Consider the following 57,026-nt stretch of genomic DNA (forward strand, 5'->3'; position numbering starts at 1 on the left):
GCATGTGGAAGCGGTGTCGCTCAACGGATAAAAGGTACCCCGGGGATAACAGGCTGATCTTCCCCAAGAGTCCATATCGACGGGATGGTTTGGCACCTCGATGTCGGCTCGTCGCATCCTGGGGCTGTAGCAGGTCCCAAGGGTTGGGCTGTTCGCCCATTAAAGCGGTACGCGAGCTGGGTTTAGAACGTCGTGAGACAGTTCGGTCCCTATCCGCCGTGCGCGTAGGATACTTGAGAAGGGCTGTCCCTAGTACGAGAGGACCGGGACGGACGAACCTCTGGTGTGCCAGTTGTCCCGCCAGGGGCACGGCTGGTTAGCTACGTTCGGAAGGGATAACCGCTGAAAGCATCTAAGCGGGAAGCTCGCTTCAAGATGAGGTATCCCACCACCTCCGGGTGGGTAAGGCCCCCAGCTAGACGACTGGGTTGATAGGCCGGAAATGTAAGCCCGGTAACGGGTTCAGTTGACCGGTACTAATAGGCCGAGGACTTGACCCACAAAGCTGCTACGCGTCCACTGTGCAACTCCCGACAAACGAACAACACCCACCCCAGCAGGTGGTCGAGTTGTTTGACATGTCGATAGAGTTACGGCGGTCATGGCGGAGGGGAAACGCCCGGCAACATTCCGAACCCGGAAGCTAAGCCCTCCAGCGCCGATGGTACTGCACCCGGGAGGGTGTGGGAGAGTAGGACACCGCCGGACAATTTTCCAGTCGAGGGCCGCCCCATCCGGGTCGGCCCTCGACTGCGTAGCGCCGCACGTGGCGCAATCAGGAAGGATGAACCTGTGAGTTCAGGACCGCACGGCGGCGACCGGCCCCGTCGATACGAAGACCGGCCGGCCGGCCGTGACGGCGCCACGCCGCGTCGCGGGGACCGTCCGTCGTACCGGGACGAGCGGGGCGGCGAGCGCAACGGCGACCGTCGCGGCGGGTCCCGGGACGGCGAGCGCCAGGGCGGCTTCCGGGACCGTGAGGGGTACCGCGGCGGCGACCGCCGCGAAGGCGGCTTCCGGCGTGACGACCGGGCCGGTGGTGAGCGCCGTGAGGGTGGTTTCCGGGGTGACCGTGAGGGCGGTTTCCGTGGTGGGGACCGTCGCGAGGGCTTCCGGCGCGATGACCGGGCCGGTGGTGAGCGCCGTGAGGGTGGTTTCCGGGGTGACCGTGAGGGCGGTTTCCGTGGTGGGGACCGTCGTGAGGGCTTCCGGCGTGACGACCGGGCCGGTGGTGAGCGCCGTGAGGGTGGTTTCCGGGGTGACCGTGAGGGCGGTTTCCGTGGTGGGGACCGTCGTGAGGGCTTCCGGCGTGACGACCGGGCCGGTGGTGAGCGCCGTGAGGGTGGTTTCCGGGGTGACCGTGAGGGCGGTTTCCGTGGTGGGGACCGTCGTGAGGGCTTCCGGCGTGACGACCGGGCCGGTGGTGAGCGCCGTGAGGGTGGTTTCCGGGGTGACCGTGAGGGCGGTTTCCGTGGTGGGGACCGTCGTGAGGGCTTCCGGCGTGACGACCGGGCCGGTGGTGAGCGCCGTGAGGGTGGTTTCCGGGGTGACCGTGAGGGCGGTTTCCGTGGTGGGGACCGTCGTGAGGGCTTCCGGCGTGACGACCGGGCCGGTGGTGAGCGCCGTGAGGGTGGTTTCCGGGGTGACCGTGAGGGCGGTTTCCGTGGTGGGGACCGTCGTGAGGGCTTCCGGCGTGACGACCGGGCCGGTGGTGAGCGCCGTGAGGGTGGTTTCCGGGGTGACCGTGAGGGCGGTTTCCGTGGTGGGGACCGTCGCGAAGGCGGCTTCCGGCGCGACGACCGGGCCGGTGGTGAGCGCCGTGAGGGTGGTTTCCGGGGTGACCGTGAGGGCGGTTTCCGTGGTGGGGACCGTCGCGAAGGCGGCTTCCGGCGTGACGACCGGGCCGGTGGTGAGCGCCGTGAGGGTGGTTTCCGGGGTGACCGTGAGGGCGGTTTCCGTGGTGGGGACCGTCGCGAAGGCGGCTTCCGGCGTGACGACCGGGCCGGTGGTGAGCGCCGTGAGGGCGGTTTCCGTGGTGGGGACCGTCGTGAGGGCTTCCGCCGCGATGACCGGGCCGGTGGTGAGCGCCGTGAGGGTGGTTTCCGGGGTGACCGTGAGGGCGGTTTCCGTGGTGGCGAGCGTCGCGAGGGCTTCCGGCGTGACGACCGGGCCGGTGGTGAGCGCCGTGAGGGTGGTTTCCGGGGTGACCGTGAGGGCGGTTTCCGTGGTGGGGACCGTCGCGAAGGCGGCTTCCGCCGCGATGACCGGGCCGGCGGTGAGCGCCGTGAGGGCGGCTACCGGGGTGACCGTGAGGGCGGCTTCCGCGGTGGGGACCGCCGCGAGGGCGGCTATCGCGGTGACCGGGACGGCTTCCGCGGCGGCGACCGCCGCGACGACCGGCCCGGCGGTGACCGTCGTGAGGGCGGCTACCGGGGTGACCGGGCGGGCTTCCGTGGCGGTGACCGTCGTGAGGGCGGCTACCGCGGTGACCGGGACGGCTTCCGGAGCGGCGAGCGTCGCGACGGCGGCTTCCGGGACGAACGCCGAGCCGAGTCCGAGGGGCCGACGGCACCGGAACTGCCCGATGAGATCGTCGCGACCGACCTCGACAAGGATGTCCGGGCCGAACTGCTCTCCCTGGCCAAGCCGGTCGCGGAGAAGGTCGCCCGGCACCTGGTCGCGACCGGTCAACTGATCGACGAGGACCCGGCCGAGGCGCTGGCGCACGCCCTCGCGGCCCGCCGGCTGGCCTCGCGGATCGCCGCTGTTCGCGAGGCGGTCGGCCTGGCCGCGTACCACGCCGGCGAGTGGCAGACGGCGGTCGCCGAGCTGCGGACGTACCACCGGATGAGCGGCCTGCAGAGCCACCTGGCCGTGCTCGCGGACTGCGAGCGGGCGCTGGGCCGTCCGGAGCGGGCGATCGACCTGTTCCGCGGCGCGGACCGCTCGAAGCTGGACCAGCCCGTCGCGATCGAGCTGCTGATCGTCGCCGCGGGCGCCCGTGGTGACCTCGGCCAGAAGGACGCCGCGGTGGCCATGCTCCAGGTGCCCGAGCTGACCGCCGACGCGGCTGAGCCGTGGACGGCCCGGCTGCGGTACGCGTACGCCGACGCGCTGCTCGCGGTCGGCCGGCGCGAGGAGGCCCGCGAGTGGTTCGCCCGCGCGGCGGAGGTCGACACCGAGGGGGAGACCGACGCGGCGGAGCGGCTGCTGGAACTCGACGGCGTGGTGATCGAGGGCGACGACGAGGACGAGGCCGATGACCTCACCCCCGGCCCCGGCTCGCCCGGTGCCGTGCCGGCCCGCCCGGACGCCGATCTCACCGACGGCGGAGCGGACGACGACCAGCCCACCGCGCGCGACGCCGGAGCAGACGACGACGAGCCCACCGGAGCGGACGACAGCGACACCGACCTCGAGACGCCCGGCTCCCAGCAGCCGGACGCCGACGCCGGTGACCTGGCTGACGACCTGGCCGAGGAGGAGCTGACCGACGCCGAGGCGCGGCGCCTCGCCGACGAGCTCGACGAGGCGGACGACGCCGGCGAGGCGGGCACCGACCGGCGATGACGACGGACGGAAAGCGGCTGGTCGACGGGTACGCCCTGGTCGTCTTCGACCTGGACGGGGTGATCTACCTGATCGACCGGCCGATTCCCGGGGCGGTGGAGGCGGTCGGCCGGCTGCACGCCGAGGGGCGGGCGGTCGCGTACGCCACGAACAACGCCTCCCGCCGGTCGAGCGAGGTCGCCGACCTGCTCACCGGCATGGGCGTCGCCGCCCGTCCGGAGGAGGTCCTGACGTCCGCGGCGGCCGCCGCCGAACTGCTCCGCGACCGGTACCCGGCCGGCACGTCGGTCCTGGTCGTCGGGGCGGACGCGCTGCGCGCCGAGATCCGCGCCGCGGGCCTGACCCCGGTCACGCAAGCCGAGGACGAGCCGGCCGCGGTCGTGCAGGGGTACGGGCCGCAGGTCGGCTGGGCCGACCTCGCCGAGGCGGCGGTGGCCGTCCGCGGCGGCGCCGCCTGGATCGCCACCAACACCGACCGCACCCTGCCCAGCGGACGTGGCCCGTTGCCCGGCAACGGCGCCCTCGTGGCCGCCCTGCGGACCGCCCTGGGCCGGGACCCGGACGTGGTCGTGGGCAAACCGGCGCCGGAGCTGTTCGCGACCGCCGCCCGCCGGGCCGGCGCGGGTCGCACGCTCGTCGTCGGTGACCGGCTGGACACGGACATCGAGGGCGCGGTGCGGGCCGGGCTGGACAGCCTGCTGGTGCTGACCGGCGTCAGCGACGTCGCCGAACTGCTCGCCGCCGCGCCGGAGCGCCGGCCGACGTACGTGTCGGCGGACCTGGCGGGCCTCTTCGACCCGGCGGCGGTGGTGCGGGTGCCCGGCCCGGCGGAGGCCGGCGGCTGGTCGGCGACGGCGCGTGCGGGGCGGCTGGAGCTGTCCGGGGCGGGCCGCCCGCTGGACGCGCTGCCCGCGCTGTGTGCGGCGGCGTGGTCGGCGCCGGGCCCACAGCCGGTGCGGGCCGCATCCGCCGAGGCGGAGGACGCGCTCGCCGCGTTCGGGCTGCTCGCCGGCTGAGCCGCCGCGGTGCGGCCCCGGCGCGAAGCTCGCGGCGCGACCTCAGGACAACCTGGCGCGGCCTCAGACCAGCTTGGCGCGGCCTCAGACCAGCTTGGCGCGGGGCCTCAGAGCAGCTTGCGAAGCTTCATCAGGTCGAACGGGTTCGCCTTGATGGAGACCCGCCGGGACGCCACCGCGCGGGTGACGTCGAGCTCGCCGCGGACGAGGGCGAGCAGGTCGTCGCTGGTGGTGCTCATCGCGATCTTCGCCTTCGGGTCGTCGCCGTCGGCCAGATCCACCAGGCGACCGTCGGCCAGCCGGCCGTGGAACGCCGTCTCCAGGTCGGTGATCCGGCAGGCGAGCGTGCGGTCCAGGTCGACGCGTTCCCGCACCGTGTCGGCGTTGCGGTCCAGCCGGGCGGCGAGGTCCCGCAACGCTTGCCGGCACTCGTCAACGCTGGCCACATCGCCTCCAGACAGCTCGCCACGCCACTCCCCGGCACCGTACCGCACGGGCGGTTCAGTCGGGCCCGGTAGCGTGAGGACGCACACCCCCTCGCGGAAGGACTTCTGGCATGCAGGACGCGTGGCGCGCCTACCTCGAGCTGGCCATGGGCCTGACCGAGGCGCCCCGGAAGAGGGCCCAGGAGGCGGTCCGCCGGCTGGTCGGCACCGGCGGCGCGACGGCCGCTCAGCTGCAGGCGCTCGCCGAGGAGCTGATGTCCACCAGCACGGCGAACCGGGAGGCCCTGACCAAGCTCGTCCGGTTCGAGGTCGACCGGGCGCTGGGCGCCGTCGGCCTCGCCACCGCCGACGAGGTGGCCGAGCTGACCCGCCGGGTGCACGAGCTGGAGCGGCAGCTGAAGGAGGCCCGCTCCGCTCCGGTCTCCGCCGGGACCGCTCCGGCCGCCGAGGCCGCCGGGACGGGTGCCGCGGTCGGTGGACCGGGCCCGGTCGCGCCGGGTGCCGCCGGCGAGCGGGCGGCCACTGCCGAACCGGGCGGAGCCGAGCCGGTCGCGCCACCGGCGACCGCCGCACCCACCGCGGACGCCGCGGCGGGCCAGCCGGCCCGGAAGGCCGTGGCCAAGAAGGCGATCGCGAAGAAGGCCGTCAAGAAGGCCGTGGCCGGGAAGGCGAGCGCCGAGGAGGCCGGGGACGCCGGGGCGCGGAAGGCGGCGAAGAAGGCCGTGGCGAAGAAGGCGGTGGCGGTGCGGCGGTCGACGGAGGTCGCGCCGGCCGGGGAGCCGCCCGCGCCACGGGCGGCGAAGAAGGCGCCGCGCAAGCAGCAGCCGGGCGAGCCGGCGTGACCGCCGCGCGCCCCGCCGGGAGCCGGTCGTGACCGGCCCGGCCCGCCCCGGCCCGCCGCCGGGCGCCCGCCCCGGCCCACCGTCCGCCGCCCGCCCCGGCGTACCGGACGGGCGGCCCGGTGGACCGCAGCCGGGACCGCGTCCGGGACCGCCCGCCGGCTACCGGCCCGGGCCGTCCGCCGTCCCGGCCGACGAGGCGGAGGCGCGGCACCCGGCCGTCGACGCCGCCGTGCAGGCGATGGTCAACGCGGCGGGACTCCCGCCGGCGGACCAGATCGCCCAGTACGAGGCGGCCTACGAGACGCTGCGGGAGACCCTCGCCAGCATCGACCAGTCCTGAGGAGCCGGAGAACCACGCATGGCACGTCGTACCCGGTTGGACGCGGAACTGGTCCGCCGCGGCCTGGCCCGCTCGCGTGAGCAGGCCGCCGCGCTGGTCGAGGCCGGCCGCGTCAAGCTGCGCGGGGTACCGGCCCGCAAGCCCGCCGCCCTGGTCGACCCCGCCGATCCGCTGCTGGTCACCGGTGCGGATCCCGCCTCGGAGTACGTCTCCCGGGGCGGGCACAAGCTCGCCGGCGCCCTCGCGGCGTTCGGCCCCGGCGGGCTGACCGTCGCCGGCCGGCGCTGCCTGGACGCGGGCGCCTCCACCGGCGGCTTCACCGACGTGCTGCTGCGCGCCGGCGCGGCCGAGGTGGTCGCCGTGGACGTCGGCTACGGGCAGCTCGCCTGGCCGCTGCGCACCGACGAGCGGGTGCGCGTGTTCGAGCGCACCAACGTCCGTACGCTCACGCCGGAGGCCGTCGGCGGGCCGGTCGACCTCACCGTCGCCGACCTGTCGTTCATCTCGCTGCGGCTCGTGCTGCCCGCCCTCGCCGCCTGCACCCGCCCGGACGGCGACCTGGCGCTGATGGTGAAGCCGCAGTTCGAGGTGGGCCGGGAGCGGGTCGGCGCCGGCGGCGTGGTGCGCGACCCGGCGCTGCGGGCCGAGGCGGTCCTGGACGTGGCCACCGCGGCGGCGCAGCTCGGTCTGGGCCTCGCCGACGTGTGCGCCAGCCCGCTGCCCGGGCCCAGCGGCAACGTGGAGTTCTTCGTATGGTTACGCCGGGAAGCGCCGGCGGTCGATCCGGAGCGGGTGCGTGCCGTGGTGACCGCGGGACCGCCCGGCCCGGCGGCGGGCGGCCTGCCGGGTACGGCGACGGAGGAGGTGGCCGGGTGAGCGAGCTGGCGAGTCGGGCGAGGCGCGGCCGCGCCGAGGGCGCGGCCCCGACCGGGCGGCGGGCGCGGTGAGCCGCACCGCGCTGCTGGTCACGCACACCGGGCGCCGGCGCAGCACCGAGCACGCGCGAACGGTGGCGGCCGACCTGATCGCGGCCGGCTTCGTCGTGCGGGTGATCGCGGAGGAGGCCGAGGATCTCGACCTGCCCGGGGTGGTGCCGGTGACCGGCCCGGAGGCCGCCGAGGGGGCGGAGATCGTCTTCGCCCTCGGCGGGGACGGCACGTTCCTGCGCGCCGCCGAGCTGGCCCGGCCGGCGAAGGTGCCACTGCTCGGCATCAACCTGGGCAAGGTCGGCTTCCTCGCCGAGGCCGAGATCGACGACCTGGACACCGCCGTCCGTGACGTCGTGGGCCGCAACTACACGGTGGACGAACGTCTCACGCTGGACGTGACCGCCGAGTTCGACGGCGGCCCGACGATCGAGTCCTGGGCGCTCAACGAGATCAGCGTCGAGAAGGGAGAGCGGGCGCAGATGCTCGAGCTCCTCGTCGACGTCGACGGGCGGCCGCTGTCCCGCTACGGCTGCGACGGTGTCGTCTGCGCCACGCCCACCGGTTCGACGGCGTACGCGTTCTCCGGCGGCGGCCCGGTGGTGTGGCCCGAGGTGGAGGCCCTGCTGCTGGTGCCGATCAGCGCGCATGCGCTGTTCAGTCGTCCGCTGGTCACCGCGCCCACGTCCACGTTCGCCATCACCGTCGACCCGTTCACCACCCTCGCGGTGCTGTGCTGCGACGGCCGGCGGGTGTACGACCTGCCGCCCGGGGCCCGGGTGACGGTGCGGCGCGGCGGCCTGCCGGTGCGGATCGTGCGGCTGCGGGCGCGGCCGTTCACCGACCGGCTGGTGGCGAAGTTCGACCTGCCGGTGCACGGCTGGCGGGGCAACCGCCGCTGAGCGCACCGCCGACGCCGCGGGCCGCCGGCTGGTCAAGTGTCGGGCCTCGCGTCTACTGTCGGGTGCTGTGCTGGAAGAGCTGCGCATCACCGGGCTGGGCGTCATCGAGGACACGACGCTGCCGTTGACCGGCGGCATGAACGTCATCACCGGCGAGACCGGCGCGGGCAAGACGATGGTGGTGACCGGGCTCGGCCTGCTCTTCGGCGGGCGCGCCGACGCCGGGCGGGTTCGCGCCGAGCCGGGCCGGGCGGTGGTCGAGGGCCGGTTGCGGCTGGCCGGCAAGGTGGCCGACACCGTGCAGGCCCGGATCACCGACGCCGGCGGCGAGCCCGACGAGGACGGCTCCGTGCTGCTGAGCCGCACGGTGACGGTGGAGGGCCGCTCCCGGGCGCACCTCGGTGGCCGCAGCATGCCCGTGTCGATGCTGGCCGAGGTGGGCGAGCAGGTGCTCGCCGTGCACGGCCAGTCCGACCAGTTGCGGCTGCTGCGTCCGGCCGAGCAGCGTGCCGCGCTCGACCGGTTCGCCGGCCCGGAGCACGAGAAGCTGCTCGACGCGCTGCGCGAGGCGTACACGCGCTGGCGCTCGGTGGTGGACGACCTGGCCGACCGGCGCCGCAACGCCCGCGAGCGCAACCAGGAGGCCGACCTGCTGCGCCTCGGCCTGGACGAGATCACCCGGGTCGACCCGCAGCCGGGGGAGGACGACGAGCTGAAGGCGGAGGCGCAGCGGCTGGAGCACGCCGAGGGGCTGCGCGCGGCGGCGCAGCTCGCCCAGCAGTGCGTGGCCGGGGGAGTGGAGGCCGCCGACGACACCCCGGACGCGACCACCCTGCTCGGCACCGCCCGCCGCACGCTGGAGGGGCAGGCCGGCACCGATCCGGCCCTGGGCGAGCTGGCGGCCCGCCTGGAGGAGGCGGCGACGCTCGTCGCGGACGTCTCCGCCGAGCTGTCGGCGTACCTGGCGGGTCTGGACGCCGACCCCGCGCGGCTGCAGGTGGTCTACGAGCGCCGGGCCGCGTTGCGCGCCCTGACCCGCAAGTACGCCGACGACGTCGACGGGGTGATCGCCTGGGCGGAGCGGGCGCGGGCGCGGCTGTCCGACCTGGACACCTCCGACGATCTCCTCGACGAGCTGGACCGGGAGGCGTCCCGGCTGGCCGGTGAGGTCGCCGACCTGGCGGGCCGGGTGTCCACTTCCCGGCAGGAGGCGGCGACCCGCTTCGCCGCGCAGGTCACCGAGGAGCTGGCCGGGCTGGCGATGCCGCACGCGCGGATCGAGGTCTCGGTGCTGCCCCGCCCGGCCGGCAAGACCGAGCCGCGCCTGCCGGTCAACGGTGTCGAGGTCGGCGTGGGCCCGGACGGCGGCGACGAGGTGGAGCTGCGCCTGCTGGCCCACCCGGGGGCGCCGGCGCTGGCGTTGCAGCGGGGCGCCTCTGGCGGTGAGCTGTCCCGGGTGATGCTCGCCATCGAGGTGGTCTTCGCCGGCTCGGGCGGTCCGCCGACGCTGGTCTTCGACGAGGTGGACGCGGGGGTCGGCGGCCGGGCCGCGGTCGAGATCGGCCGCCGGCTGGCCCGGCTGGCCCGCAGCCACCAGGTGCTGGTGGTGACCCACCTGCCCCAGGTCGCCGCGTTCGCCGACCGGCACCTGGTGGTGGCGAAGGACACCGGCGGCGCGGTCACCACCAGCGGGGTGCGCGTGGTGGAGGACACGGAGCGTGCTCGGGAGCTGGCCCGGATGCTCGCCGGTTTGCCCGATTCCGATCTGGGTATCGCGCACGCCGAGGAGCTGCTGGCGGTGGCGGCGCGGGAACGAAGGGGGTAGCCGGGGACGATTGTGACCACCGGCACACCGGGCCGCGTCGTAGTGTGCTTCCCTGGACAGGCGGCCCTGCTCAGGCATGTCGCGCCGGAGATGCCTGCCTCACATGCCAGGATGGTCACGATGCGTCTACCCACGTTGCGCCGGACCCGACCCGCGGAGCCGGGCCGGATCGCCGGCACCGCGCGCCTTGACCGCCGGACCAAACGCCTGGTCGGGCGGCTCCGCCCGGGCGACATCGCGGTCATCGACCACGTCGACCTGGACCGGGTCGCCGCCGACTCGCTGGTCGCTGTCGGTGTCGCCGCCGTGCTCAACGCCAAGCCGTCGGTCTCCGGCCGCTACCCCAATCTGGGCCCGGAGGTGCTGATCGAGGCCGGCATCCCGCTCCTGGACGATCTGGGGGAGAGCGTCTTCGAGCAGATCCGCGAGGGGGACACCGTCCGGATCGAGGGCAACACGGTCTACGTCGGTGAGGAGCCGGTGGCCCACGGTGCCCTGCAGGACGCGGAGACCGTGGCCAAGGCCATGGCCGACGCCCGGGAGGGGCTCTCGGTCCAGCTGGAGGCGTTCGCCGCCAACACCATGGACTACCTCAAGCAGGAGCGGGACCTGCTGCTCGACGGTGTGGGCGTACCGGACATCCGCACCGAGATCCAGGGGCGACACTGCCTGATCGTGGTGCGCGGCTACGACTACAAGGCCGACCTGGACGTGCTGCGCCCCTACATCCGGGAGTTCAAGCCGGTGCTCATCGGCGTCGACGGCGGCGCCGACGCCCTGGTCGAGGCCGGCTACACCCCCGACATGATCATCGGCGACATGGACTCGGTCACCGACGATGTGCTGCGCTGCGGCGCCGAGGTGGTCGTGCACGCCTACCCGGACGGGCGCGCGCCGGGGCTGGCCCGGGTCAACGGTCTCGGCGTGCCCGCGGTCACCTTTCCCGCCGCCGCCACCAGCGAGGACCTGGCGATGCTGCTGGCCGACGAGAAGGGCGCCTCGCTGCTGGTCGCCGTCGGCACGCACGCCACGCTTGTCGAGTTCCTGGACAAGGGGCGCGGCGGCATGGCGTCGACGTTCCTCACCCGTCTGAAGGTCGGCGGCAAGCTGGTCGACGCCAAGGGCGTCAGCCGGCTCTACCGGCAGAGCATCTCCGGGTCGTCCCTGCTGCTGCTGGTGCTCTCCGCGATCGCCGCGATGGCCTCGGCAGTGGCGGTCTCCACCGTCGGCAAGGCGTACCTGGGTGTGGTCTCCGAGTGGTGGAACAATTTTGTGTTCCAGCTGGAACGGCTCTTCTGACGCCGGTCCACCCGACAAGAGGCTGCAGGTGTGATCAACTTCCGGTACCACGTGGTGTCCCTGACCGCGGTCTTCCTGGCGCTGGCGATCGGCCTGGTGGTCGGCACCGCCGCGCTCAACGGGCCGGTGGCCGACTCCCTGAAGGAGAACGTCAACGCGCTGAGCAAGGCCAACCAGCAGATGCGCCAGACGGTCAACAACATGGAGGAGGAGCTCGCCCGCGAGGAGGAGTTCGTGGCCGAGATCGCCGGGGTCGTCCTGCCGGGCAAACTCTCCGGCAAGCGGGTGCTGGTGATGAGCCTGCCCACCGGGCGCGACCACACCGAGGGCGTGGTCGAGATGCTCCAGCTCGGCGGGGCGGACGTGGTCGGTCGCATTGACCTGCAGGACAAGTTCATCAACCCGGAGAACAACAACGACCTGCTGGAACTCGCGGTCACCGCGGCACGCCCGACCAGCGCGTCGACGGCGAACCTGCCCGGTAACGGGCACGGCGTGGAGACCTCCAGCGCCCTGCTGGCCAGCGTGCTGCTCGACCGGACGCCCGGCGCGGCGCCGGTGAGCGAGGCCGACCGGCGGGCGGTGCTCGCCGCGTACACGAACGCGAACTACCTGACCACCGCGGAGCGGGTGACCGGGCCGGCGGAGGCGGTGGTGATCGTCAGCGGCCAGCCGTACGTGGACAAGGACTCGGCGAAGAAGGACGAGTCGGTGGGCAAGGTCGCCGAGCAGTTCGACCGGACCGGCGGCATCGTGGTCGCCGGCAACGGCTCGGACGGCGACAACCTGGTGTCCCTCGTCCGGGGCGACGCGGTGCTGGCCGGGTCGATCTCCACGGTCGACAACGCGAACACCGTGCAGGGGCAGCTGGTCACCTCCCTCGCCCTGGTGCAGCAGCTCACCGAGAAGAAGGCCGGACACTACGGCGTCGGCGACAGCGCGTCGGGTCTGCTGCCTAGACTGCCCCAGTGAGCGAAGAGTCCACCCCGGTGTCCGGTCCCGCCAACCGAGAGGAGATCGCGTGAGCCTGCTCGGTCGGATCGTCGTCGCCGGTGCCGGCGCTGCCGTCGCCCGGTACGCGCTGCGCCAGGTGCGTACCTCGCCGGCCGGTCCGGCGCTGGAGCGGACGAACTTCCGCGGCCGGACGGTGACCCTCGCGGCCGGTCCGGCGCTGGCCGCCGGCGCCGCCGTCTCCGGGGCCGCCGGCGCCACCGGTGCGGCGGCGGGCGGGGCGGCCCTGGTCGCGGGGCTGGGCGCCGGAGCGGTGGGCCTCTACGACGACGTGGTCGGGGCGCGGCCGGAGCAGAAGGCCGCCAAGGGTTTCGCCGGGCACCTCGCCGCGCTGCGGGAGGGGCGGGTCACCGCCGGGCTGGTCAAGGTCGTCGGCGTGGGCGCCGCCGGGCTGGGCGCCGCCGCCCTGCTCGCCGCCGACCCGGCGGTCGCCCGGCATCCGCGCCGGCAGCGGCTGGGCGCGCTCGGGCGCGGCCTGGACGTGCTGCTCGGCGCGGGCGTGGTCGCCGGCACCGCCAACCTGGTCAACCTGCTCGACCTGCGCCCCGGCCGGGCGCTGAAGTCGGGGCTCCTGCTCGGCACCCCGCTGCTGCGCGGCCCGCAGGGCGGGATCGCCGCCGGCGCGGTCGGTGCCGCCGTCGGGCTGCTCCCGGCCGACCTGGGCGAGGACGTGATGCTCGGCGACAGCGGCGCCAACGCGCTCGGCGCGCTGCTGGGTGTCACGCTCGCCGCGCGTACCGGCCCCGCCGGCCGGGCCGGCCTGCTCGCCGTTCTCGCCGGGCTCACCGCGGCCAGCGAGAAGGTGAGTTTCACCCAGGTCATCCAGCAGACCCCCGGGCTGCGCGAGCTGGACGCGCTGGGCCGTCGCGCCGACTGACGTGACGACTCCGGCACCCCTCGCCGGCGCCGGCCGTGTCGCCGGGGCGGCCGCGCTGATCGCCGTCCTCACCGTCGTCGCCCGGCTGGCCGGCTTCGGCCGCACCGCCGTCTTCACCTGGGTCGTGCGGGAGAGCGACCTGGGCGGTATGTACGTGATCGCGAACACCGCTCCCAACATCATCTTCGAGATCGTCGCCGGTGGTGCCCTGGCGAGCCTGGTCGTGCCCCTGCTGGCCGGGGCGGTGGCCGCCGGCGACCGGCGGGCGGTGACCGCCACCACCGGCGCCCTGCTCACCTGGACCCTCATCCTGCTCGTTCCACTGGCGGTCCTGGTCGCGCTCCTCGCCGGGCCGATCGTCGCGTTCATCAGCGAAGGGCGGTCCGATGCGGAGCTGGCGGCGGCAGCTCGGATGCTGCGGGTCTTCGCGCCGCAGCTCCCGCTCTACGGAATCGGCATCGTGCTGACCGGAGTGCTGCAGGCGCACCGCAGGTTCGCCTGGCCGGTCATCGCACCGCTGCTGTCCAGCGTCACCGTGATCGGGGTCTACCTGGCGTTCGGCGCGGTCGAGGGGCGCGGGGCGAGCGTGGCCCAGGTCGACATCGGTGGCGAGCTGATCCTCTCCGCCGGTACCACGCTCGGTGTGGTGGTGCTGTCGCTGTCGCTGCTCATCCCGCTGCGTCGACTCCGGCTGCGGGTACGACCCGGCTTCGCGTTTCCCGCCGACGCCCGGGCTCGGATCGGCGGTCTCGCCATCGCCGGAGCGGCCACGGTCACCGCCCAGCAGATCGCCCTGCTGGTGATGCTGAACCGGGTTTCCGGCGGCCCGACCGGTTCGCCGCAGGTGTTCAACCTGGCCCAGACCATCTACCTGCTGCCATGGGCGGTCCTCGCGGTGCCGCTGGCCATCGCCGCGTACCCCACCCTGGCGGCCGCCGCGGCCGGCGGCGACGAGCACGGGTACCGGCGTACCGTCGCCGGTACCACCCGCGGTGTCCTGCTCCTCAGCTGCCTGGGTGCGGCGGCCCTGGTCGGCACCGCGGTGCCCGCCGGTCACTTCTTCCCCCTGAATCCGCAGGTCACCGCGGCCGCGATCATCGGGTTCGCCCCCGGGCTGGTGGGCTACGGGCTGTTCGCGGTGCTTTCCCGCGCGCTCTACGCCCACGGCGTGACGCGCCCCGCCACCGTCGCCATCGGTGTCGGCTGGCTGGTGGTGCCGCTGGCGGCCGTCCTGCTGGCGCGGGCGTTCCCGGTGGCCGACCGGGTCCCGGCGGTCACCCTGGCCAACTCGGTGGGGATGCTGGTGCTCGGCGTCCTGCTGATCGGCGCCGTCCGGCGGGCGGCGGGTGCCACCGCGCTCGCCGGGCTGGCCCGCGCCGGGGTGGCCGGCCTGCTCGGCGGCGCCCTCGCCGCGCTCGCCGGCTGGGCGGTGTCCCGCGCGCTGGCCGGCGCGGGCGACGGCACCCCGGGCGCACCGGCGGCACTCCTACAGGGCATGCTGTCCGGTGTCCTGGTCGGCGCCGTGTTCCTCGCCGTGGCGTGGGTGCTGGACCGGCCGGACGTACGACCGCTGCTCGCCGGGGTGCTGCGGCGCCTCGGGGGAGCCCGCCGGCGGGCGGCCGCCACCGCGGCCGGTGGGCCGCAGGACGACGGGGTCCCCCCGGAGCGGGGCGACGGGAAGGAGACGGTGTCCCGGTGACGGAACCGATCTCGCGGGCCGGTTGGCGCGGCACGGTCGCCCTGCTGCTCGCCTCCAGCACCGGCGGTGTCGGGCAGCACGTCCGCTCGCTGGCCGCCGGCCTCGCCGGCACGGGCGCCTCCGTGCTGGTCTGCGGCCCCGCCGCCACCGAGGACCAGTTCGACTTCACCGGCGTCGGTGCCCGGTTCCGGGCCGTGGAGATCCCGGCCAGCCCGACTCCCGCCGACGCCCGAGCGGTGAGCGCGCTGCGCCGGGCCCTCGCCGCCGAGCCGGTCGACGTCCTGCACGCCCACGGCCTGCGGGCCGGGTTGGTGGCCGTCCTCGCCCGGCCGGCCGTCCCAATCGTCGTCACGTGGCACAACGCGGTGCTCGCCGGCGGGCTGCGCGGCAGCGTGTCGCGCCTGGTCGAGCGGGTCGTCGCCCGGGGCGCCCGGGTGACCCTCGGCGCCTCCGCCGACCTGGTCGAGCGGGCCGCCGCGCTGGGCGCGCCGGACGCCCGGCTCGCCCCGGTCGCCGCGCCCGCGCTGCCCGCGCCGCGCCGGCGCCGGGAGGCGGTCCGGGCCGAGTTCGGCGTCGACCGCGACCGGCCGCTGATCGTCTCGGTCGGCCGGCTGCACCCGCAGAAGCGGTACGACGTGCTGGTCGACGCCGCCGCCCGGTGGCGGACGCGGAACCCGGCACCGGTCGTGGTGATCGCCGGCAGCGGTCCCGCGTACCTGCAACTGGCTGCCCGGATCTCCGCCGCGCGGGCGCCGGTGACCCTGCTGGGGCACCGCACCGACGTGGCCGACCTGCTCGCCGGGGCGGATCTCGCCGTGGTGACCAGCGACTGGGAGGCCCGGCAGCTGTTCGCGCAGGAGGCGATGCGGGCCGGCGTACCGCTGGTGGCGACCGCGGTCGGCGGCCTGCCGGAGCTGGTCGGCGATGCCGCGGTGCTGGTGCCGCCCGGTGACGTCGACGCGGTCGACGAGGCCGTGCGCGGCCTGCTCGACGACGCCGCACGCCGGGCCGACCTGGGCCGGCGGGGTGCGGACCGGGCGGCGAGCTGGCCCACCGACGCGGACACCCTCGCCCAGCTCACCGCGCTCTACGCCGAGCTGGCGCCGGACGCCGCCGGTCCCACCGCACCGGATGCCGGGGCACCGTCGACGGGACACCGGTGATGCTGCGCCGACTCACTCCCGTCCTGCTGACCCTGCTCGTCGTGGTGCTCGGCGTCGTGGCGCTGGCCGCCCGCCCGGCGAGCCGCGCCACCGAGGGGCGCGCCGACTACGTGGTCCTGGTCGGGGTGGCCGGGCTGCGCTGGGAGGACGTCGACGCGGCGACCACGCCGACGCTGTGGCGGATGGCGCGGGACGGGTCCATCGGCTCGCTGTCGGTGCGTTCCGCCCACCGGCCCACCTGCCCGGTGGACGGCTGGCTGACCCTCGGGGCCGGCAACTTCGCCGCGTGGCCCGGCAACCGCCCGGCCGGCACCTGCCCCCCGACGGACGTGGCCGTCGAGCGGCCGGACGGAATCGGCGCGAACCTGCCCGACCAGGAGAGCGCCGTCCGGCACAACCAGGAGCGGCTGCCCTGGGGTGCCGTCCCCGGGTCGCTGGCGGAGTCGGTGCGCTGCTCGGTGGCGGTCGGCCCGGGTGCTGCGGTGGCCGCCGCCCGGCCGTTCGGCCGCGTCGACCGGTACGCGCCGGAACTGCCGGACGACCCGTCGGAGCTGCTCCGCTCGTGCGTGCTCAGCATCGTCGACCTCGGCACCGTCCCGGGGGAGGATCCGGCCGCCCGCGCCGCCGCGGCCCGCGCCGCCGACGCCCGGCTGGCCCGGGTGCTCGCCGCCCGCCCGCCCCGTTCCCTGGTGATCCTCGCCGGGGTGTCCGACACCGAGGAACCGTCCCGGCTGCACGTCGCCGTCGCCGACGGCCCCGGCTGGGAGCAGGGCTGGCTGACCTCGCCGACCACGGCCCGGGAGGGGTACCTGCAACTGGTCGACGTCGCGCCGACCGCGCTCACGGCCCTGGGCCGGCCGCTGCCCGAGCGGCCGCTCCTGGGCCAGCCCGCCGAGCGCGTCGGGGGCCGGCCCGCCGACCTGGCCGCCGCGATCGCGGGCCCGGCGGACGCCGACCGTGAGGCCGGTGCCCAGCGGCGCGTCGCGGGCTGGTACTTCGGCCTGCTCGCCGCCGCCCAGGTGCTGCTCGGGGTGGCCGTGCTGCCGCTGCTCCGCCGGGCCCGCCGGCACGCCGGCCCGTACGGCCCGCAGCCGGTGTCCCGCCGGGTCGTGGCGGTGGTGGAGCTGCTGCTCGTCGCCGCCGCGCTCGCGGTGCCCGCCGCGCTGCTGGCCGACCTGGTGCCCTGGTGGCGCGGCGAGCACGCCGGGGTGTGGTTCGCCACCGCCACGGTCTCGCTGGTGGCCGCGGCGACGGTGCTGGTGCGCTCCCTCCCCGGGTACGAGAGCTCCCTCGGCCCGTTGGGCGCGGTCGCTGCGCTGGCCACGCTCACCGTCGGGGCGGACGTGCTGACCGGTGCCCGTCTCCAGCTCAACGCCGTGGTGGGTTACTCGGCGCTGGAGGGCACCCGGTACGCCGGCCTGGGCACCGTGGGGCTCGGGGTGTTCCTGGCCGGGGCCCTGCTCACGGCGGGTTGGCTCGCCCAGCGGGTGCACCGGTCCTGGCGGCCGATGGTGATGGTGGCGGTGGGCGGTGCCGCGGTCGTCGTGGTCGGCAGCCCGTACCTCGGGGCGGACTCCATCGGGGCCATCGCCCTGACCGCCGGGGTGAGCGTCGCCGCGGCGATCAGCGCCGGCGGCTGGCTGACGCTCAGCCGCCTGGCGTGGGCGACGATGGCCGGCCTGGCGGTGACGATCGGGTTCGCGCTGGTCGACCTGCGCCGACCGCCCGCCGAGCGGGGCAGCCTCGGCCGGTTCCTGGCCGCCGTCGGTGACGGCACCGGCGGCCTCACCGTCCACCGCTCCAGCGCCGCCAACCTGGAGACGCTGGTGGGCAGCCCGCTGACGGTGCTGGCGCTGGCCGGCGCGGTGCTGGTCTGGTTCGCCCTGCTGCAACCGTGGGGCGGCCTGATGCGGCTGTTCGGCATCTACCCGGCGGTACGGGCGGCGATGGCCGGCACGGCCGTGGCCGCGGTCATCGGCGGGCTGCTGAACGGGTCGGCGCTGGACGTCGCCGGTGCCGCCGCCGCGCTGGTGGTGCCGATGGCGGCGCTGTCCGCGCTGCGGGTGTTGGACCACTCGACCGACCGCACCCGGCCGGAGGCCGCCCGCGACGGCGGTCCGGCGGGCGGTTCCGGCTCGACCGGCCACGGCGGTGGCCGGGGTGGCGGCCCGGGCGGCGGCGGGCCCGACCGGGACGGCGGACCGGCCGGCCCGCGGGCGGCGGGCGCCGACGGCCCGGTCGGTGACCGTCCCGGCCCGGCCGGCGGGAGCGAGCGCGGCGACGGCGGTGCCCGAACCGGCGTGGGCGGCGACGGCGGGACCGGCCGAACCGGTGGTGGACGGGGACCCGGCGATCCGGGTGCCGGCGGCCCGGCTGCCGGGCGGATCCCGACGGCCCGCGCATCGAGCGAGGTCACGACCGGCTGAGCGGTGGGCGACACCCGGCGGTCGTGGGCGGGTGCGGCGGGTGCCCGGGCCCGTCGAGGTGTTACCGTGGAATCCCGTGGATCGCGTGATCACTCTGCTGATCGACACGGCGGTCTGCACGACCGCGACGGACGACACGGGAGCAGGCCTTGGCCCCTTCAGCACGGACGACCAGGCACATCTTCGTCACCGGGGGGGTCGCCTCCTCGCTGGGTAAGGGCCTCACCGCCTCCAGCCTCGGCAACCTCCTCACCGCGCGCGGCCTGCGCGTGGTCATGCAGAAGCTCGACCCCTACCTCAACGTCGACCCCGGGACGATGAACCCGTTCCAGCACGGCGAGGTCTTCGTCACCGAGGACGGCGCCGAGACCGACCTCGACGTCGGCCACTACGAGCGGTTCCTCGACCGGGACCTGTCCGGCAAGGCGAACGTCACCACCGGGCAGATCTACTCGGCCGTGATAGCCAAGGAGCGGCGCGGCGAGTACCTGGGGGACACCGTCCAGGTCATCCCGCACATCACCAACGAGATCAAGTCGCGCATCCTGGGCATGGCCGACCCGGACCCCGACGGTCAGGTCCCCGACGTGGTGATCACCGAGGTCGGTGGCACCGTCGGGGACATCGAGTCGCTGCCGTTCCTCGAGTCGATCCGGCAGATCCGCCACGACCTCGGCCGGGACAACTGCTTCTACCTGCACGTCTCGCTGGTGCCGTACCTGGCGCCGTCCGGCGAGCTGAAGACCAAGCCCACCCAGCACTCGGTCGCGCAGCTGCGCAGCATCGGCATCCAGCCGGACGCGCTGGTGCTGCGCTGCGACCGCGACATCCCGGACAAGGTCAAGCAGAAGCTCTCGCTCTACTGCGACGTGGACCTGGAGGCGGTGACCGCCGCACCGGACGCGCCGAGCATCTACGACATTCCCAAGGTGCTGCACCGCGAGGGCCTCGACGCGTACGTGGTGCGCCGGCTCGGCCTCTCCTTCCGGGACGTGGACTGGACGAGCTGGGACGACCTGCTGGAGCGCGTGCACCAGCCCCGGCACACCGTCACCGTCGCCCTCGTCGGCAAGTACGTGGACCTGCCCGACGCGTACCTGTCGGTCAGCGAGGCGATCCGCGCCGCCGGCTTCGGCCACCGGGCCCGGGTGCAGCTGCGCTGGGTGCCCAGCGACGAGTGCGTCACCCCGGCCGGCGCCGCGGCCGCCCTGGCCGGTGTCGACGGTGTCGTCATCCCGGGCGGCTTCGGCGTCCGCGGCATCGAGGGCAAGATCGGCACCGCCCGGTACGCCCGCGAGAACGGCATCCCGCTGCTCGGCCTCTGTCTCGGGCTGCAGTGCATGACCATCGACGTGGCCCGGCACCTGGCCGGGCTCGACGGCGCGAACTCGCTGGAGTTCGACGAGGACGCCGCGCATCCGGTCATCGCCACGATGGCCGACCAGGAGGACATCGTCGCCGGCAAGGGCGACCTCGGCGGCACCATGCGGCTCGGGGCGTACCCGGCGGCGCTCACCGAGGGCTCCATCGTCGCCGAGGCGTACGGCAGCACGGAGGTCAGCGAGCGGCACCGGCACCGCTACGAGGTGAACAACGCCTACCGGGACGCGCTGACCAAGGCCGGCCTGACCATCTCCGGCACCTCGCCGGACGGCCGGCTGGTCGAGTTCGTCGAGCTGGACCGGGAGCTGCATCCGTTCTTCGTGGCCACCCAGGCGCATCCGGAGCTGAAGAGCCGGCCGACCCGGCCGCACCCGCTGTTCGCGTCGTTCGTGAAGGCGGCCATCGCGTACTCGGAGGCCGACCAGCTCCCGGTCGACCTGGACGGGGCGTCGGCGGCCGAGAAGGCCGACCGCAACGGGGGCACGGCGGCGGCGAAGGCGGCGTCGGCCACGTGAGCGAGCTCTGCGAGCGAGCCGTCCGGCAGGGCAGCGTGGCGGCGTGAGCGCGGTCGAGCACCGGTACGAGGTGCGGTCGCGCACCGAACGCTACCGGGGCCGGATCTTCGAGGTGGTCAGCGACGAGGTGACCATGCCCGGTGGCGGCACCGCCGTGCGCGACCACATCCGGCACGTCGGCGCGGTGGCCGTGGTGGCGCTGGACGACGCCGGCCAGGTCGTGCTGATCCGGCAGTACCGGCACGCGGTCGGCCGGCACCTGTGGGAGCTGCCGGCCGGGTTGATGGACGTCGCCGGCGAGGACCCGGCGGTCACCGCCGGCCGGGAGCTGGCCGAGGAGGCCGACCTCACCGCCGGCCGGTTCGACGTGCTCGTCGACCTGCACAGCTCGCCCGGGTTCACCAACGAGCTGGTCCGCGTCTTCCTGGCCCGCGACCTGGCCGACGTGCCGGCCGAGCGGCGGCACGACCGCCACGAGGAGGAGGCCGACCTCCAGGTCGTCCGGATCGACCTGGACGAGGCGGTCGGCATGGTGCTGAACGGCGAGATCACCAACGCCTCGGCGGTGGCCGGGCTGCTCGCCGCGGCCCGGGCCCGCGAGGTCGGCTGGTCGGCGCTGCGCCGGGCGGACGCGCCGCTGCCGCGCTGAGCCGGGCGTACGTGCGAAGGGGCCGCGCGGTGTGAACCGCGCGGCCCCTTCCGTCGGGTCGGGCGGGGTCAGTCGCGCAGGGGCCGGCCCTGTCCGTCGACGCCACCGTTGATCAGGATCAGGATGCCGTCGATGAAGCCCCAGATCCCGCCGATGCCGCACGTCACCAGGGTGACGACGAGCTGGAGCACACCGGTCTTGGTGTGGCCCATGTAGAACCGGCCGACGCCGAAGCTACCGAGCACGATGCCGAGGATGCCCGCGACAACCTTGCTCTTGTCGGAAACGCCCGTCGGGTACCCGGGCTGGTAAGGAGGAGTGGTCATGGGGCGACACAATAGTGATCGACATGCCTCCTGTCCCCAGCGGGCCCCGTCCGGTGGGACGATAATGGGCAACACTGTCCTGACGGCTGAGGCGGTCTCAGACCGCCGGCCAGGCCGGCGCCCGACACATCGTCAGCGGGAGCGGTCACCGCATGTCACTGTGCTGCCCCGCCGGCCGCGACGGCGCGCCTAGACTGCCGCCGGCGGGACCGGTGGACCGCGGCGGCAATGGGGCCGTCGTGGCGCCGAGCAGTCGGGGCGTACCGCCCCGGAGGAAGGTGATTCCATCGTGAAGGTCGGAATCCCACGCGAGGTCAAGAACCACGAGTACCGGGTGGCGATCACGCCCGCGGGCATCAACGAGTTCGTCCGCGCCGGTCACCAGGTCTTCGTCGAGTCGGGGGCCGGGGTCGGGTCCAGCATCAGCGACGACGACTTCGCCGCCGCCGGCGCGAAGGTCCTCGCCAGCGCGGACGAGGTGTGGGACACCGCCGAGCTGGTGCTCAAGGTCAAGGAGCCGGTCGCCGAGGAGCACCACCGGATGCGCGAGGGGCAGGTGCTCTTCACCTACCTGCATCTGGCCGCCTCCAAGGAGTGCACCGACGCGCTGCTCGACCGCAGGGTCACCGGCATCGCGTACGAGACGGTCGAGCTGCCCGACCGGTCACTGCCCCTGCTCGCCCCGATGTCCGAAGTGGCCGGCCGGCTCGCCCCGCAGGTCGGGGCGTACCACCTGCAGGCGCAGGGCGGCGGGCGCGGCATCCTCATGGGCGGCGTCTCCGGCGTGTACGCGGCGAAGACCGTGGTCATCGGCGCCGGCGTGTCCGGCATGAACGCCGCCGCCATCGCGCTCGGCCTCCAGGCCGAGGTGCTGCTGCTGGACATGAACGTGGCCCGGCTGCGCCAGGCCGACGCCATCTACCGGGGCCACCTGCAGACGGTCGCCTCCAACGCGTACGAGGTCGAGCGCGCCGTGCTCGACGCGGACCTGGTCATCGGCGCGGTGCTGGTGCCCGGCGCGAAGGCCCCGACGCTGATCTCCAACGAGATGGTGTCCCGGATGAAGCCGGGCAGCGTGCTGGTCGACATCTCCATCGACCAGGGTGGCTGCTTCGAGGACTCGCGCCCCACCACCCACGCCGACCCGACCTACCGGGTCCACGGGTCCATCTTCTACTGCGTGGCGAACATGCCCGGCGCCGTGCCGCACACCAGCACGTACGCGCTGACCAACGTCACCCTGCCGTACGCGCTGGAGCTGGCCAACCACGGCTGGCGGGAGGCGCTGCGCCGGGACTCGGCGCTCGCGCTGGGCCTCAACACCCACGACGGCCAGGTCGTCTACGGCCCGGTCGCCGAGGCGCACGGCATGAGCACCCTGCCCCTGGCCGAGGTGCTGGGCTGACCAGCGACACCCGGACCGCCACGGCGCACGGGGACGGCACGACCACCGAGCCCGCGCCGGCCCTGCGCCGTGCCGTCCGCGGCTACCTCGACCACCTCACCGTCGAGCGTGGACTGTCCACCAACACGCTCGCCTCGTACCGCCGCGATTTGGAGCGCTACCTCGGCACCCTCGCGTCGGCCGGGGTGACCGACCTGGCGGCGGTCGGGCCGGGCCAGGTCGAGACGCACCTCGCCCGGCTGCGCGCCGGCGACGACGGGCACCCGCCGCTCGCGGCCTCCTCCGCCGCGCGGGCCGCCAGCGCCGTACGCGGCCTGCACCGCTTCGCGCTGCGGGAGGGACTGACCGGGGCGGACCCGAGCCGCGACGTCCGCCCGCCCGCGCCGCCGCGCCGGCTGCCGCGCGCCCTGCCCGTCGACGACGTGGTCCGGCTCCTGGAGACCGCCGGGCCGGTCACCGCCACCGGCGACGACGCGCCGCTCGCGCTGCGCGACCGGGCGCTGCTGGAGTTCCTGTACGGCACCGGTGCGCGCATCTCCGAGACGGTCGGCGCCGTCGTCGACGACCTCGACACCGACGACGGCGCGGTGCTGCTGCGCGGCAAGGGCGGGCGCACCCGGCTCGTGCCGATCGGCGGGTACGCCGTCGAGGCGCTGCGCGCGTACCTGGTCCGGGCCCGGCCGGGCCTCGCCGCCGGCGGCCGGGGCACCCCGGCGGTCTTCCTCAACGCCCGCGGCGGCGCGCTGTCCCGGCAGGGGGCGTGGACGATCCTGCGCCGCGCCGCCCAGCGGGCCGGGCTGCCGGTCGACGGGCCGGGGGCGGTCTCCCCGCACACGCTGCGCCACTCGTACGCCACCCACCTGCTCGACGGCGGCGCCGACGTACGCGTGGTGCAGGAACTCCTCGGCCACGCGTCGGTCACCACCACGCAGGTCTACACGCTGGTCACCGTCGAGCGGCTGCGCGAGATCTACGCCACCGCCCATCCCCGGGCGCAGGGCTGAGCGACCGGCCGCCGACACGCCGGACCGGTGCCGAACGGCCTGCTCGTCGGTGGCGTACAGTCGGGTTCGACGCGGACCTGGTGGGGCGACGCGGACCAGGATGCGCGGCGGCGCCGCGAAGGGACGGCGGTCGGCTCCGACGCCGGGTGGTCGTCGGGAGGGGGCAACGAGGACATGGCAGGCAACGGTGACCGTGCCGAGACCTGGACGTCTGAGCTCCGCGAGCAACAGGCCACGCTCGGCGCGGATCTCGGCCCCGCCGACCCGGCTGCGTACACGATGCGCAAGCCGATCCCCGAGCCCATGCCGACCGACCGGCACGGTCCGGCCCGCATCATCGCGATGGCCAACCAGAAAGGTGGCGTCGGCAAGACCACCACGACCATCAACCTGGGTGCCGCCCTGGCCGAGTACGGCCGCCGGGTGCTGCTGGTCGACTTCGACCCGCAGGGCGCCCTGTCGGTCGGCCTGGGGGTCAACCCGCACAACCTCGACCTGTCGGTCTACAACCTGCTGATGCAGGACGACGTCACCTGCGACGACGTCCTCATCAAGACCGACGTGGCCGGGCTGCACCTGCTCCCGGCCAACATCGACCTCTCCGCCGCCGAGATCCAGCTGGTCAACGAGGTCGCCCGCGAGATGGCCCTGGCGCGGGTGCTCAAGTCGATCCGCAAGGAGTACGACTTCATCCTGATCGACTGCCAGCCCTCGCTGGGCCTGCTGGCGATCAACGCGCTGACCGTCTCCCACGGCGTGCTCATCCCGCTGGAGTGCGAGTTCTTCAGCCTCCGCGGCGTGGCGCTGCTGCTGGACACCATCGACAAGGTGCGTGAGCGGCTCAACTTCGACCTGGAGCTCGAGGGCATCCTCGCCACCATGTACGACAGCCGCACCACCCACTGCCGGCAGGTGCTGCAGCGGGTGGTGGAGGCGTTCGGCGACAAGGTCTACCAGACGGTCATCACCAAGACGGTGAAGTTCCCCGAGTCCACCGTCGCCGGGGCGCCGATCACCACCCTGGACCCGGCCTCCTCCGGCGCGCGCAACTACCGCCAGCTCGCCCGCGAGGTGATCGCCGCGCAGGCGGAGCGCTAGGCCGAACGCGGCCGGCCCGGCCCGTGGACTACGGTTCTCCGGTGACCGCACCACCCCTCGAACCGCCCGCGCCGCACGGCGCCGGTGACCCGGTGGCCGCCGCCGAGCTGGCCGCCGAGGTCGACGGCGTGGTGCCCGCCGACGCCGGCACCGTCGAGGAGGCCAGCGGCTTCACCGTCCGGCTGGCCAACTTCACCGGCCCGTTCGACCTGCTGCTGCAGCTGATCAGCAAGCACAAGCTGGACGTCACCGAGGTGGCCCTGCACCGGGTGACCGACGAGTTCATCGCCTACATCCGGGCCATGGGCGACCAGTGGGACCTCGACGAGACCAGCGAGTTCCTGCTCATTGCCGCGACCCTGCTGGACCTGAAGGCGGCTCGGCTGCTGCCCGCCGCCGAGGTCGAGGACGAGGACGATCTCGCCCTGCTGGAGGCGCGGGACCTGCTCTTCGCCCGGCTCCTGCAGTACAAGGCGTACAAGGAGGCCGCCGCCCACATCGGGGCGCTGGAGGAGACCGGCGGGCGGCGCCACCCCCGGGCGGTCACCCTCGAGCCCCGGTACGCGCAGGCCCTGCCCGACCTGGTGCTCGGCATCGGCCCGGAGCGGCTGCGGGACCTCGCCGTGCGGGCGTTCACTCCGAGGCCGGCGCCCGAGGTGTCCATCGCCCACGTGCACCTGGTCCGGGTCAGCGTGCGGGAACACGCGACGATCATCAGCGACCGGCTGCGCCGGGCCGGCACCGCGACGTTCGCCGGGCTCTGCGTGGACTGCGAGGCCACCCTGGAGCTGGTGGCCCGCTTCCTCGCGCTGCTGGAGCTGTACCGGGAGGGCCTGGTCGCGTTCGTCCAGGAGCAGGCCCTGGAGGAGCTGACCGTACGCTGGACCGGCCCCGCCGACGGCGGCCCCGACCTGGACATCGACGAGTACGCCGGGGCGGCGGGGGACGGGACGGGACCGACGGAGGAACGAGCGCGATGAGCGAAGAGGAGCGCCGGGATTCGCTGGCCGACCAGGCCGCCGCCTGGATCCCCCCGTGGGAACGCCGCCTGCAACCACCCGCCGAGCCGGTCGCCGAGCCGGTCGCTGAGCTGGCGGCCGAGCCGGCCGCCGGGCCGGTCGCCGAAGACCTTGGCGAGAACCCGCCTCCGCAGGGGCCGGAACCTTCCGCGGTCTCCGGCGAGGCCGCGCCCGCCGACGAGAACACCGCCGCCGACGAGGCGACGGTCGGCGCGGGGGAGGCCCCGGGAGAGCAACAGCGGCCGGGCGGGGACGCCGGGGGGCCGCTCGCGCCGACCGGCGAGGTCGGCGAGCCGGCGCAGGGCGGGGAGGCTGCCCGCGTATCGGAGAAGACACCGCGACCCCGGCGGCGGGTGCCGGTCGCGCCGGTGCCGGCGCCGGTCCTCGACGACGCGGAGCTGCGCGGCGCGCTGGAGGCGATCCTGCTGGTGGTGGACGAGCCGGTGCCCGAGGCGACCCTCGCCGACGTGCTGGAGCAGCCGGCCGAGCGGATCGCGGCGATGCTGCGCGAGATCGCCGCCGGCTACACCGCCGGCGGGCACGGTTTCGAGCTGCGCCGGGCGGCCGGTGGCTGGCGGCTCTACACCCGGCCGGAATACGCCGGGTACGTGGAGCGGTTCGTACTGGACGGGCAGTCGGTGCGGCTGACCCAGGCGGCGCTGGAGACCCTGGCGGTGGTCGCCTACAAGCAGCCGGTGACCCGCTCGCGGATCTCCGCCATCCGCGGGGTCAACTGCGACGGCGTGATCCGCACCCTGGTCTCCCGGGGCCTGGTGGAGGAGTGCGGCACCGAGACGGAGAGCGGCGCGCACCTCTACCGCACCACCACCCTGTTCCTCGAGAAGCTCGGGCTGGACAGCGTCGCCGACCTGCCACCGCTCGCCCCGTTCCTGCCCGACGACGTGGAAGACCTTGCCGATGCCTCGCGATGACCGTGCCCCGAAGCCCGATGCTTCCGTCTACACCGGCCCCGAACGCCTGCAGAAGGTGCTCGCCGCCGCGGGCGTCGGCTCCCGGCGGGCCTGCGAGGACCTGATCTTCCGCCGCCGGGTGACGGTGAACGGCCGGGTCGCGCAGCTCGGCGACCGGGCCGACCCGACCCGCGACGTCATCCACGTCGACGGGCAGCGCCTCCAGGTCGACACCCGGCTGGTCTACCTCGCCATGAACAAGCCCCGCGGGGTGGTCTCCACGATGGCCGACGAGAAGGGGCGCACGGCGCTCGCCGACCTTCTCGGCAACCGGGTGGAGCAGCGGGTCTACCACGTCGGGCGGCTCGACGCGGACAGCGAGGGCCTGCTGCTGCTCACCAACGACGGGACCCTCGCCCACCGGCTCATGCACCCCTCCTACGGGGTGCCGAAGACCTACCTGTGCCAGGTCAGCGGGCCGATCCCGCGGACGCTGGGCAAGCGCCTCGCGGCGGGCGTCGAGCTGGAGGACGGCCCCGTGACGGTCGACTCCTTCCGGGTGGTGGACACTCTGGGCAAGACCGCCCAGGTGGAGGTGACCCTGCACGAAGGGCGCAAGCATGTCGTGCGGCGCCTGCTCGCCGAGGTCGGACACCCGGTGTCGCGGCTGGTGCGTACCTCGATCGGGCCGATCCGGCTCGGTGACCTGCGCGCCGGGCGCACCCGCCGGCTGACCAACGCGGAGGTCGCCGCTCTGTTCAAGGCCGTCGGCGACTGACGCCGACGGTGGCGGGTACCGCTGCCGGTAGGCTGCCCTGCGGCCCGGAGGGCGTGGTCCGCGCCGCGTCCGGGCATCATTGAGAACGTGTGTGGTTTCCGCTCGCGGGCCTGATCCCGTGAGGTACGGACTGAGGAGGACGACGGTGGAGGAAGAGGTACGGACCGGGCGCTGCGTGGTCGCTGTGGACGGGCCGTCCGGTTCGGGCAAGTCCACCGTCTCCCGGCGGCTAGCGATCGCCCTGGGCGCCCGCTACCTGGACACCGGGGCGATGTACCGGGCGATCACCTGGGCGGTGCTGCGCTCCGGAGTCGACCTGACCGACGCCTCCGCGGTGGCCAAGGTGGCGGGGGAGACCGACCTGCGCATCGGCACCGACCCCCAGGGGTACGCGGTGACCGCCGACGGCGCGAACGTCGAGGTGGAGATCCGCGGGCCCGAGGTGACCGGCGCGGTCTCCGCCGTGGCCGCCGTGCCCGCGGTCCGCGCGCTGCTCGTCGCCCGCCAGCGGGAACTGATCGCCGCCGCCGGCCGGATCGTGGTCGAGGGCCGCGACATCGGCTCGGTGGTCGCGCCCGACGCCGACCTGAAGGTCTACCTGACCGCCTCCGAGGCGGCCCGGGCCGCCCGGCGCAGCGCCGAGGACGCCGCCGACGTGGCTCTCACCGCCGCCGACCTGGCCCGGCGGGACCGGTTGGACTCGACCCGCAAGGCCGACCCGTTGACCCAGGCGCCGGACGCCGTCGTGCTGGACACGACCGAGCTGGGCATCGACGAGGTCGTGGCGCGGCTGCGGGGCCTGCTGACCGAGCGGGGCGTGGCGTGAACGAGCGAACCATCAATGCGGTGGCGTCTCCCGCCGTCGGCGAGCGAAGTGAGGCGACGGCATGAGTGAGACCAACGGCTGGGTGGAGCTGCACGAGCCGGACCTCGACGTCGAGGAACCAACCGGCCCGCAGCCGGTGGTGGCCGTGGTCGGTCGCCCCAACGTGGGCAAGTCGACCCTGGTCAACCGTCTGATCGGCCGCCGCCAGGCGGTCGTGGAGGACATCCCCGGGGTGACCCGCGACCGCGTCCCGTACGACGCGCAGTGGAACGGGCGACAGTTCACCGTCGTGGACACCGGCGGCTGGGAACCGGACGCCAAGGACCGGGCCGCCGCCATCGCCGCGCAGGCGGAGACGGCGGTCGCCACGGCCGACGTGGTGCTGTTCGTGGTCGACGCGATGGTCGGCTCCACCGACGTCGACGAGGCGGCGGTGAAGATGCTGCGCCGCAGCGCCAAGCCGGTGATCCTGGTGGCGAACAAGGCCGACAACAACTCGATCGAGATGGAGGCGACGTCACTCTGGTCGCTCGGTCTCGGCGAGCCGCACCCGGTCTCCGCCCTGCACGGCCGCGGCTCCGGCGAACTGCTCGACGCCATCATGGACAAGCTGCCGGAGGCGCCGAGGATCGTCGAGGGCCGTCCGCGCGGCCCGCGGCGGGTCGCCCTCGTGGGCCGGCCGAACGTCGGCAAGTCCAGCCTGCTCAACCGCTTCTCCGGCGAGGAGCGGGCGGTCGTCGACTCGGTCGCCGGCACCACCGTCGACCCGGTGGACAGCCTGGTCGAGATCGGCGGTGAGACCTGGCAGCTGGTCGACACCGCCGGCCTGCGCAAGCGGGTCGGCAAGGCCAGCGGCACCGAGTACTACGCCAGCCTGCGCACCGCGTCCGCGATCGAGGCCGCCGAGGTGGCCGTGGTCCTGCTCGACGCCGGCGAGGTCATCAGCGAACAGGACCAGCGGATCCTGTCGATGGTCACCGACGCCGGCCGGGCGCTGGTGATCGCCTTCAACAAGTGGGACCTGGTCGACGCCGACCGGCGGTACTACCTCGACAAGGAGATCGAGCGGGAGTTGCGCCGGATTCCCTGGGCGATCCGGCTGAACCTGTCCGCGAAGACCGGGCGCGCCGTGGACAAGCTCGCCCCGGCGTTGCGCAAGGCGCTCGCCAGCTGGGAGACGCGGGTACCGACCGCGCAGCTCAACGCCTGGCTGACCGCCCTCGTGCAGGCCACCCCGCACCCGGTGCGCGGCGGCCGGGCGCCGAAGATCCTCTTCGCCACCCAGGCCGGCGTGGCCCCGCCGCGCTTCGTGCTGTTCACGACGGGGCCGTTGGACGCGGGGTACCAGCGCTTCGTCGAGCGCAAGCTCCGCGAGGAGTTCGGCTTCGAGGGCAGTCCGATCGAGATTTCGGTACGCCCCCGCAAGAAGCTCGGCCCTGGCGGGCGCGGCAAGGCACACGGCTGACGCCTCTCGCCTCCCGGGGTAGTGGCCGCAGGCCGGGTGGGGCGGATGCGGACGGCGGAAAGATCCTGCGGTAAGCTGTACCGGCTGTCGCGGGAGCATCGCGCGAGAGCATCGGGACGTGGCGCAGTTTGGTAGCGCACTTGACTGGGGGTCAAGGGGTCGTCGGTTCAAATCCGGCCGTCCCGACGCAGCTCAGAGGGCATATCCGATTGACGGATGTGCCCTCTTGTCGTAGCTGGGCGTCTAACTGGGGTGACTATCCGTCAGCGTCGACACGGTAGCGCCGGGAGTAGTCGAGGTTCGGGGGCCGGCAGCCAGCCGAGGCGCGGCGGCCGTCGCACCGCCGCTCCGTGGGAGTCACCGCGGCGCGGAGGGTGCGGGGCCGCCCCTCCGACATCGAGGGTGCTTCGCATCGCTATGCGACGGCCGGATCAGTGCGGCCGCCGGTTACGACTACCGAGGGTACCGGCGGCCAGACCTTCGCCCGGTGTTCACCGGGAACCGCGGCGCAGATCGGCCACCTCAGCTGACGGGGTGAAGCCGGCCGAGGCGTAGGTAGCTGCGGCGCCGACGTTGGAACTCTCCACGCACACACTCGCGCTGGACGAACCCATGTCGCGAAGGGCCGCAGCGGCGGCAAGCGTGATCGCCGTGCCGTAACCACAACCTCGGTGACTGCGGTGGACGCCCATCGGTTCCAGCAGTCCCGGCCGCCCCGGGCCGGCTGACCACACGGCCGCCACTGCCACGGCCTCGCCGTTCTCGTCGAATGCGGCGAGGCAGCGTGCGTCACCATAGAACGGGCCACCAACCATGGCGAGCCAACGGCCGACCGTGCGGCGTCGGTCGGCATCGGTGAAGGGCGACCCGCGGAACGCGGACCAGTGGACGGCGACCCACACCTCGGCGCGATCGGGCTCGATTGTCTCTACGCGCAGACCGCAGTCCTCCACCGGGTCCGAGAGACTGCGGTGGAACGTCGTCCACGGTTCATCCCGCTCCCAACCCCGCTTCAGCAGCAACTGGGTGAGGAACTCCGCACCTCGGGCTTCGACGGTGGCGCCGTCGGGAGCCAGGACACCGCGCGCCGGATCGTCCAGATCAGCGGCGAGCTGGCGGGCCAGTGCCTCGTCATCACGCCAGTTGGGAGCGACGGCCATGCGCACCAGTTCGGGGACGTCCAGCAGCCCGATCGCGAGAACCTCCCCGTCGTGCGACCACATCCGGATGGCAGCGGCCGTAGCCTCGGCACCACGTGACGAGTGCCAGCCGAGATCGCCGGAGTGCAGATGCAGCGGTCCTCCGTCGTACTGCCATCCCTTGAGCGCGTCCACCACCTGTGACAGCTCATCAACGATCGGGGTGCTCAGAATGATGCTCATGGTGCACCCAAACCCAAGGAGGGGCCTGGCGCCATCGCTTTTGTAGGGAGCCGGCACTCTCGTCACGGTTCGCCGAATGTCTTGCGAACTGCCTGGCCGAGGGATCGCCCACGGTGGCAGGGTGGGCCGTCCGCAGCACTGCCCGCGTAGGGTCTCGCCATGCACGCCGGAGGACCGCTGAGGGACCGGCGTGACGGATTCGGCTAGGGCAGGTCGTCGGTGAGGGCATAGCGGCGCATCCGGACGGCCTCGCCGTTCGGGCCGGTCCACGCAGCGGTGGTCGTGTCGGTGTGCCGCCAGCCCGTGCGCTCGTAGAGGGCGATGGCGGAGGATGATCGCTCCTGGTCGACGATCTCCAGGACGAGCGGGAGTCCGTGCTCGGCGGCCCATTGCCGGACGTGGCTCAGGAGCTGCATTCCGGCCGCGAGCCCACGAGCCGCCGGTGCGACGAACAGGCGGCTGACCTCGGCCGGGGGTATCGAGGCAGAGTCGGTGGCGAAGCAGACGCGGTGAACGGCGACATGGCCCAGGATGGAGCCGCGTTCCGCCTCCGCTACCCATGCGTGCAGCGCGATCGGTGGCGACAACCAGCGTTCCGGATCGGCCGGCCAGTTCAGCGGGTAGCGATCGAGACGATGCACCTCCCTGAGCACGGCGACGCACTGTGGCAGGTCGGCCGCCGTACGGTCGCGGATCCGGATGCCGTTCATGGTCAGATTGTCGCTCCTGTCATGACACCGACGCCGGTCGGGAAAGGCTGAGCACCGCCCTCGGCCGGCAGGTGGCATCGGTCGTCGCAGCCGGACCTTGTTCCGCGCCGGCCCCGGTGCCGCCGGGTGACTGCTCACCACCACCACCACCGGCGACGACCCGACCGTGCTGAGGTGTTGACATACCATCGATGAGGTCGATGCTTGCAGCAGTGCGAGCTTGCCTGCCCGCCATTATGAGAGGGGCGCAATGCCAGTCCTGCTGGGCGCCACGACCGCCCGAAGATCGCTCGCCTGGGGCGTAGTTGTCATCGCCGTGACCGCGAGCGCTTACGTTGCAGGCGCCGTACCATCACCAGCCCGGGTGACGGTGGACCATTGCTACGTCACCTACGACAGCCTGGAAAGGCAGCACAGCCGGTGCGTGGGCCACTGGAACCGCGCAGGCTTCGACGTTTCAGGACCGGTCCACGGCGTCCCCGTCGACACGCGATGGCAAGCCCTCAGCATCGATCCCGACGACAATTACGAATGGGAGGTGGCTGTCCCCGATTCGTCCCGTCGGCACGACGGCCTGACGCTCTTCACGTACGGCTGGGTCGTCCCGCGGTTCGGCCAGCTCCTACTGGCGGCACTCGCTGCGGCGGTCTTGGCCGTTTGCGGCTTTCTCATCGCGAATCGGCTGCGGCGGCGACGAACGTCTGTCAGCCCCGGTCCGGAGAAGCAGCCGGCCGACTCCTGAGCGCGAGGCCGGCTTGCGGGCACGCCAGGCGTGCGGGCCACCCCTGCGCGAGTGGCCCGCACGGTCGGTCAGCCTGTCCAGGAGGTGATGACCCGGAAGGTCGCGCCCCCGGTGAAGCCGGCGTCGCGCCAGGAGTCCATTGTTGAATAGATGAGGCTCAACGGCGCGTAGTTGTTCTGCTCACCGTTGTAACAGGCCCCGGACCGGGACTGGCGACCGCCATTGAGGATGCCGTATGCCGTATGGTCGACCTGGCTGAACAGCGGCCCGCCGCTGTCTCCTGGCCGTGCGCAGACATCCGTGACGATGCCACCATCGAAGCCGATAACGCGTCCGCATCGGGTGCCGACAAGGTAGTCGTCACCCGCACCCGAATCATAGGACTCGGGGTAGTTCTTCACGTCGGATGCTGATCCGGTCGCGCAGACGATCCAACCGGCCTTGATCTCAGCCATCGTGTGGTACCCGTTGAGGTAATGGTTGTACGACGTCGCCTGAACACCGCACGGCGTGTCCTGGTTGCTGTCCCATCCACCGTTTCGGCAGTACTTGAGGACCTTGTTGCGCCCCTCGTGGTTCTCGAGCCAGGCGACCGACTGGGTGCCGTCGATGTAGCTCAGGAACGCGAAATCGTAGGGGTATGCGTTGTTTTCCATGTAGTAGCCACCGGCGACGCCATGTTGGTTCAGGATGTTGTATCCGTTGTGATGGATCTTGTAGTTGTTGGTTTTCCCGACGACACAGTGGCCGGCGGTGAGAACCCAACCCCAGCCGCTCACGGAACCTCCGGTGGTGCGCACGTTGAAACCGGCGGTGCAGCCTCCCCACGTTCCATTGTCTCGGCGGATGTTCAACCGGAGCCCGCCACGCATGCCGCCGTAGCCGGCCTTGCAGTACAGGGGGTGGCAATAGCCCCAGTCGACGTACGGCGTGTACATGGGTGTCGGCTCGGAAAGGCTGCGACGTTCGACGGGGATCGCAGCCTTCGCGACGGCGGAGTTTGCGTTGGCACGCTCGGCCGCGACTGAGTTTGCCTGCTTCGCCAGAGCGGAGGCGCCCGGGGACCGAGGGCCAGACTTCGCCGCCCAGGTACCCCTTTCTTTTTGGTCGGCAACCCAGTCCCGCTCGAGCAGGACGACGGAGTTGCGCTTCTCGTCGATCATTGTCAAGAAGATCGACGACGGGCCTTCGCCAATCTTCTGGGAGATTCCCTTCCGCGCATTCTCTAGCTGGCTCCGGGAATGCGCAACGGTCCGAGTCTTGACATGCGCCCGATCCGGCATGGCGAGAATGTAGGGTTGGGCGTCCGTCGGTCGTGTCATTGACACAACGAGCTCGCCGCCATTCTCGTGATCCATGTGCATGCCGCCGTACGACTCCGGCTCCTGCGCGGTGAGCATGGCGTCCAGCTGTTGGGCGTCATTTTGCAATTCCAGACGGCGAAGCGCCTCGGCCTCCGAGACACCGAACGTCTCCATCAGGTATTGCATCGATTCGCGCACCACAGCCGGGTCCAGCGACGTGTGGAAGGAGGGAACCGCAGCAACAGCCGGGGCAGAGGTGAACGGCAGGATGCTTACCCCGACGCAAAGTGCCATGATCGAAGCGACGCGGCGAACAGCCGGACGATTCAACCTCCGGGTACCTGGCGAGTGGTCGAATCTTCGTTGAAAATGCATGGTTCTCCCCATTGAGTGGTCGTGCGGGACGGGCGAGCACGCGGCGTCGCGCCCCCATCACGGCGGATAGTGAGCGGGACGATAGCCTTCGATAAACTTGGATGTTGTCCCACGCGACCTATCGGACTTAGTCGAATTTTGACCTTGATCAGGTTCGGGGACGTTGGTCGGGAAATGTGGCGGTAGTCCGCAGAGAGAGGCCTTGGGGTGGTCTGCCGCGGGCAGCCGTCAACGGATTCGCCCTTGCCATAGGGGCGCGGACTCCGGTGGACTGGTCGGTGCGTCGTCATGTCGAGACCGTCACCCACATCGAACGCGAGATCGCCGCGGGCACTCCGGGCGCTGCAGCCGCCCTGGTCGCCGAGCACAGGCGGCTAGCCGACGATCTCGTGACTCCGAATTTCAGCGCGAAACCTACCCGGGCCTGGCAGCTCGCCGGCGGCGTACCCGCGTGGAACCGCGTGGCCGCCCTAGCCAATCCGGCGTGGGCGAAAGAACATCGTTGACCGCTGCGGTCGGTTTCTCCGCCGGGTAGTTCGACGCATGCACGGCCAGCGTCGTACGGCTGCCTTCAGGCTGTCGACGACGGATCTCCATCGCATCTGGTCGGACCCGACCGGTGCTGCGCGGCGAGAACGTGCCTTTGCGCCGGCCGCCCGTTACGCCGTCAGGACCCGGTGCAGGTCGCGGACGGCGTCGAAGGCCCGGTTGGCCTCCCCGGCACCGGCGTCCTGCCACAGGTCGCGCCATTCGGAGTCCGCGTCCATGATCCGGTCAAGGGCCCTGACCGCGAGGAACGCCAGGTCGTCGGGCAGTTCGAGCCGGCCGCCGTCGCGGAGGAAGTCCGGCGCGTACGGGGAGGTGATCGGCTGCCCGCCGGGCTGCTGCGCGGCCACGATCGCGGCGGCGGCGATCGCCTCGCACGCGATGTCGGCGTCGAGGTAGCCGTCCTCGTCGGCGGCGCGGTTCAGCGCCTCGCGAATCAGGATCGGGCGCTTGGCATCGTCGGCGTCGTCGAGATCGCCACACCAGTCAGCGGCGGTGTCATTGTCGAACGGCCCGCTGTCCCAGGTTCCCATTGAGCCTCCCAAGATCGGTTGCGCGGCATACTCGCACCTGCCACCGACAGGACTCCGCCGACAGGCTTCACGGACCGGAGATGGCTATCGTGCCGGGGTGGCGATCAACGGGTCGGGACGGAGGTCGGGGACGGCGCCGGCCGGGTTGTAGCGCCCCCTGATCAGTACCAGGTGTGGTGGCGGTCGGCGGCGCCGCGCAGCCTGCTCAACCGGTCGATCAACCGGCGAGCTGGTCGCGGCGGCGGGCGAGGTAGGCCCGCTCCGCGGGGTTGCCGGCGAGATCGATGGCCCGGTCGTACGCCGCCCGCGCCTCGCCGCTGCGCCCGAGCCGCCGCAGCAGGTCGGCGCGCGCGGCGTGGAAGGCGTGGTAGCCGCCAAGGACCTCGGCGAGCCGGTCGATCTCGGCGAGCCCGACTTCGGGGCCGTCGACTTCGGCGACCGCGACCGCCCGGTTGAGCCGCACGATCGGCGAAGGATCGAGCAGCACCATGCGGTCGTAGAGGGCGACGATGGTGGACCAGTCGGTGTCGTGGGCGGACGGGGCATCCATGTGGACGGCGTTGACCGCGGCCTGCAGCTGGTAGCGCCCGGCTGGGTCACCGCCGGTGGCCACCGCCTTGATCCGCTCGCGAATCAGGGCGGTGCCCTCGGCGATGAGGCTGCGATCCCAGGCGCCGCGGTCCTGCTCGCCGAGGGTCACCAGCTCTCCGGTGCGGGACACGCGCGCCGTCCGTCGGGCGTCGGTGAGGAGCATCAGGGCGAGCAGGCCGGCCACCTCGCCGTCGTCCGGGAGGAGCGTCCGGAGCAGGCGGCCGAGGCGGATCGCCTCGTCGGTGAGGTCGGCGCGCACGGGGTTGTTCCCCGCGCTGGCGAGATAGCCCTCGTTGAACACGAGGTAGACGACCGCGAGCACGCCGGCGAGCCGCTGCCGGATGTCGTCGGCCGAGGGCACCCGGTACGGGATGTGGGCAGCTTTGATCTTCGCCTTGGCGCGGGTGATCCGTCGCGCCATGGTGGTCTCCGGCACCAGAAAGGCACGGGCGATCTCGGCGACGGTGAGGCCGCCGAGCAGGCGCAAAGTGAGCGCCACCCGGACCTCCAACGCGAGCGCGGGGTGGCAGCAGGTGAAGATCAATCTGAGTCGGTCGTCCTCGACCGGGCCGGTCGGCTCAGCAGGGGTGTCGTCGTACATGATCCAGGCCGCCTGGTGCTTGGCGTCGCGCTGCGATTCGCGACGGAGCCGGTCGATCGCCTTGCGGGTCGCGGTGGTGGCGAGCCATCCGCCGGGGTTGGGCGGTACGCCCTCGCGCGGCCACCGCTCGGCAGCCGTTACGAACGCGTCGGCCGTTGCTTCCTCGGCGACGTCGAGGTCGCCGAAACGGCGCGCGAGGCCGGCGACCAGGCGCGCCCACTCCTCATGGTGGACCCGGATGATCGCCTGTTCGACGGTGGGTTCGGTCACGGCGCTGGAAGCGTTCGAACGGATTCCTCGGTGCGGAACGGACGCACCTCGACCGTGCTGCGGCACGTTCTCGACCCCTCGGTGGCAAGGGCCAGGGCCACGTCCAGGTCGGCCGCCTCGATGACCCAGAAGCCGCCGAGGTGCTCCGTCGTCTCCAGGTGGGGCCCGTCGGTGAAGGTCGGTTTCCCGCCCTGCCCGTTGACGGTGGTGGCGGTCGTCGGGGGCGCCAGGACATCGCCGAAGACGAGGTGACCGTCCCGCTGGAGCCTCTCGTTGAAGGCGCCGGTGTCGGCGAACGCCGGCGGTGCGGCCTCCTGGGAGGGGTCGGTGCCGAACTCGGTGTGCTCGGCCGGGCCGTAGACGGACAGCAGGTATCTCGGCACCGCGCTCACCTCTCTCCGGGGCCGTTGCGCCGGGTCTGCCCGGGACCTCGGAACCGGTGCACCTCCTGCGGCCAGTCGGGCACGGTCGCGAGCCGGGCGGCCCAGTATCGCGCCGCCGCGTCGTCGGTCACGTCCACCACGGCGAAGCCGCCGAGGTGCTCCTTGGTCTCGACGTACGGGCCGTCGGTGAAGACGGGCCGGCCGTCGACCGGCTCGACACTGCACACGGCGGTGGACCGGTCGAGGCCGCCGTTGGTGAAGATCAGGACGCCGTCGGCCTGCATCTCCTCGATCACGGCCCGGGCGGCCGTGGCCTTCTTCCGCAACTCCTCCGCCGTGTGTTCGGGCACCCACTCGTCGTTGAAGGTGATCAGGTACTCCGTCATGGTCGTCTCCTCTCGGGCCCCCGGGCGAGGGTCCTTCCCGGCTCCTCGGGTGCGGCGGTCCGGCCGGCCGCCGCACTGGTTCCACGAGCGGCTGCGCCCTGATACGACAGCATGCGGGAAATGTCCTTCCGTCGGTGGAGCCGGGTCGGGGCCGGGCGGGGCCGTGGCGACGACGGCTGACCCCGCCTCTATGGTGGGCCGACGGCGTCTGTCAAGCAGTTCCAGGTCACCTTCGACGGTGCGGAACCCGAGCGCGTCGCTCGGTTCTGGTGCGAGGTGTTGGGGTACGTCGTACCGCCGCCCCCGGAGGGGTTCAGGGGCGAGTTCGATCGTGCGCTGCCGCCGGAGCATCAGGGTGCGGCGTTCGCCTGCGTTGATCCCACAGGTGTCGGCCCGCGACTGTTCTTCCAGCGCGTTCCCGAAGGCAAGGTCGTCAAGAACCGCCTGCATCTTGATGTGCGCGTCGGCACCGGGCTGGTGGGTGACGAGCGTCTGGCCGTGCTTGAGGCCGAATGCGCACGGCTGGTCGCGCTCGGCGCGGTGCGCGTGCGCCTACTGCCCGCCGATGACGTCAACGAGTCGTGCCTCGTCATGCAGGACGTCGAAGGCAACGAGTTCTGCCTCGCCTGAGCGGCCGCGAACGCGGTGCGGCGATCCGCGCACCTGGCGTCATCGTCTCGCGCCGACCCGGTCGCGGTCCGGACGTGCCGGGATCGGTACTGGTTCCGGCGCGCGTGTCTGTGCTGGAGTGGCCTGGTGGATGCCGTGGACCTGGCCCGACGCTTCGCTCTCGGCGGGACCGCGAGGCTGTCGGACGGGCCCGTCGCGCGGGGCCGGCAGGGTGCCGTGTGGCGGCTGGAGACGGCGGACGGGTGCTGGGCGGTGAAGGCGCCGTTTCACCGGTGCGGTGAGGACGACGTGCGGTTGGCGACCGCGTTCCAGGAAGCGGCCCACGCCGCCGGCGTACCGACGCCGCGGGTGCGGCGCACCACGGAGGGAAGCGTCTTCGCCACCGTGGAAGGCAGACCGGTCAGGATGTACGAGTGGGTCGACCTGAAGGCCCCCGACCACCGTCTCGACCCGGCGGTGGTGGGTGCGGTCGTGGCCGCCATCCACCGCGTACCGCTCACCGAGCCCGGCCCGCTGGATGCTTGGTATCACGAACCGGTGGGCGCCGAGCGCTGGGACCGCCTGGTCCAGCAGCTGGCGGAAGCGGAGGCGCCGTTCGCCGGCCGGTTGGCGGAGCTGCGTGACGAGCTGGTGGCCGTGGAGTCCTGGATCCAGCCGCCCCAGGTCCTGCGGACCTGCCACCGCGATCTGTGGGCCGACAACGTCCTGCCGACCGCGGACGGCGGAGTGTGCGTCATCGACTGGGAGAACAGCGGCCCGGCCGACCCGAGCCAGGAGCTCGGGTGTGTGCTCTTCGAGTTCGCCCGCGCCGATGCGGGTCGGGCCCGCGCCCTGATCGACGCCTACCGGGAGTCCGGCGGACCGGCGACGGTGCGTCGGCGCGGTCACTTCTCGATGCTCATCGCGCAACTGGGACACATCACCGAGATCGCCGCCCGCGACTGGCTGACGCCGAACGTCCGCTCTCCGCAGCGCACCGACTCCGCCGCGTGGATCGGTGAGCTCCTTGACGAGCCGCACACGCGGGCGGTGTTGGAGCGCGCTTGTTGGCGGCGGTGTGACGCCACGCCGCCGTGGCGGTGTTCGTGGCGGGACGGTCAACCGGCCCGGGTGCGAAGGCCCCGGGTCAGGGTGGGGATCATCACCGCCGCGGCGACGAGGTGCAGCCCGACGAGGGCGACGGTGGTGGCGGCCGTTGCCGCGTAGAGGACGGGCGGGAGCATCGAGATCGCGGTCAGGGACACCGCCGTCCACCGGAATCGCTCGGCGGGGCGGGCGCTCCACCGGAGCAGAGCGACGGCGATGACGATGCCCACGAGCGAGAAGAAGCCGGTCACCACGGCGAACCCGCCCAACGGGATGGACTCGCCGCTGTCGACGGCGAAGTCGACGCCAAGGGCTTGGGCAAGCGCAGCGGCGAGGGTGGTGGCCACGATCGCCGCGAGCGTGGCGATGAGGCCGGTGGCGGCGAGTCCGCGGAATCGGTGGGTGTGGCTGGTCCGGCCCGATGCCGGGGCGGCGATGACCCCGGCGTCGTTCGTGCTGTTCATGTCGGTCCTCCATCTGGATGGCTGGCGTACGGGGCGTGTTGACTGCTGTGTCACGGTCCTGAAGCTGGGCGTGACGATGCGCACCCGCGCCGTGCGACGGCCGGGATTCCGCAGGGCGCGGACGCCGGTGCCGCGGAGCCAGAACCCGGCACCGCGTCCGAGGACCGGCCCGGGCTGGCCGTCGCGCAGCTCCAGCTGCACCCGCCCGTGGGTGACGACGCCGAATGCGTCGCGCCACTGCGCCGCGACCACGGCGACGCGCGCGCCGCCGCGCAGCGCGAGCGTCCGCACCGGGACTACTCGGTGCCGTCCGGGGGCAGGCGCTCCGGCAGCCCGAGCCGCGGGAACTGGTCGTCGTGGAAGATGACGATCTCGGTGATCGCCCCGCCGGTGATGCGCAGGACGTCGATCGTCAGCGGCAGGTACGCGTCCGCCCGCTCCCGCCACAGGTAGAACGCGACGGCGGGCTGCCGGTTCACGGTGGTGGGAACGGCACGCAGACCCGTCATGCCCTCGAAGCCGTCCTCGATCCAGTTGTCCACCACCGCGTCGCGGCCGACCTGCAGGCCCGGTGTGGGCGGCATCGAGCACCGGACGTCGTCGCGCAGCATCGAGGTGAGCGTGGGGATGTCGGTTGCCACGCTGGCGTCGGTGAAGCGGCGCACCAGATCGCGCGTGCCGGCGTCCTCCTCGCCGCCGGTCCAGTCCTGCCGCTCGGCGGGCAGGTGCTCCCGCATGCCGGCGCGGGCCCGCTGCAATGCGCTGTTCACCGAGTTGACGGAGTCCCCGAGCAGCTCCGCGACATCCTTCGCCGGCCAGCCCAGCACGTCCCGCAGGATCAGCACGGCCCGCGGGCGCGGCGCCAGGTGCTGAACCGCGATCAGGTACGCCAACTCGATCGTCTCCCGCGCGACGGCCACGGCCTCCGGCTCGTCCGCGTCGCCCGCGGGCAGTTCGTCGAGCAGCCGGTCCGGGTAGGGCTGCAGCCACCGCACCTCGCCCCCGGTCGCCGGCTCCGGGCGGACCTTGGCGAGCAGGTCCAGGCAGGCGTTGGTGGCGATCCGGTACAGCCAGGCCCGGAACGTCGACCGCCCCTCGAAGGTCTCCCTTCGCCGCCAGGCCCGCAGGAACGTCTCCTGCACGGTGTCCTCGGCGTCCTCGAACGAGCCGAGCATCCGGTAGCAGTGCACGTGCAGCTCGCGCCGGTGCCGCTCCGCCAGCCCCGCGAACGCCGTCTCGTCGACCTCGCCCAGACCGCCCACGCCCAGTTCCTCCAGCCGCGTGTCCGTACTCATCTGGTCATCCTTCCGCCTCGTCGGGTCCCGTCGTAGATGTGACGGGTGCGGGCGCGACAACTCATCACTCGGGTCGGTCGGCATGGTCGATCCACCGGCGGATCCGGCTGTCGGAGCCCGACGCGCGGTACGGCCGGGGGTGCGCGGGCACGAGGCCCCGGAGCGATGGCGACGCCCAGCTCGCCGACCCGGTGCTGCCCCTCGATGCCGGGGAGCATGGCAAAAACGGGTGACCTCGCCAGCCCGTCCGCCCTACGGTGTGACCCGGACCGTCTTCGCCGACCCGCTCACGAGAGGACCTCACCCCGCGTGACGCCGCCTGCTCTCTAGACCTGACACGTTCCCCGCGCACCGGTCGCCGACGTCGCCGTCGGCTCCTTCCCGTGCCTTCCGTCACGTCCTGAGAGAGATCATGTCTACGCGTCCTCATACCGTGCTGTCCTGGGCCGTTCGACGCACGCGCCCTTCCCCGCTTCCGTTGCGCTGCGTGCGCTGCCATGCCGGCCTCGCCGGCACCGGCGACGGGACATTCCGCATCGATGCCAACGGCGAACCCCTCGGCGCCTGGCTGCCAGACTCCTACGCGTCCTGCGTCCGGCCCAGCCGGATCACCGTTCACGATCGCGCGCCGGTGAAGTGCCTGGAGGCGAGCCCTCCGGGCGGCTACTCCGGCAACTCGTCCCGCCGTGGGCCTGAGCCGGGGCGAGCGGCGCAGTGGCCTTGCCTCGGGCCGCATCAGGCGAGCGTCCGCGCACGGTCGCAGCTGCGCGAACGAAGGTCAGGGTTGGCCCGGTACCGGCGACGACGGTGAACGTCGGGGGTGCCGGAGCTGCCAACGGGCGGGGTCCGAGCTGCCGGGGGAGGAGCGGAGACCACCGCGCGGGCCGGCTGCCCTGGGACGTTGTCAGACCGCGGGTGCCGGCTCGGTGGGCCGTGGCGTGAAGAAGCGGACGATGTCGTCGGCCGCGGTGGGGGAGAGCATCATCGCCTGGACTCGTGCCGACATTTCGGCGATCGGGTGGATTCTGGCGAACATCGTCTCCTCGTACGCCTGGATCGCCGTGCCGGGGTCGACGGGGTTGCTGGCGAGTGCGGCGGCGAGTTCGGCGGCGTCGAGCATGGCTTGGTTGGCGCCCTCGCCGACCGGTGGCATGAGGTGCGCGGCGTCACCGATGAGGGTGATGCCCGGTTGGTGGGGCCAGCGCGTACCGGTGGGCATCGCCTCGATCCTGCGGGGGATCGGCGGGGTGTCGCCGGCTTCGATGAGCGCGGTGAGGCCGGGGGCCCAGCCGTCGAACATGTCCAGTAGGGCGTGCTTGCTGCGGTAGGTGTCCAGGTGGCGATCGTCCGCTCGGAGGGAGATGCCGATCCGGATGCTGCCGTCGCCGAGGCGTTGCGCTGCAAGGATCTGGTTCACGCCGATGCACCAGAGGTTCCCGGGGCCGACCAGCTCGGCGAGGCGTGGGTGGCGCCGGTCGGCGTCGCCGATGTTGAGCTCGATCAAGGTGGCGACGGGGGACAGCGTCGCGTCGGTCAGCAGCGATCGGACGACCGAGCGTGCGCCGTCCGCGCCGATGAGGATGTCGCAGTCCGCTCGGTGGCCGCCGTCGAACGTCAGCCCGAAGCCTCCGCCGGGTCGTGGCGTCGCCGCGACGAGCCGGTGCCGCCAGGTCACCACGTCGCCGGGGAGCGAATCGAGCAGAAGGTCGCGCAGTGCCCTGCGGTCGATCTCGGGGCGTCCGGAGAAGGAGCCGGGTTCTGGCCGGTGGTGTACGAGGGTGCGTCCGGTCGGGTCGAGGATGCGATGTTCCTCGCCCTCCGGCCGTGCCTCGGACCGGAAGCGGCCGGCGAGGCCCGCAGCGGCCAGGGCCAGTTGCCCGGACTCGGGGTGCAGGTCGAGCGATCCGCCCTGGGCTCGCGCGGATCGGCTTGCCTCGCGTTCGTACACCACGGCGTCGATGCCGTTGCGGTGCAGGATTCGGGCCAGCGTCAGGCCACCGAGGCCACCACCGGCGATCGCGATTCGCATCAACATCCCCCGTTACCGTACGCTGTATCACGTGAATACACCGTACGGTAGCGCACCGCTGCCGATCTGGGAACGGCCCGAGCCTCAGCCGCGGGCGGCGCCCGTCCCGCTGAGCCGCGCCAAGATCGCCGACACGGCGGTCCGGATCGCCGACGCGCACGGCCTCGACGGGCTGTCGATACGCAAGATCGCCAAAGAGCTCGGTGTCGGCCCGATGCGGCTCTACGACTATGTGACCAACCGGTCCGAACTGCTTGATCTGATGGTCGACGCCGTATATGCCCAGATCGCCGAGGCCGGCCGGCACTCCGAGTGGCGCGCCACGGTACTGGCCATCGCACACCGGACCCGGGTCGCCGCTCTTGACCACGAATGGTTCGCCGACCTGCTGGGCGCAAGGCCACACCTGGGACCGCACGCGCTCGCCGTGGGCGAAGCGACCGCCGCGGCGCTCAGCCGGGCCGCTGGCGTACGCGGGGTCGACGATCTCCAGCGGGCCCTGGGCGCCCTCAACGCGTTCATCGTCGGCGCAATCCGGCGGGAGGTCACCGAGCGCCGCACCGCCCGGACGACCGGCACCGACGTGTCCGCCTGGCAGGCCGCCCTCGGGCCCTACCTGACGCGCATGCTCGAAACCGGCCGTTACCCCACCGTCGCCCGGCTGGTCATCGACGGCGCCCACCTCGATGCCGAGGAGACCTTCCACCACAACCTGATCACCGTCCTGGACGGCATCGCCAGCGCTCCCCGCACCTGACGCCGGAGTTCCCCGGGCTGCCGACGTCGGAGGTTCAGCGCGGCGACACGACCTGCCACTGGCCCCGGCCGTCCATCCATGACCGGGCCAGGATCTCCGCCGACTGTCGGCCCGGACACGGGTAGATCTTCGAGCGCCCGCCGTCGCCACCGGCTCGGGCCTCGACCTCCCACGACTCACCATCGGTGCGGATGTAAACGTCGCGGCGCCCTCGCACGGTGCGGTTGCCGTTCCACCAGTGATGCTCGGTCTTCACACCTCGACCGTATAGCACCAGGTCCGAGTATGGAACGTTGGCGATCTTGGGAACGCCGACGTCAACGAGGCGGCGAGCCCCGGCGGCCGGGGCCCGCGACCGGCCGGGGGCCGGACGGGCGCGCCGTGGCGGCCCGGGGACGGACGCCTCGCGGCGCTGTGCGTCGTCGAGCCGTCGCGCCGGGTTGGGGCGCCGGTCCCGCGCCGTTCCTCGGCGGGCCGTCGCGCGGCATCGTCGTAAGTGAATGACACGCCCGGGGCGGCGATCGGTTCACGTCGTACGGCCGGCGCGGCCGGTCGGCGTGCGGCGGCCGCGTTGCCGGGGCGCTGAGCCGTTGTTAGCGTGCCTTGAAGGCAACCTGATTTCCGCACGGCCGAGGTGGCGGTGGGACCTTCACCGACCCGGACGGATCCGCGTCCCCGGAGCCGGCACGCGATCGGCGCTGGATCGGTCACCTCTCGCCAGGTCGAGGCATTCGCGACGTCTCTTTCCGGTGTCGCGGACCGCATTGAGGAAGTGTCACTCATGACCGATGACAAGAAGCACGGCACCGGACCGATGTTGCTCTCGGGCGGCAATCCGCAGATCCCCAAGGGCGAGGGACCCGGGCCGGTGCGGGACTACATCGCCGCCATGCCCGGCTGGAAACGGGACGTCGGGCAGCGCCTCGACGACCTCATCGTGCGTACGGTCCCGGACGTGCACAAGGCCGTGAAGTGGAACCAACCGTTCTACGGACTCAAGGGCGAGGGCTGGTTCCTGTCGTACCGCTGCTACACGAACTACGTGCAGGTGCAGTTCCTGAAGGGGACATCGCTCGAGCCCATTCCGCCGAAACCGTCCAAGCACAAGGAGGTGCGCTATCTCGACATCCGCCAGGATGACGAGCTGGACGAGGACCGGCTCCGCTCCTGGATCGAGCAGGCCAGCAAGTTGCCGGGTGAGAAGATGTGAGCAGCTCCGGGCCCGGCTGTCTAGCCGTCGGCCCCGGCTGGTCGGCAACGCGGCGTGGGCATGGCGGCCAGGCGGCGCGGGTCGACCAGGGCCACGACCTCGACGATGCGCCCATTGCGCACGGTGCACGCCATCACGCTGAGTGGCGCTCCGGTGCGGCTCCAGGTCATGACGCCCGGTTCCCCGTTGACCAGGACACGGCGTGCCACGATCGAGGCCCGGGTCGCACGTTCGGCCGCGGCGATCACCTCGGTGGCACCGAGCTTCACGACGACTCCGCCCGGGGTGTATGAACGCCACGTGATCTGCGGGTCGAGTACCCGCAGGAGTGCCTCGAAGTCCCCGTCCCGGGCGGCGGCCAGGAACGCGTCGACCACCTGGCGCTGGCGTTGGCGGCCATCGCTGGGAAGGGCGGCGCCGCGCACCTTGCGGCGGGCGCGGCTCGCCATCATCTTGGTCGCGTCGGTGGAGGAGCCGAGGATCTCGGCGATGTCCTTGAACGGCACCGCGAAGATGTCGTGGAGCACGAACGCCAGCCGTTCGTCAGGCCCCAGCGCCTCGAGCACCACCAGGAGGGCGAGGCCCACCGCGTCGTTGGTCACCGCCGCGTCATCGGGTGATTCGACGTCCTCGCTGACCGTGAACTCGGGCAGGTCGGGCTCATAGGCCGTGGCTGGCCGGGACCTGCGGGCGCGCAGCATGTCGATGCAGACACGAGCCGCCACGGTCGTCAGCCAGCCACGGAGATTGTTGATCGACCCGGGATCGTGACGAGCCAGCCGCAGCCACACCTCCTGGACGGCGTCCTCGGCATCCGCTCGCGATCCGAGCATCCGATGGGCCAGGGCCACCAGGCGCGCTCGCTCGTCATCGAACACGGCCGCCAGATGCGTGTCCGGCGTCATGGCTGTTACCTCCCGTGGCTGGGCTCCGTCACGACTACGACGCGCCTCGGGGAGGCGAAGTAACGGATGCGAGGAGCTGTCGTGCACACCGCGCTATGGATCGTGACTGCCATTGTGGCGACCGGGTTTCTCATCGGCGGCGTCAGTCAGGTGCTGCTGACGAAGGAGCGGTTCCGTTCGTTCGGAGCCAGCCAGCACTGGGTGGACGACTTCGGTCGCCGGCACATCAAGGCGATCGGGACGATCAAGATCGTCGGCTCGCTCGGCCTGATCCTGCCCGCCGTCTTCGATGTGGCCGTCGTGCTCGTGCCGTTGGCCGCGTCCGGCCTGATGCTGGTGATGGCAGGTGCGGGGACGATCCGGTTCCGCCGCAGCGAGTGGAGGTATCTGCTCGGTGACCTGATGTTCATCGGTCTGCTCGGTTTCGTCGCCTGGGGGAGATTCGCGCTCGAACCGCTGGGCTGACGGCCGCGGGGACGGTGTCCGCGAGGGCTCGTCACCCGTACGGCGAAGCTCGGAACCGGCCTCAACCGCCCGACGCCTCCACCTGTGCCGCGGCGGTGACCGGCTGTCGGAGGATGGTGCGCTGCTTCTCGGGTGCGACCCTGCGGAAGTCGCTGAGATAGATCTCGTGATGCTTGCCGACCATCCGGAACCCCTGGTCGGGAATGACCTTGTGATGCAGCTGCGCGAGCACGTCCGCCTCGTCGTCGAAGGGGCCGACGTGCAGCGTCTGGACGCACCGTCCCTCGGAGAGCGTCTCCAGGCGGAGGTCATCGAGGCGCGCCGGTTGGTTCTTCGCCCGGGCCTGTTCGACGGCGGTGACGACCATGGCCGGGGCGATCCAGTCCGGGACCATGAGCATCAGCGTCCAGTCCCACCGCGACTTGTCCCGGGCCGCGGTGAAGGAGGACATGTCCTCGGCCCACCACAGGCCTTCCAGGGGCGGGACGACATAATCGCGATCGAGGTCCCGCTTGCTGGCGAACTTCAGTCTGTAGGCCACCGGATAGAGCGCTGCGACCGCTTCGGCGAAGGCGGGCGAGGTGTTCGGGTCGCCGTGCCCGTCGATCATGAGATATTGCAGGTCGGGCACGTCCACGACCCGGAACCGGCCCCGCTGTGCCTGGTAGGCGCCGAGCGTCTTCTTGAAGTCAGTCTTGGTCGTCATCGGGCACCTGGACTCGCGCGGCGAGCCACTGCCTTTCCGCCTCCAGGAGGCTCAGCGAATACGAGAAGACCTCACCCGCCGCCGGCGGGAGGGGAGCTTGTGCCTGTCGCGCCGCCCGGGTTGCGGCGATCCGGGCTTCGACCCGCGCCAGTCGGGCGCGCAGCGCCTGGGCGTATTGCCGCTCGGAGAGCAGAGGCAGGTTGGCGAGGCCGACCAGCAGTGGATGCGGGATCGGCCGTGGCTCGGCGACGAGGGCCAGGGTGGTGCGTGCGGCAACCTCGCGGCCGCTGGCCGTGGCGTGGAAGACGCGGCGGGCCTTCGCCGCGGCCGGAACCTCCGGGACGTGGAGCAGGCCGCGCCCTTCCAGCTTCGTGAGCAGGTAGTAGATCGAGGAGAACCCGATGTCGGTTCACTGCCGGATGCCGCGTCGCTCGATCACCTGCTCCAGGTCGTAGCCGTGCTGCGGGCGTTCGATGATCAGGCCCAACACGGTCAGCTCGGCGGGAGTGAGCTCCACGGCTGCACTCTAGCACTGGAATAGCCCCTCCGTCGGAAGTGGACAGCGCAGCGGAAACCTCTTGGCGGGCTGTTACGCCTGATCCGACGAAGGGGCATCCGGCGGCGCGGGAGACCGGTGGGGCCGATGCCGGCGCGATCCACGCTGTGGCAGGCTGAGCCGTCGACAACCGGTCGGGCCCTGCCGACCACCGCTGTCGCCATGCCGAGAAGCTTCGAGGAGTCGTCGATGCCCTCCACCAGGCGGAACCAGACGCCGCGATCGTCCCAGTTGGACCTTCCCATTCTGTTGGGCAGCGGCACCGCCCTCGCCCTCGGCGCGGTCGGCGCGTTCCTCGGTTTCGACCTCCTCGGCGACATCGGCCCGGTGCCCACGCTGCTCGTGCTTCTCGTCGGCGTCTTCGTCGTCGGCGCGGCCGTCACGGTCCGTCGCATCTTCGCCCTGCGTACCACCGGCGGCGGCGGGCGACAAGGACGCCGCTGAGCGTCATCGCCAGCAGCCGAGGACGCCCGGCCGCCACCCCGGCCCGTACTGGTCCGACGGGTGCCGAACGCGGGACGGGCTGGCTCGCACGGTGTCCTCGACGGACACCACAGCGTTGAAACGACCGTGGAAACTTCACGACGACTGAGCAGGACCGGTGAGCGGAAACCTTCAACGCCGTGACCGATTCAGGCCAATCGACCTGGCACGCGCACACGGCCTGTCCACGCAGGCGGTCCGCAACTACGAGGAGGCCGGCATCCTGCCGGCCGCCGCACGCACCCCGTCCGGTTACCGCACCTACACGGCACTGCACGCGCAAGCCCTGCGTGCGTTCCTCGCTCTCGTGCCCGGGCACGGCCACCAGACCGCCACCGCGATCATGCAGGCGACCAACCGGGACGCCACCGAGGAAGCGCTTCGGCTCATCGACGAAAGCCACGCCCAGCTGCTGGACGACCGCCGTACGCTCCGGTCGGTCGAGCTGGCGGTCGGCGACCTCCAGCCCGTACCGCACGAACGCGGCACCATGTTCGTCGGCACCCTGGCGCGGAGGCTCGGCGTCCGCCCGGCCACCCTGCGCAAGTGGGAGCGCGCTGGCCTGGTCCAGCCGCGCCGCGACCCGCAGACGGGCTACCGGGTCTACAGCGCGGCCGACGTACGCGACGCGCTGCTGGCCCACCAGCTCAGGCGGGGAGGCTACCTGCTCGAACAGATCGCCCCGCTGATCGCGCAGGTCCGTTCCGCCGGCGGTGTCGCGCCGCTCGGGTCGATGCTGCGCGACTGGCATGCCCGCCTGTCGGCCCGAAGTCGCGCCATGCTCGCCGGGGCCGCCGCACTCGACGCCTACCTCGACTGCCGAGCGTCCGCACCACCGACCGGCCCACCGTGATGCCCGGGTCGCGGCGCTGGTGCGTAGTTTCAGCGCGGTGCGCCCAGGGTAGTTCGACCCGGTGACCACACCTGAGCAGAGGCGGCAGGACGACATGGCGCTCGAGCGGGGCGCGGAGTACCAGGACGCGGAAGGGCGCCGGACCACGGACCCGGCCGTCGCGGCCGGTCACGCCGACAGCGAGGCCGACCGCAACGCCGAGCACCTCGCGCGGGGCGAGGTCGGGCCGGGAATCCCCGAGGAGTAGCGGCCACCCGGACGCGACGAGCGCCGGATCCGCGGTGTCGATCGACGGCACCTGGTCCGCGTCGGGGTCCGCCCCTGCCCGCCGACCGTCGTTCACGGCGAGATGCGGACCTCCACCGAGCTGATGAACCAGCGGAAGTCGGACCGGCTGTGGATGGCCGCTCTTGTCGAACGACCGCGTTCCCGCGCAGACGATCACCGGCTCCCCCGCCGGCACCGGTCCCGCGCTGAACAGGTGCGCGAAGTAGTGGGCGCCGCGGGTCAGGTACTCGGCGTGGTCGCTGGCGTCGTCGTCCTCGTCCTTGACGAAGGACGACATCACGGCGTACGACGGCTCGGCGACGTCGGGGTGCAGGACGTCGAGCATCAGCGAGTTGGCCTGGCTCGTCTTCGAGTTCGACCATCCCCACTCGTCCTCGGTCTCCAACCGGTGCTCGGCGATGGTGGGCTGGGCGTCGATGAGGACCTCGACCAGGCCCGTGATCGGCGGCACGAAGGAGAAGGCGATCGCGCTGAACCCGTCGCCCGAGGCGTAGTCGAAGTCGCCGGCGTCGCCGTTGTCCATCGTGACGGTGATGCCGACGTCACCGAGCGAGGGATTCAGCGTGTGGATCCGGTCGACGGTGAAGTTGTCGTTGCGCACCGGGACGAAGCCGAAGTTGAACCCGAAGAACGGCGGACGGTGGACCTCCCACCGGTGCGGGCCGGGGTCGTCGTCCGGTATGACGACGCCCCACGGGAGCGGGTGCCGGTGCAGCGGCGACAGCCGCAGCCACCGGTCGAGGTTGCCGGCGACGTGGAAACCCGGTGTGACGTGCCGGTCCGTCGGGGTGAGGAGCTCGGCCATCGCGTCGTGGTAGTCCTCCCCGATCTCCAGGAGTTCGTCACGCCGTACCTTCCGGTCGCGCAGGAAGGCGTCGGCCCGTTGCTTGCGGGCCTCGTTCAGGTCGTCGAAGGTCGACTCCACCCCGCGCGGTGGCTGGAGCAGGTCGCTTAGCGTCAGCCGCTCCTGGCGCATCAGTGCGGTCAGATCCGCCCGGTTGTCGTCCCCCAGCAACCTCGGAGCCGGTCGGCGGCGCCGGCCGCCACCTGGGCGGCCTTGCGGGCGCGCTCGACGCGGAGCGCCCGGAGGCGTTCGGCGCGCTCGGCGAGTGCCGTGTCGGCCGTGCGTTGCGCATCGGCGGGGAATCGACGGAAGTTCCGGCTCGGCTCGTCGGTCTTGAGCATGGTGGCCCCCTACGGCTGCCCGGAGCATAGGCGCCTCCCGCGGCCGCCGAGCAGTAGCTCTCCGCGATCTGCGGAAACGGGCCGGACTTCCGAGCTGACCTCGGATTTCGTGTCCGCGACGAGCGTGACCGGCGAGCAGCTCGGCCTACGCTGGCGTACGACGTGGACCGGGAGCCGCCGGCCGCCGGGGGCGCGGAGCGCTCACCGGGGGCGGAGCCGCCACCCGACGACCGCCGCGACGGCCAGCAGGACCACCAGCACCGGGCCGCCGGCCAGCACGATCAGGCCCGCGCCGATGTTGGCGCCGATCGCGCCGGCCGTCAGCACCCGCCCGGCGAAGCCGACCAGCGCGCCGGCCGCGACGAGGGGCAGCAGCACCGCCCACCAGCGGGGATCCAGACGGCGTACGGCGGTGGCGCGCACCAGCACGCCGAGCGCGGCCACGGCGACGACGCAGGCGGCGACGCCGACGATCCGATCTCCGAACGCGCCGAAACTCACCGGGCGGACCACGTAGTCCAGGGCCACTCCCTCGGCAGCGAGCCGCCGCGCCTCGTCGTTGGTGAGATCACCGACCAGCCACCAGGCGGCGACCGGTGTGGCCAGGACCAGCAGGAGGGACGGAAGCAGGAGCGCGGGGCGGTACGGGAACGGCATCGCGGGTGGCCTCTTCTCCGGGACCGGTGAACGGTTCGCCGGCCAGTATGCGGTGCGGGGGCCGCGGACGGTTTCGTCGCCGCCGGGCGGGTATTCAGCCGCGCCGGCTCAGAGGTGGACCGGGTGCCGCCCCCGTCGTGAAGGAGCGATCGATGTCAGACCAGCAGCCCACGGTCGTCCTCGTTCACGGTGCGTTCGCCGAGTCGGCGAGCTGGAACGGCGTGATCGAGCGGCTGGGCCCCGCGTACTCCGTGGTGGCCGTCGCGAACCCGCTGCGCGGCCTGTCGAACGACGCCGCCTACCTGCGGGACGTGATGGCCTGGGTGGGCGGGCCGGTCGTCCTCGTGGGTCACTCGTACGGCGGCATGGTGGTCACCGAGGCCGCCACGGACGATCCGTCGGTGCGGGCCCTCGTCTACGTCAACGCGTTCGCCCCGGACACGGGGGAGTCCGCGCTGGCGCTGTCCGGGCAGTTCCCGGGCAGCACGCTGCCGGGCACGCTGGTGACGTACCCGGTGTCCAGCGGGGGGAACGAGGTGGCGATCGGGCAGGACGCGTACCACAAGCAGTTCGCCGCGGACGTACCCGAGGACGTCGCGGCGCTGATGGCCCGTACCCAGCGGCCGGCCACCGAACAGGCGCTCGGCGACCCGTTGACCGCCTCGCGGCCGGCGTGGCGGTCGCTGCCCACGTGGTTCGTCTTCGGCGACGCCGACATGAACATTCCGGTGGCCGCGCACCGGTTCATGGCCGAGCGGGCCGGCCCGCGGGGCGTCCGGGAGATCGTCGGCGCCTCGCACGCGATGGCCGTGTCCCAGCCCGCCGAGGTCGCCGAGACGATCATCGAGGCTGTCCGCGGCACCGGCGGCTGACCGGCTGCCGGCCGGTCCGGCGTCCCGGCCCGGCCGCGCCGGCCGTCAGGGCGGTGGGTGCCCGTGGCGGCCGGCGCGACGCGAAGGGGTCAGGCGGTCGTGCAGGGCGAGCCGTTCAGGGTGAACGAGGCCGGCTTACCGGTGTTGCCGGTGTGGACGGCCTGGAAGCCGATGGTCGTCGAGGCACCGGGTGCGAGGACCCCGTTGTAGGAGACGTTGCGGGCGGTGACCGCTCCGCTGGACGGCGCGTACGAGGCGTTCCAGCCGTTGGTGATGCTCTGCCCGGCCGGCAGGGTGAACGCCAGAGCCCAGCCGTTGACCGTCGCGGTGCCGGTGTTGGTGATCGTCAGCGACGCGGTCAGGCCGGTGTTCCAGGCGTTGACCACGTAGGCCACCCGGCAGCCGCCGGGGACCGGCGGGGGAGTGGTCGGCGGCGGCGTGGTGGGCGGCGGGGTGGTGGGCGGTGGCGAGGTCGGCGGGGTGCCGGAGTCCAGGCCGAAGAAGCGGATCGCCTGGGCGGCGTCGGCCGGCAGGTTGTGCGAGACGCCCTGCATGCTGATCGCCTCGACCGGGGCCGTCCCGCCGCTGCCGCCGTAGCGGGTGCGGGTGTAGCCGGCCTGCGGGCTGTCGGTGTACGTCGGTGTCTGGGAGAGACCGTGCAGGTTGGTCCACTGCTTGATCTCCTCGGTGAAGTTCGGGTAGCGCAGGATCTCGTCGTTGGTGCCGTGCCAGAGCTGCATGCGCGGTCGTGGACCGGCGTACCCGGGGTACGCGTTGCGCACCAGGTCACCCCAGGCCTGTGGGGTGCGCGTGAGCTGGCCGTTGGCGCACTCGCTGTTCCACTCGGAGCCGTTGGTGGTGGCGAAGCAGCCGAACGGCACGCCCGCGAAGGCCGCACCGGCGCTGAACACGTCGGGGTAGAGCCCGAGCAGGACGTTGGTCATCATCGCCCCGGACGACACGCCGGTCGCGAAGATCTTCGCGGGGTCGACGTCGTAGCGCTGTCGCACGTGGTTGACCATCGACATGATCCCGACCGGGTCGCTGCCGCCGTCCCGGCGCAGGGCCTGGGGTGAGGAGACGTCGAAGCACTGGCTGCTGCGCGTCACCGACGGGTAGATGACGAGGTAGCCGTACCGGTCGGCGAGGGACGCGAACTGGGTGCCGGAGTGGAACGCGGGGCCGGTGCCGGTGCAGTAGTGCACCGCCACGAGGAGCCCTGGCCGGGGCGCGACCCGGTCCGGCGCCGCCCGGGCGGCGGCCGGCCTTGACCTTGCCCTTCGGGGAAGGCCCAGCCTGGGTCGTGCCGGCCGCGGTGGCCGGCACGAGGAGGATGTCGACGTGGAGCTGCTGACCATCGGGTCGTTCGCCCGGGCTGCCGGCCTGACCGCGAAGGCGCTGCGCCTGTACGACGACATCGGGCTGCTGCCGCCGGCCGCGGTCGACGCGGAGTCCGGTTACCGCTACTACGCGCCGGACCAGCTCGACCGGGCGCGGCTGATCGCCACGTTGCGCCGGATCGGCATGCCGTTGGCGGAGATCCGCCGGGTGTGCGACCTCGATCCGGGGGCGGCAGCCGAGGCGATCGACGCCTGGTGGCGGGACGTCACCGCCGACACGGCGGCCCGCAGCCGCGTCGCCACCCACCTCGTGGACCTGCTCGCCGGAAGGGACACGACCATGGCCGACCCGAACCACGCACTCGCGCTCCGCTACGCCGCCCGCTGCGCGGCCGGCGCCGTCCGGGACAGCAACGAGGACGTCGCGTACGCCAGCGACCGGTTGCTGGCCGTCGCCGACGGGACCCGGGGACCGGGTGGCGCCGCGGCGAGCACCGCGGCCGTCGACGCGCTCGCGGCGCTGGAACCGGCCGGCGCGACGGACCCGCAGCTGCTCACCATGCTGGCCGACGCGATCGCCGACGCCGACCGGGGCGTCCGCCGGTCGGCGACCGACGACCAGCGGCCGGTCACCACGCTCACGGCGCTGCTGCGCTCCGGCGACCGGCTCGCGCTGGTGCACGTCGGCGACACCCGGGCTTACCTGCTGCGGGGCGGCGAGCTGACCCAGCTGACCCGCGACCACACGTACGTGCAGTCGCTGGTCGACCAGGGCCGGCTCAGCGCCGACGAGGCCGCCGCCCATCCCCAACGCGCCCTGCTGGCGCGTGCGCTCGGTGCCGGCGCCGGCCCGGTGGAGGCCGACCTGGCCCTGCGCACGGCGGTCGAGGGGGATCGCTACCTGCTGTGCTCGGATGGCCTGTCCGCGGTGCTCGACCGGGCCGAGCTGGCCGGCACCCTCGCCCTGGCCGGCGACCCGGAGCAGGTCGTGGACCGGTTGACGGCGCTGGCGTACGAGAAGGGCGCACCGGACAACATCGCCTGCGTCGTTGCCGACGTGACCTCCTGACGCGGGGGGTCATGGCGTGGGGGTGGGGACGGGGCCGGGGCGTGGGGGGTGGGCGTCGGGCTGGGCGGACGGCAGCGTCGCCGGGGCGGGTCCGGTCGAGTCGCGGACGACCAGCAGATGCCCGGTCGACCGGCGCCGCGGGCGGGTCGACCTCGGCTTCAGCGCGAGCGACAGCGCCATCCGGCCCATGTCGGTCATCGGCAGCCGGATCGTGGTGAGGCTGGGGGCGAGGTCGGCGGCGACGGAGACGTCGTCGAACCCGACGACCGACATCCGCTCGGGCACGGGGATGCGGTGCGCCCGCAGGGTCGACAGCACGCCGATGGCCATCGCGTCGTTGAGGGCGATGATCGCGGTGGTCCGGGGGTGGTCGCGCAGGATCAGTTCGGCGGCGACCCGGCCGCCGTCTCGGGTGAAGTCGCAGTGGACCACGGCGAGGTCGTCGAGGGCGCGGCCGCGCCGGCGCAGGGCCGCCGACACACCGGCGAGCCGGTCCGCCACGGTGGTGAGGCCGGTCGTCCCGGCGGCGACCGCGATGCGCCGGTGGCCGAGGTCCAGCAGGTGCTCGGCGAGGGCCCGGCCGCCGGCCTCGTTGTCGGGCAGGACCGCGTCCACACCGAGCGCGTGCCGGCCGATGACGGCGACCCGGCCGCCCTGCCGCTGGAACTCCGCCAGCTCGGCGCGCGCCGCGGCCTCGATCCGGGCGTCGTCGTAGCCCGACCCGGCGACGAGGATGATCCCGACCCGCTGCGCGATGAGGTGGCGCAGCTGCCGCAGCTCCGCGTCCGGGTCGCGGCCGGAGTGGCAGATCTGCACCAGCAGCCCCTCCTCGGCGGCGACCTCGATGACGCCGCCGGCGATCTCCGAGAAGTACGGGTCGTCGATCTGGTGCACGACCAGCCCCACGGTCGAGCTGGCCCCGCCGGCGAGGGTGCGGGCGTACGGGTTGGCGACGTAGCCCAGCTCCTGCGCGACCTGCCGGACGCGCCCGGCCACCTGCTCGCTGACCCCGTCCCGCCGGGCGAGGGCGCGGGACGCGGTCGCCAGCGAGACACCGGCGCGCTCCGCGACGTCGATGAGACGCAGCCTCGGGCCAGGTCTGGGCATCGGCAACTCCCCCGGAACACGACTCCGTCCGCTGACTGTTGCCAGTGGACTCGGCACAGCCTAGTCTGCGTAAGCGCTTTCGTAAGCGCTTACGCAACCCCGAGAAAGCAAGCGTCCCGGGCTGACGATCCCGCTGTGGCGTGCGTCCTGAGGCCGGCGACGACCCCGGAGGAGGGTGGGACGATGACGGCACGTGTCCCGATCGGCATCGTGATGAACGGCGTGACCGGGCGGATGGGCTACCGGCAGCACCTGGTCCGGTCGCTGCTGGCGATCCGGGAACAGGGCGGCGTACCGCTGCGCGACGGCAGCCGGCTCTGGCCGGAGCTGATCCTGGTCGGGCGGAACGAGGCCAAGCTGCGCGACGTGGCGGCCCGGCACGGTCTGGCCGACTGGACGACCGACCTGGACGCCGCGCTGGCGCGACCGGACGTCTCGATCTACTTCGACGCCCAGGTCACCAGCGAGCGGGAGAAGGCGATCGGGCTCGCCATCGCGACCGGCAAGCACGTCTACACCGAGAAGCCGGTCGCCACCACCCTGCACGGCGCGGTCGAGCTCGCCCGCGCCGCCGACGCGGCCGGCGTCCGGCACGGCGTCGTGCAGGACAAGCTGCTCCTGCCCGGCCTGCGCAAGCTCGACCGGCTGGTGCGGAGCGGGTTCTTCGGCCGGATCCTGTCGGTGCGCGGCGAGTTCGGCTACTGGGTCTTCGAGGGCGACTGGCAGCAGGCGCAGCGCCCGAGCTGGAACTACCGGGCCGCCGACGGCGGCGGCATCGTGGTCGACATGTTCCCGCACTGGCACTACGTGCTGGAGCAGATCTTCGCGCCGGTCCGCGCGGTCACCGCGCACGTCACCACGCACATCCCGCGCCGGTGGGCCGAGGACGGCCAGCCCTACGACGCGACCGCCGACGACGCCGCGTACGCGATCTTCGAGCTGGACGGCGGCGTCGTCGCCCAGGTCAACTCCTCCTGGGCGGTCCGGGTGAACCGGGACGAGCTGGTCGAGTTCCAGGTCGACGGCACCGAGGGCAGCGCGGTCGCCGGACTGCGCCGCTGCCGGGTGCAGCACCGGGCGGCCACCCCGAAGCCGGTGTGGAACCCGGACCTGCCGTCCACCGAGGACTTCCGGTCGCAGTGGCAGGAGGTGCCGGACAACGAGGTGTTCGACAACGGCTTCAAGGTCCAGTGGGAGATGTTCCTGCGGCACGTCGCCGAGGACGCCCCGTACACCTGGGACCTGTGGGCCGGCGCGCGGGGCGTGCAACTGGCCGAGCTGGGCCTGCGGTCGGCGCGCGAGGGCCGCCGCGTCGAGGTACCGGAGCTGCGGTCGTGAGCCGGACGGTCAACCTGCCCGACGGGCCGCTCACCCTCTCCGGCGCCGGAGACGAGCATGCGACGCCCGGCGGTCGCTTCACCAGCCGGGTCGCGTACGCCGCCGCGCACGTCGTCGCCGACCCCGCGGCGGAGAACGTCCCGGGCGCACCGGCCGCCGTGGACTGGGCGGCGACCCTGGCGTTCCG

At 72.9% G+C, this 57,026-nt stretch carries 52 protein-coding genes, 1 tRNA gene, 2 rRNA genes and 4 pseudogenes (2 of these 59 only partly in view); 39 read left to right on the plus strand and 20 right to left on the minus strand.

All coding sequences use genetic code 11. From position 1 onward, the window contains the following. The 4 genes from EV376_RS16385 to EV376_RS16405 all read left to right on the plus strand — a co-directional run. Window positions 1-500, plus strand: a 23S ribosomal RNA gene (locus EV376_RS16385) (it extends 2,609 nt beyond the left edge of the window). A gap of 91 nt (window positions 501-591) precedes the next feature. Further along, window positions 592-708, plus strand: a 5S ribosomal RNA gene (rrf, locus tag EV376_RS16390). Between the two features lie 1,920 nt (window positions 709-2,628). After that, the gene (locus EV376_RS16400) at window positions 2,629-3,570 is read left to right on the plus strand and encodes a Replicase polyprotein 1ab (RefSeq protein ID WP_130328692.1); all 942 of its coding nucleotides are present in this window, start codon (window positions 2,629-2,631) and stop codon (window positions 3,568-3,570) included. After that, window positions 3,567-4,586 (plus strand): HAD-IIA family hydrolase, encoded by a 1,020-nt coding sequence (locus EV376_RS16405; RefSeq protein ID WP_130324217.1) that lies wholly within the window; start codon window positions 3,567-3,569, stop codon window positions 4,584-4,586. The genes EV376_RS16400 and EV376_RS16405 overlap by 4 nt, the downstream gene beginning before the upstream one ends. A 107-nt stretch (window positions 4,587-4,693) precedes the next feature. On the opposite strand, the gene EV376_RS16410 is transcribed toward EV376_RS16405, so the two are convergent. Then, on the minus strand, window positions 4,694-5,032 hold the full coding sequence (locus tag EV376_RS16410) for an SCP2 sterol-binding domain-containing protein (protein WP_130324219.1): 339 nt from the start codon (window positions 5,030-5,032) through the stop codon (window positions 4,694-4,696). Window positions 5,033-5,142: 110 nt separating this feature from the next. On the opposite strand from EV376_RS16410, the gene EV376_RS16415 reads away from it, so the two are divergent. The 13 genes from EV376_RS16415 to EV376_RS16475 all read left to right on the plus strand — a co-directional run bounded on the left by EV376_RS16415 (window position 5,143) and on the right by EV376_RS16475 (window position 20,889). Then, entirely contained in the window at window positions 5,143-5,874 is a 732-nt protein-coding gene (locus tag EV376_RS16415) for a hypothetical protein (RefSeq protein WP_130324221.1), read from the plus strand. Window positions 5,875-5,902: 28 nt separating this feature from the next. Beyond that, on the plus strand, window positions 5,903-6,214 hold the full coding sequence (locus tag EV376_RS16420) for a hypothetical protein (RefSeq protein WP_130324223.1): 312 nt from the start codon (window positions 5,903-5,905) through the stop codon (window positions 6,212-6,214). An 18-nt stretch (window positions 6,215-6,232) separates the two neighbouring features. Further along, the gene (locus EV376_RS16425) at window positions 6,233-7,090 is read left to right on the plus strand and encodes a TlyA family RNA methyltransferase (protein WP_130324225.1); all 858 of its coding nucleotides are present in this window, start codon (window positions 6,233-6,235) and stop codon (window positions 7,088-7,090) included. Window positions 7,091-7,157: 67 nt separating this feature from the next. Further along, entirely contained in the window at window positions 7,158-8,042 is an 885-nt protein-coding gene (locus EV376_RS16430) for an NAD kinase (RefSeq protein ID WP_130324227.1), read from the plus strand. Between the two features lie 67 nt (window positions 8,043-8,109). Further along, window positions 8,110-9,867 (plus strand): DNA repair protein RecN, encoded by a 1,758-nt coding sequence (recN, locus tag EV376_RS16435; protein WP_130324229.1) that lies wholly within the window; start codon window positions 8,110-8,112, stop codon window positions 9,865-9,867. A 120-nt stretch (window positions 9,868-9,987) separates the two neighbouring features. Beyond that, window positions 9,988-11,166: a putative cytokinetic ring protein SteA gene (steA, locus tag EV376_RS16440; protein WP_130324231.1), complete on the plus strand. Its 1,179-nt coding sequence runs from the start codon at window positions 9,988-9,990 to the stop codon at window positions 11,164-11,166. Between the two features lie 30 nt (window positions 11,167-11,196). Then, on the plus strand, window positions 11,197-12,138 hold the full coding sequence (locus tag EV376_RS16445) for a copper transporter (protein WP_130324233.1): 942 nt from the start codon (window positions 11,197-11,199) through the stop codon (window positions 12,136-12,138). A 49-nt stretch (window positions 12,139-12,187) separates the two neighbouring features. Then, window positions 12,188-13,054 (plus strand): hypothetical protein, encoded by an 867-nt coding sequence (locus tag EV376_RS16450; RefSeq protein WP_130324235.1) that lies wholly within the window; start codon window positions 12,188-12,190, stop codon window positions 13,052-13,054. 1 nt (window position 13,055) lies between these two features. Continuing rightward, complete coding sequence (gene murJ, locus EV376_RS16455) at window positions 13,056-14,753, plus strand: lipid II flippase MurJ (RefSeq protein ID WP_130324237.1); 1,698 nt, start codon at window positions 13,056-13,058, stop codon at window positions 14,751-14,753. Then, the gene (locus EV376_RS16460; protein ID WP_130324239.1) at window positions 14,750-15,916 is read left to right on the plus strand and encodes a glycosyltransferase family 4 protein; all 1,167 of its coding nucleotides are present in this window, start codon (window positions 14,750-14,752) and stop codon (window positions 15,914-15,916) included. The genes murJ and EV376_RS16460 overlap by 4 nt, the downstream gene beginning before the upstream one ends. After that, on the plus strand, window positions 15,916-18,342 hold the full coding sequence (locus EV376_RS16465; protein ID WP_130324241.1) for a hypothetical protein: 2,427 nt from the start codon (window positions 15,916-15,918) through the stop codon (window positions 18,340-18,342). The genes EV376_RS16460 and EV376_RS16465 overlap by 1 nt, the downstream gene beginning before the upstream one ends. Window positions 18,343-18,491: 149 nt before the next feature. Beyond that, window positions 18,492-20,240 (plus strand): CTP synthase, encoded by a 1,749-nt coding sequence (gene pyrG, locus EV376_RS16470; protein WP_130324243.1) that lies wholly within the window; start codon window positions 18,492-18,494, stop codon window positions 20,238-20,240. 43 nt (window positions 20,241-20,283) lie between these two features. Then, a complete protein-coding gene (locus EV376_RS16475) occupies window positions 20,284-20,889 on the plus strand; it encodes an NUDIX hydrolase (RefSeq protein WP_130324245.1) in 606 nt (201 codons plus the stop codon). Between the two features lie 68 nt (window positions 20,890-20,957). Here the strand turns inward: EV376_RS16475 and EV376_RS16480 are convergent, their stop codons facing one another. Continuing rightward, entirely contained in the window at window positions 20,958-21,215 is a 258-nt protein-coding gene (locus EV376_RS16480; RefSeq protein ID WP_130324247.1) for a TM2 domain-containing protein, read from the minus strand. A gap of 289 nt (window positions 21,216-21,504) precedes the next feature. On the opposite strand from EV376_RS16480, the gene ald reads away from it, so the two are divergent. The 9 genes and pseudogenes from ald (at window position 21,505) to EV376_RS16525 (ending at window position 29,907) form a co-directional block, all read left to right on the plus strand. Beyond that, the gene (gene ald / locus EV376_RS16485) at window positions 21,505-22,620 is read left to right on the plus strand and encodes an alanine dehydrogenase (RefSeq protein WP_130324249.1); all 1,116 of its coding nucleotides are present in this window, start codon (window positions 21,505-21,507) and stop codon (window positions 22,618-22,620) included. Continuing rightward, entirely contained in the window at window positions 22,617-23,624 is a 1,008-nt protein-coding gene (locus tag EV376_RS16490) for a site-specific tyrosine recombinase XerD (protein WP_130328693.1), read from the plus strand. Before ald ends, EV376_RS16490 begins: the two co-directional genes overlap by 4 nt. Window positions 23,625-23,798: 174 nt before the next feature. After that, a complete protein-coding gene (locus tag EV376_RS16495; RefSeq protein ID WP_130324251.1) occupies window positions 23,799-24,722 on the plus strand; it encodes a ParA family protein in 924 nt (307 codons plus the stop codon). Window positions 24,723-24,763: 41 nt separating this feature from the next. Next, window positions 24,764-25,681: pseudogene (locus EV376_RS16500) on the plus strand (segregation and condensation protein A); the annotation flags it as partial. Window positions 25,682-25,698: 17 nt separating this feature from the next. Continuing rightward, window positions 25,699-26,673 (plus strand): SMC-Scp complex subunit ScpB, encoded by a 975-nt coding sequence (gene scpB, locus EV376_RS16505; protein ID WP_130324255.1) that lies wholly within the window; start codon window positions 25,699-25,701, stop codon window positions 26,671-26,673. Beyond that, complete coding sequence (locus tag EV376_RS16510) at window positions 26,660-27,430, plus strand: pseudouridine synthase (RefSeq protein ID WP_130324257.1); 771 nt, start codon at window positions 26,660-26,662, stop codon at window positions 27,428-27,430. Before scpB ends, EV376_RS16510 begins: the two co-directional genes overlap by 14 nt. Window positions 27,431-27,575: 145 nt before the next feature. Further along, window positions 27,576-28,256 (plus strand): (d)CMP kinase, encoded by a 681-nt coding sequence (gene cmk, locus EV376_RS16515; RefSeq protein WP_130324259.1) that lies wholly within the window; start codon window positions 27,576-27,578, stop codon window positions 28,254-28,256. Between the two features lie 61 nt (window positions 28,257-28,317). Next, window positions 28,318-29,721, plus strand: coding sequence for a ribosome biogenesis GTPase Der (gene der / locus EV376_RS16520; RefSeq protein WP_130324261.1), 1,404 nt, complete (start codon window positions 28,318-28,320; stop codon window positions 29,719-29,721). A gap of 112 nt (window positions 29,722-29,833) precedes the next feature. Next, window positions 29,834-29,907: transfer RNA gene (locus EV376_RS16525), tRNA-Pro, on the plus strand. Window positions 29,908-30,212: 305 nt separating this feature from the next. Here the strand turns inward: EV376_RS16525 and EV376_RS16530 are convergent. Next, window positions 30,213-31,103 carry a GNAT family N-acetyltransferase gene (locus EV376_RS16530; protein WP_130324263.1) on the minus strand — a complete coding sequence of 297 codons (891 nt, stop codon included), beginning with the start codon at window positions 31,101-31,103 and terminating at the stop codon, window positions 30,213-30,215. A 203-nt stretch (window positions 31,104-31,306) separates the two neighbouring features. After that, entirely contained in the window at window positions 31,307-31,813 is a 507-nt protein-coding gene (locus EV376_RS16535; RefSeq protein ID WP_130324265.1) for a GNAT family N-acetyltransferase, read from the minus strand. A gap of 250 nt (window positions 31,814-32,063) precedes the next feature. Here EV376_RS16535 and EV376_RS16540 point away from each other — a divergent pair, with 250 nt between their 5' ends. After that, a complete protein-coding gene (locus tag EV376_RS16540; protein ID WP_130324267.1) occupies window positions 32,064-32,555 on the plus strand; it encodes a hypothetical protein in 492 nt (163 codons plus the stop codon). A 68-nt stretch (window positions 32,556-32,623) separates the two neighbouring features. On the opposite strand, the gene EV376_RS16545 is transcribed toward EV376_RS16540, so the two are convergent. Beyond that, complete coding sequence (locus EV376_RS16545) at window positions 32,624-34,153, minus strand: trypsin-like serine protease (RefSeq protein WP_207228178.1); 1,530 nt, start codon at window positions 34,151-34,153, stop codon at window positions 32,624-32,626. A gap of 347 nt (window positions 34,154-34,500) precedes the next feature. Between EV376_RS16545 and EV376_RS16550 the strand changes: the two genes are divergently transcribed. Next, complete coding sequence (locus EV376_RS16550) at window positions 34,501-34,740, plus strand: hypothetical protein (protein WP_130324269.1); 240 nt, start codon at window positions 34,501-34,503, stop codon at window positions 34,738-34,740. A 153-nt stretch (window positions 34,741-34,893) separates the two neighbouring features. On the opposite strand, the gene EV376_RS16555 is transcribed toward EV376_RS16550, so the two are convergent. From EV376_RS16555 to EV376_RS16570, 4 genes are all read right to left on the minus strand, one after another. Next, window positions 34,894-35,313 carry a DUF4259 domain-containing protein gene (locus EV376_RS16555; protein WP_130324271.1) on the minus strand — a complete coding sequence of 140 codons (420 nt, stop codon included), beginning with the start codon at window positions 35,311-35,313 and terminating at the stop codon, window positions 34,894-34,896. Window positions 35,314-35,530: 217 nt separating this feature from the next. Further along, the gene (locus EV376_RS16560; RefSeq protein ID WP_130324273.1) at window positions 35,531-36,775 is read right to left on the minus strand and encodes a DUF6596 domain-containing protein; all 1,245 of its coding nucleotides are present in this window, start codon (window positions 36,773-36,775) and stop codon (window positions 35,531-35,533) included. Further along, window positions 36,772-37,158, minus strand: coding sequence for a YciI family protein (locus EV376_RS16565; protein ID WP_130324275.1), 387 nt, complete (start codon window positions 37,156-37,158; stop codon window positions 36,772-36,774). The genes EV376_RS16560 and EV376_RS16565 overlap by 4 nt, the downstream gene beginning before the upstream one ends. A gap of 5 nt (window positions 37,159-37,163) precedes the next feature. Then, entirely contained in the window at window positions 37,164-37,544 is a 381-nt protein-coding gene (locus EV376_RS16570; RefSeq protein WP_130324277.1) for a YciI family protein, read from the minus strand. 201 nt (window positions 37,545-37,745) lie between these two features. Between EV376_RS16570 and EV376_RS16575 the strand changes: the two are divergent. Beyond that, window positions 37,746-38,174 (plus strand): annotated as a pseudogene (locus EV376_RS16575) (VOC family protein); the annotation flags it as partial. 126 nt (window positions 38,175-38,300) lie between these two features. After that, window positions 38,301-39,380, plus strand: a complete 1,080-nt coding sequence (locus EV376_RS16580) for an aminoglycoside phosphotransferase family protein (protein ID WP_165438014.1) — start codon at window positions 38,301-38,303, stop codon at window positions 39,378-39,380. Here the strand turns inward: EV376_RS16580 and EV376_RS16585 are convergent. The 3 genes from EV376_RS16585 to EV376_RS16595 all read right to left on the minus strand — a co-directional run bounded on the left by EV376_RS16585 (window position 39,272) and on the right by EV376_RS16595 (window position 43,054). Then, the gene (locus EV376_RS16585; protein ID WP_130324281.1) at window positions 39,272-40,015 is read right to left on the minus strand and encodes a DUF6069 family protein; all 744 of its coding nucleotides are present in this window, start codon (window positions 40,013-40,015) and stop codon (window positions 39,272-39,274) included. The genes EV376_RS16580 and EV376_RS16585 overlap by 109 nt on opposite strands. A 5-nt stretch (window positions 40,016-40,020) precedes the next feature. Beyond that, a complete protein-coding gene (locus tag EV376_RS16590) occupies window positions 40,021-41,019 on the minus strand; it encodes an RNA polymerase subunit sigma-70 (protein ID WP_130324283.1) in 999 nt (332 codons plus the stop codon). A 904-nt stretch (window positions 41,020-41,923) separates the two neighbouring features. Continuing rightward, on the minus strand, window positions 41,924-43,054 hold the full coding sequence (locus tag EV376_RS16595) for an FAD-dependent oxidoreductase (protein WP_486482654.1): 1,131 nt from the start codon (window positions 43,052-43,054) through the stop codon (window positions 41,924-41,926). 25 nt (window positions 43,055-43,079) lie between these two features. Here EV376_RS16595 and EV376_RS16600 point away from each other — a divergent pair, with 25 nt between their 5' ends. Next, on the plus strand, window positions 43,080-43,805 hold the full coding sequence (locus EV376_RS16600; RefSeq protein ID WP_486482655.1) for a TetR/AcrR family transcriptional regulator: 726 nt from the start codon (window positions 43,080-43,082) through the stop codon (window positions 43,803-43,805). 34 nt (window positions 43,806-43,839) lie between these two features. On the opposite strand, the gene EV376_RS16605 is transcribed toward EV376_RS16600, so the two are convergent. Beyond that, window positions 43,840-44,061 carry a hypothetical protein gene (locus tag EV376_RS16605; RefSeq protein WP_130324285.1) on the minus strand — a complete coding sequence of 74 codons (222 nt, stop codon included), beginning with the start codon at window positions 44,059-44,061 and terminating at the stop codon, window positions 43,840-43,842. A 525-nt stretch (window positions 44,062-44,586) separates the two neighbouring features. On the opposite strand from EV376_RS16605, the gene EV376_RS16610 reads away from it, so the two are divergent. After that, complete coding sequence (locus EV376_RS16610) at window positions 44,587-45,015, plus strand: DUF1801 domain-containing protein (protein ID WP_130324287.1); 429 nt, start codon at window positions 44,587-44,589, stop codon at window positions 45,013-45,015. Between the two features lie 20 nt (window positions 45,016-45,035). Here EV376_RS16610 and EV376_RS16615 read toward each other — a convergent pair whose 3' ends face one another. Further along, a complete protein-coding gene (locus EV376_RS16615) occupies window positions 45,036-45,920 on the minus strand; it encodes a sigma-70 family RNA polymerase sigma factor (protein ID WP_130324289.1) in 885 nt (294 codons plus the stop codon). A gap of 102 nt (window positions 45,921-46,022) precedes the next feature. Here EV376_RS16615 and EV376_RS16620 point away from each other — a divergent pair, with 102 nt between their 5' ends. After that, window positions 46,023-46,385, plus strand: coding sequence for a DoxX family protein (locus EV376_RS16620; RefSeq protein WP_486482656.1), 363 nt, complete (start codon window positions 46,023-46,025; stop codon window positions 46,383-46,385). 61 nt (window positions 46,386-46,446) lie between these two features. On the opposite strand, the gene EV376_RS16625 is transcribed toward EV376_RS16620, so the two are convergent. Together EV376_RS16625 and EV376_RS16630 are read right to left on the minus strand one after the other, a co-directional pair. Then, entirely contained in the window at window positions 46,447-47,091 is a 645-nt protein-coding gene (locus EV376_RS16625) for a GyrI-like domain-containing protein (protein ID WP_130324293.1), read from the minus strand. Next, window positions 47,075-47,608 (minus strand): annotated as a pseudogene (locus EV376_RS16630) (PadR family transcriptional regulator). The gene EV376_RS16625 and the pseudogene EV376_RS16630 overlap by 17 nt, the downstream one beginning before the upstream one ends. Window positions 47,609-47,836: 228 nt before the next feature. Between EV376_RS16630 and EV376_RS16635 the strand changes: the two are divergent. Together EV376_RS16635 and EV376_RS16640 are read left to right on the plus strand one after the other, a co-directional pair. Beyond that, window positions 47,837-48,091, plus strand: a complete 255-nt coding sequence (locus tag EV376_RS16635) for a hypothetical protein (RefSeq protein WP_130324295.1) — start codon at window positions 47,837-47,839, stop codon at window positions 48,089-48,091. Window positions 48,092-48,248: 157 nt separating this feature from the next. Then, window positions 48,249-48,983, plus strand: a complete 735-nt coding sequence (locus tag EV376_RS16640) for a TioE family transcriptional regulator (RefSeq protein WP_130324297.1) — start codon at window positions 48,249-48,251, stop codon at window positions 48,981-48,983. Between the two features lie 1,272 nt (window positions 48,984-50,255). On the opposite strand, the gene EV376_RS16655 is transcribed toward EV376_RS16640, so the two are convergent. Beyond that, on the minus strand, window positions 50,256-50,456 hold the full coding sequence (locus EV376_RS16655) for a hypothetical protein (protein WP_130324303.1): 201 nt from the start codon (window positions 50,454-50,456) through the stop codon (window positions 50,256-50,258). A 201-nt stretch (window positions 50,457-50,657) separates the two neighbouring features. Further along, window positions 50,658-51,113, minus strand: a complete 456-nt coding sequence (locus tag EV376_RS16660; protein ID WP_130324305.1) for a hypothetical protein — start codon at window positions 51,111-51,113, stop codon at window positions 50,658-50,660. A gap of 152 nt (window positions 51,114-51,265) precedes the next feature. On the opposite strand from EV376_RS16660, the gene EV376_RS16665 reads away from it, so the two are divergent. Beyond that, on the plus strand, window positions 51,266-51,985 hold the full coding sequence (locus tag EV376_RS16665) for an alpha/beta fold hydrolase (protein ID WP_130324307.1): 720 nt from the start codon (window positions 51,266-51,268) through the stop codon (window positions 51,983-51,985). A gap of 89 nt (window positions 51,986-52,074) precedes the next feature. Here EV376_RS16665 and EV376_RS16670 read toward each other — a convergent pair. After that, window positions 52,075-53,229, minus strand: a pseudogene (locus tag EV376_RS16670) (extracellular catalytic domain type 1 short-chain-length polyhydroxyalkanoate depolymerase); the annotation flags it as partial. A 97-nt stretch (window positions 53,230-53,326) separates the two neighbouring features. Between EV376_RS16670 and EV376_RS16675 the strand changes: the two are divergent. Then, a complete protein-coding gene (locus EV376_RS16675) occupies window positions 53,327-54,394 on the plus strand; it encodes a MerR family transcriptional regulator (RefSeq protein ID WP_130324311.1) in 1,068 nt (355 codons plus the stop codon). Window positions 54,395-54,403: 9 nt separating this feature from the next. On the opposite strand, the gene EV376_RS16680 is transcribed toward EV376_RS16675, so the two are convergent. Further along, entirely contained in the window at window positions 54,404-55,501 is a 1,098-nt protein-coding gene (locus tag EV376_RS16680; RefSeq protein WP_130324313.1) for a LacI family DNA-binding transcriptional regulator, read from the minus strand. Between the two features lie 183 nt (window positions 55,502-55,684). Between EV376_RS16680 and EV376_RS16685 the strand changes: the two genes are divergently transcribed. Next, a complete protein-coding gene (locus EV376_RS16685) occupies window positions 55,685-56,839 on the plus strand; it encodes a Gfo/Idh/MocA family protein (RefSeq protein ID WP_130324315.1) in 1,155 nt (384 codons plus the stop codon). Beyond that, on the plus strand, window positions 56,836-57,026 hold the start of the coding sequence (locus EV376_RS16690; protein WP_130324317.1) for a dihydrodipicolinate synthase family protein. The gene runs 961 nt beyond the window's last position; 191 of the gene's 1,152 nt are visible here — the first part of the coding sequence; its start codon is at window positions 56,836-56,838; its stop codon lies beyond the right edge, outside the window. The genes EV376_RS16685 and EV376_RS16690 overlap by 4 nt, the downstream gene beginning before the upstream one ends.

It is taken from the genome of Micromonospora sp. CNZ295 (genome assembly GCF_004217535.1).

Bases quoted from the DNA above. Each gene is read 5' to 3' on its own strand.
- EV376_RS16405 (WP_130324217.1), top strand. From the start codon at position 3,567: ATGACGACGGACGGAAAGCGGCTGGTCGACGGGTACGCCCTGGTCGTC.
- EV376_RS16415 (WP_130324221.1), top strand. From the start codon at position 5,143: ATGCAGGACGCGTGGCGCGCCTACCTCGAGCTGGCCATGGGCCTGACC.
- EV376_RS16425 (WP_130324225.1), top strand. From the start codon at position 6,233: ATGGCACGTCGTACCCGGTTGGACGCGGAACTGGTCCGCCGCGGCCTG.
- steA (WP_130324231.1), top strand. From the start codon at position 9,988: ATGCGTCTACCCACGTTGCGCCGGACCCGACCCGCGGAGCCGGGCCGG.
- EV376_RS16465 (WP_130324241.1), top strand. From the start codon at position 15,916: ATGCTGCGCCGACTCACTCCCGTCCTGCTGACCCTGCTCGTCGTGGTG.
- EV376_RS16480 (WP_130324247.1), bottom strand. From the start codon at position 21,215: ATGACCACTCCTCCTTACCAGCCCGGGTACCCGACGGGCGTTTCCGAC.
- EV376_RS16495 (WP_130324251.1), top strand. From the start codon at position 23,799: ATGGCAGGCAACGGTGACCGTGCCGAGACCTGGACGTCTGAGCTCCGC.
- scpB (WP_130324255.1), top strand. From the start codon at position 25,699: ATGAGCGAAGAGGAGCGCCGGGATTCGCTGGCCGACCAGGCCGCCGCC.
- EV376_RS16510 (WP_130324257.1), top strand. From the start codon at position 26,660: ATGCCTCGCGATGACCGTGCCCCGAAGCCCGATGCTTCCGTCTACACC.
- der (WP_130324261.1), top strand. From the start codon at position 28,318: ATGAGTGAGACCAACGGCTGGGTGGAGCTGCACGAGCCGGACCTCGAC.
- EV376_RS16530 (WP_130324263.1), bottom strand. From the start codon at position 31,103: ATGAGCATCATTCTGAGCACCCCGATCGTTGATGAGCTGTCACAGGTG.
- EV376_RS16535 (WP_130324265.1), bottom strand. From the start codon at position 31,813: ATGAACGGCATCCGGATCCGCGACCGTACGGCGGCCGACCTGCCACAG.
- EV376_RS16540 (WP_130324267.1), top strand. From the start codon at position 32,064: ATGCCAGTCCTGCTGGGCGCCACGACCGCCCGAAGATCGCTCGCCTGG.
- EV376_RS16545 (WP_207228178.1), bottom strand. From the start codon at position 34,153: ATGGCACTTTGCGTCGGGGTAAGCATCCTGCCGTTCACCTCTGCCCCG.
- EV376_RS16555 (WP_130324271.1), bottom strand. From the start codon at position 35,313: ATGGGAACCTGGGACAGCGGGCCGTTCGACAATGACACCGCCGCTGAC.
- EV376_RS16570 (WP_130324277.1), bottom strand. From the start codon at position 37,544: ATGACGGAGTACCTGATCACCTTCAACGACGAGTGGGTGCCCGAACAC.
- EV376_RS16590 (WP_130324283.1), bottom strand. From the start codon at position 41,019: ATGAGTACGGACACGCGGCTGGAGGAACTGGGCGTGGGCGGTCTGGGC.
- EV376_RS16595 (WP_486482654.1), bottom strand. From the start codon at position 43,054: ATGTTGATGCGAATCGCGATCGCCGGTGGTGGCCTCGGTGGCCTGACG.
- EV376_RS16610 (WP_130324287.1), top strand. From the start codon at position 44,587: ATGACCGATGACAAGAAGCACGGCACCGGACCGATGTTGCTCTCGGGC.
- EV376_RS16615 (WP_130324289.1), bottom strand. From the start codon at position 45,920: ATGACGCCGGACACGCATCTGGCGGCCGTGTTCGATGACGAGCGAGCG.
- EV376_RS16625 (WP_130324293.1), bottom strand. From the start codon at position 47,091: ATGACGACCAAGACTGACTTCAAGAAGACGCTCGGCGCCTACCAGGCA.
- EV376_RS16635 (WP_130324295.1), top strand. From the start codon at position 47,837: ATGCCCTCCACCAGGCGGAACCAGACGCCGCGATCGTCCCAGTTGGAC.
- EV376_RS16655 (WP_130324303.1), bottom strand. From the start codon at position 50,456: ATGCTCAAGACCGACGAGCCGAGCCGGAACTTCCGTCGATTCCCCGCC.
- EV376_RS16660 (WP_130324305.1), bottom strand. From the start codon at position 51,113: ATGCCGTTCCCGTACCGCCCCGCGCTCCTGCTTCCGTCCCTCCTGCTG.
- EV376_RS16665 (WP_130324307.1), top strand. From the start codon at position 51,266: ATGTCAGACCAGCAGCCCACGGTCGTCCTCGTTCACGGTGCGTTCGCC.
- EV376_RS16680 (WP_130324313.1), bottom strand. From the start codon at position 55,501: ATGCCCAGACCTGGCCCGAGGCTGCGTCTCATCGACGTCGCGGAGCGC.
- EV376_RS16685 (WP_130324315.1), top strand. From the start codon at position 55,685: ATGACGGCACGTGTCCCGATCGGCATCGTGATGAACGGCGTGACCGGG.